39 protein-coding genes (1 of these 39 running past the window's edge) are annotated in these 57,671 nt (G+C 72.2%); 20 read left to right on the plus strand and 19 right to left on the minus strand.

Annotated elements, in window-relative coordinates:
• Nucleotides 1-135 precede the first annotated feature (135 nt).
• From ACZ4TR_RS43220 to ACZ4TR_RS43240, 5 genes are all read right to left on the minus strand, one after another.
• Nucleotides 136-1,191, minus strand: a complete 1,056-nt coding sequence (locus tag ACZ4TR_RS43220; protein WP_465294144.1) for a substrate-binding domain-containing protein — start codon at nt 1,189-1,191, stop codon at nt 136-138.
• A gap of 22 nt (nt 1,192-1,213) precedes the next feature.
• Nucleotides 1,214-2,212, minus strand: coding sequence for an ABC transporter permease (locus tag ACZ4TR_RS43225; RefSeq protein ID WP_465294146.1), 999 nt, complete (start codon nt 2,210-2,212; stop codon nt 1,214-1,216).
• Nucleotides 2,209-3,711: a sugar ABC transporter ATP-binding protein gene (locus ACZ4TR_RS43230; RefSeq protein ID WP_465294148.1), complete on the minus strand. Its 1,503-nt coding sequence runs from the start codon at nt 3,709-3,711 to the stop codon at nt 2,209-2,211. The genes ACZ4TR_RS43225 and ACZ4TR_RS43230 overlap by 4 nt, the downstream gene beginning before the upstream one ends.
• 73 nt (nt 3,712-3,784) lie before the next feature.
• Nucleotides 3,785-4,981 carry an ROK family protein gene (locus ACZ4TR_RS43235; protein ID WP_465294150.1) on the minus strand — a complete coding sequence of 399 codons (1,197 nt, stop codon included), beginning with the start codon at nt 4,979-4,981 and terminating at the stop codon, nt 3,785-3,787.
• Nucleotides 4,982-5,191: 210 nt separating this feature from the next.
• On the minus strand, nt 5,192-6,394 hold the full coding sequence (locus ACZ4TR_RS43240) for an ROK family transcriptional regulator (RefSeq protein ID WP_364528267.1): 1,203 nt from the start codon (nt 6,392-6,394) through the stop codon (nt 5,192-5,194).
• A gap of 703 nt (nt 6,395-7,097) precedes the next feature.
• Between ACZ4TR_RS43240 and ACZ4TR_RS43245 the strand changes: the two genes are divergently transcribed.
• The gene (locus tag ACZ4TR_RS43245; RefSeq protein WP_465294152.1) at nt 7,098-8,915 is read left to right on the plus strand and encodes an arabinofuranosidase catalytic domain-containing protein; all 1,818 of its coding nucleotides are present in this window, start codon (nt 7,098-7,100) and stop codon (nt 8,913-8,915) included.
• Nucleotides 8,916-8,937: 22 nt separating this feature from the next.
• On the opposite strand, the gene ACZ4TR_RS43250 is transcribed toward ACZ4TR_RS43245, so the two are convergent.
• From ACZ4TR_RS43250 to ACZ4TR_RS43260, 3 genes are all read right to left on the minus strand, one after another.
• Nucleotides 8,938-9,981, minus strand: coding sequence for an outer membrane protein assembly factor BamB family protein (locus ACZ4TR_RS43250; protein ID WP_465294154.1), 1,044 nt, complete (start codon nt 9,979-9,981; stop codon nt 8,938-8,940).
• Nucleotides 9,981-10,787: a hypothetical protein gene (locus ACZ4TR_RS43255; protein ID WP_465294155.1), complete on the minus strand. Its 807-nt coding sequence runs from the start codon at nt 10,785-10,787 to the stop codon at nt 9,981-9,983. Before ACZ4TR_RS43255 ends, ACZ4TR_RS43250 begins: the two co-directional genes overlap by 1 nt.
• Before the next feature lie 169 nt (nt 10,788-10,956).
• Nucleotides 10,957-11,847: a LysR family transcriptional regulator gene (locus tag ACZ4TR_RS43260; RefSeq protein ID WP_465294157.1), complete on the minus strand. Its 891-nt coding sequence runs from the start codon at nt 11,845-11,847 to the stop codon at nt 10,957-10,959.
• A 68-nt stretch (nt 11,848-11,915) separates the two neighbouring features.
• Between ACZ4TR_RS43260 and ACZ4TR_RS43265 the strand changes: the two genes are divergently transcribed.
• The 3 genes from ACZ4TR_RS43265 to mug all read left to right on the plus strand — a co-directional run bounded on the left by ACZ4TR_RS43265 (nt 11,916) and on the right by mug (nt 18,764).
• The gene (locus ACZ4TR_RS43265) at nt 11,916-12,764 is read left to right on the plus strand and encodes an EamA family transporter (RefSeq protein WP_465294159.1); all 849 of its coding nucleotides are present in this window, start codon (nt 11,916-11,918) and stop codon (nt 12,762-12,764) included.
• Between the two features lie 149 nt (nt 12,765-12,913).
• On the plus strand, nt 12,914-18,163 hold the full coding sequence (locus ACZ4TR_RS43270) for an RHS repeat-associated core domain-containing protein (protein WP_465294161.1): 5,250 nt from the start codon (nt 12,914-12,916) through the stop codon (nt 18,161-18,163).
• 28 nt (nt 18,164-18,191) lie between these two features.
• Entirely contained in the window at nt 18,192-18,764 is a 573-nt protein-coding gene (mug, locus tag ACZ4TR_RS43275; protein WP_465294163.1) for a G/U mismatch-specific DNA glycosylase, read from the plus strand.
• A 23-nt stretch (nt 18,765-18,787) separates the two neighbouring features.
• Here mug and ACZ4TR_RS43280 read toward each other — a convergent pair whose 3' ends face one another.
• Nucleotides 18,788-21,664: a glycoside hydrolase family 9 protein gene (locus tag ACZ4TR_RS43280; protein ID WP_465294165.1), complete on the minus strand. Its 2,877-nt coding sequence runs from the start codon at nt 21,662-21,664 to the stop codon at nt 18,788-18,790.
• 287 nt (nt 21,665-21,951) lie between these two features.
• On the opposite strand from ACZ4TR_RS43280, the gene ACZ4TR_RS43285 reads away from it, so the two are divergent.
• Nucleotides 21,952-23,325, plus strand: coding sequence for a glycoside hydrolase family 10 protein (locus ACZ4TR_RS43285; protein WP_465294166.1), 1,374 nt, complete (start codon nt 21,952-21,954; stop codon nt 23,323-23,325).
• Nucleotides 23,326-23,371: 46 nt separating this feature from the next.
• On the opposite strand, the gene ACZ4TR_RS43290 is transcribed toward ACZ4TR_RS43285, so the two are convergent.
• The gene (locus tag ACZ4TR_RS43290) at nt 23,372-23,521 is read right to left on the minus strand and encodes a hypothetical protein (RefSeq protein ID WP_364526693.1); all 150 of its coding nucleotides are present in this window, start codon (nt 23,519-23,521) and stop codon (nt 23,372-23,374) included.
• A 95-nt stretch (nt 23,522-23,616) separates the two neighbouring features.
• On the opposite strand from ACZ4TR_RS43290, the gene ACZ4TR_RS43295 reads away from it, so the two are divergent.
• Complete coding sequence (locus ACZ4TR_RS43295; RefSeq protein ID WP_364526695.1) at nt 23,617-24,264, plus strand: DUF4230 domain-containing protein; 648 nt, start codon at nt 23,617-23,619, stop codon at nt 24,262-24,264.
• A 112-nt stretch (nt 24,265-24,376) separates the two neighbouring features.
• On the opposite strand, the gene ACZ4TR_RS43300 is transcribed toward ACZ4TR_RS43295, so the two are convergent.
• Both ACZ4TR_RS43300 and ACZ4TR_RS43305 read right to left on the minus strand, forming a co-directional pair.
• The gene (locus ACZ4TR_RS43300) at nt 24,377-24,727 is read right to left on the minus strand and encodes a UBP-type zinc finger domain-containing protein (RefSeq protein WP_465294168.1); all 351 of its coding nucleotides are present in this window, start codon (nt 24,725-24,727) and stop codon (nt 24,377-24,379) included.
• Nucleotides 24,728-24,795: 68 nt separating this feature from the next.
• Complete coding sequence (locus ACZ4TR_RS43305; protein ID WP_465294170.1) at nt 24,796-26,091, minus strand: MFS transporter; 1,296 nt, start codon at nt 26,089-26,091, stop codon at nt 24,796-24,798.
• Nucleotides 26,092-26,210: 119 nt separating this feature from the next.
• Here ACZ4TR_RS43305 and ACZ4TR_RS43310 point away from each other — a divergent pair, with 119 nt between their 5' ends.
• The gene (locus ACZ4TR_RS43310; RefSeq protein ID WP_364526701.1) at nt 26,211-27,062 is read left to right on the plus strand and encodes a PaaX family transcriptional regulator; all 852 of its coding nucleotides are present in this window, start codon (nt 26,211-26,213) and stop codon (nt 27,060-27,062) included.
• A 46-nt stretch (nt 27,063-27,108) separates the two neighbouring features.
• Here ACZ4TR_RS43310 and ACZ4TR_RS43315 read toward each other — a convergent pair whose 3' ends face one another.
• Together ACZ4TR_RS43315 and ACZ4TR_RS43320 are read right to left on the minus strand one after the other, a co-directional pair.
• Nucleotides 27,109-28,743 (minus strand): tannase/feruloyl esterase family alpha/beta hydrolase, encoded by a 1,635-nt coding sequence (locus ACZ4TR_RS43315; protein ID WP_465294172.1) that lies wholly within the window; start codon nt 28,741-28,743, stop codon nt 27,109-27,111.
• A 7-nt stretch (nt 28,744-28,750) separates the two neighbouring features.
• Nucleotides 28,751-30,145: an MFS transporter gene (locus ACZ4TR_RS43320; protein ID WP_364526705.1), complete on the minus strand. Its 1,395-nt coding sequence runs from the start codon at nt 30,143-30,145 to the stop codon at nt 28,751-28,753.
• A gap of 146 nt (nt 30,146-30,291) precedes the next feature.
• Between ACZ4TR_RS43320 and ACZ4TR_RS43325 the strand changes: the two genes are divergently transcribed.
• Nucleotides 30,292-32,049: a helix-turn-helix domain-containing protein gene (locus ACZ4TR_RS43325; protein WP_465294174.1), complete on the plus strand. Its 1,758-nt coding sequence runs from the start codon at nt 30,292-30,294 to the stop codon at nt 32,047-32,049.
• A 123-nt stretch (nt 32,050-32,172) separates the two neighbouring features.
• On the opposite strand, the gene ACZ4TR_RS43330 is transcribed toward ACZ4TR_RS43325, so the two are convergent.
• A complete protein-coding gene (locus tag ACZ4TR_RS43330; RefSeq protein ID WP_465294176.1) occupies nt 32,173-33,822 on the minus strand; it encodes a long-chain fatty acid--CoA ligase in 1,650 nt (549 codons plus the stop codon).
• Between the two features lie 332 nt (nt 33,823-34,154).
• Between ACZ4TR_RS43330 and ACZ4TR_RS43335 the strand changes: the two genes are divergently transcribed.
• Nucleotides 34,155-35,300 (plus strand): MFS transporter, encoded by a 1,146-nt coding sequence (locus tag ACZ4TR_RS43335; RefSeq protein WP_364525347.1) that lies wholly within the window; start codon nt 34,155-34,157, stop codon nt 35,298-35,300.
• A gap of 45 nt (nt 35,301-35,345) precedes the next feature.
• Here ACZ4TR_RS43335 and ACZ4TR_RS43340 read toward each other — a convergent pair whose 3' ends face one another.
• Entirely contained in the window at nt 35,346-38,174 is a 2,829-nt protein-coding gene (locus ACZ4TR_RS43340; RefSeq protein WP_364525349.1) for a helix-turn-helix transcriptional regulator, read from the minus strand.
• Nucleotides 38,175-39,215: 1,041 nt separating this feature from the next.
• Between ACZ4TR_RS43340 and ACZ4TR_RS43345 the strand changes: the two genes are divergently transcribed.
• On the plus strand, nt 39,216-40,226 hold the full coding sequence (locus tag ACZ4TR_RS43345; protein ID WP_465294178.1) for an ABC transporter substrate-binding protein: 1,011 nt from the start codon (nt 39,216-39,218) through the stop codon (nt 40,224-40,226).
• A gap of 45 nt (nt 40,227-40,271) precedes the next feature.
• On the opposite strand, the gene ACZ4TR_RS43350 is transcribed toward ACZ4TR_RS43345, so the two are convergent.
• Both ACZ4TR_RS43350 and ACZ4TR_RS43355 read right to left on the minus strand, forming a co-directional pair.
• Nucleotides 40,272-45,296, minus strand: a complete 5,025-nt coding sequence (locus tag ACZ4TR_RS43350) for an RHS repeat-associated core domain-containing protein (protein WP_465294180.1) — start codon at nt 45,294-45,296, stop codon at nt 40,272-40,274.
• Between the two features lie 288 nt (nt 45,297-45,584).
• Entirely contained in the window at nt 45,585-46,517 is a 933-nt protein-coding gene (locus ACZ4TR_RS43355; RefSeq protein ID WP_364525353.1) for a LysR family transcriptional regulator, read from the minus strand.
• 103 nt (nt 46,518-46,620) lie between these two features.
• On the opposite strand from ACZ4TR_RS43355, the gene ACZ4TR_RS43360 reads away from it, so the two are divergent.
• The 5 genes from ACZ4TR_RS43360 to ACZ4TR_RS43380 are packed head-to-tail and all read left to right on the plus strand — an operon-like array spanning nt 46,621 to nt 51,260.
• Nucleotides 46,621-47,727, plus strand: a complete 1,107-nt coding sequence (locus ACZ4TR_RS43360) for an FAD-dependent oxidoreductase (protein WP_465294182.1) — start codon at nt 46,621-46,623, stop codon at nt 47,725-47,727.
• Nucleotides 47,724-49,508: a CocE/NonD family hydrolase gene (locus ACZ4TR_RS43365; protein ID WP_465294184.1), complete on the plus strand. Its 1,785-nt coding sequence runs from the start codon at nt 47,724-47,726 to the stop codon at nt 49,506-49,508. The genes ACZ4TR_RS43360 and ACZ4TR_RS43365 overlap by 4 nt, the downstream gene beginning before the upstream one ends.
• The gene (locus ACZ4TR_RS43370) at nt 49,505-49,990 is read left to right on the plus strand and encodes a nuclear transport factor 2 family protein (protein ID WP_465294186.1); all 486 of its coding nucleotides are present in this window, start codon (nt 49,505-49,507) and stop codon (nt 49,988-49,990) included. Before ACZ4TR_RS43365 ends, ACZ4TR_RS43370 begins: the two co-directional genes overlap by 4 nt.
• Nucleotides 49,991-50,011: 21 nt before the next feature.
• Nucleotides 50,012-50,326, plus strand: coding sequence for an NIPSNAP family protein (locus ACZ4TR_RS43375; RefSeq protein WP_465294188.1), 315 nt, complete (start codon nt 50,012-50,014; stop codon nt 50,324-50,326).
• Between the two features lie 28 nt (nt 50,327-50,354).
• Nucleotides 50,355-51,260 carry an acetamidase/formamidase family protein gene (locus ACZ4TR_RS43380; RefSeq protein ID WP_465294190.1) on the plus strand — a complete coding sequence of 302 codons (906 nt, stop codon included), beginning with the start codon at nt 50,355-50,357 and terminating at the stop codon, nt 51,258-51,260.
• 25 nt (nt 51,261-51,285) lie between these two features.
• Here the strand turns inward: ACZ4TR_RS43380 and ACZ4TR_RS43385 are convergent, their stop codons facing one another.
• Nucleotides 51,286-51,855 carry a TetR/AcrR family transcriptional regulator gene (locus ACZ4TR_RS43385; RefSeq protein WP_465294192.1) on the minus strand — a complete coding sequence of 190 codons (570 nt, stop codon included), beginning with the start codon at nt 51,853-51,855 and terminating at the stop codon, nt 51,286-51,288.
• Nucleotides 51,856-51,944: 89 nt separating this feature from the next.
• Here ACZ4TR_RS43385 and ACZ4TR_RS43390 point away from each other — a divergent pair, with 89 nt between their 5' ends.
• From ACZ4TR_RS43390 to ACZ4TR_RS43410, 5 genes are all read left to right on the plus strand, one after another.
• Nucleotides 51,945-53,159: an MFS transporter gene (locus ACZ4TR_RS43390; protein WP_465294194.1), complete on the plus strand. Its 1,215-nt coding sequence runs from the start codon at nt 51,945-51,947 to the stop codon at nt 53,157-53,159.
• Entirely contained in the window at nt 53,156-53,560 is a 405-nt protein-coding gene (locus ACZ4TR_RS43395) for an ATP-binding protein (protein ID WP_465294196.1), read from the plus strand. Before ACZ4TR_RS43390 ends, ACZ4TR_RS43395 begins: the two co-directional genes overlap by 4 nt.
• Before the next feature lie 94 nt (nt 53,561-53,654).
• On the plus strand, nt 53,655-54,392 hold the full coding sequence (locus tag ACZ4TR_RS43400; protein ID WP_465294198.1) for a DUF1206 domain-containing protein: 738 nt from the start codon (nt 53,655-53,657) through the stop codon (nt 54,390-54,392).
• Nucleotides 54,393-54,511: 119 nt separating this feature from the next.
• Entirely contained in the window at nt 54,512-54,667 is a 156-nt protein-coding gene (locus ACZ4TR_RS43405; protein WP_364525372.1) for a hypothetical protein, read from the plus strand.
• 247 nt (nt 54,668-54,914) lie between these two features.
• On the plus strand, nt 54,915-57,671 hold the 5' portion of the coding sequence (locus ACZ4TR_RS43410) for a non-ribosomal peptide synthetase (protein ID WP_465294200.1). 1,020 nt of this gene lie beyond the right edge of the window; 2,757 of the gene's 3,777 nt are visible here — the first part of the coding sequence; the start codon lies at nt 54,915-54,917; its stop codon lies off the right edge, out of view.

Raw genomic sequence — 57,671 nt, forward strand, 5'->3', positions numbered from 1 at the left:
TACCACCCTACTTGTTCTGTGTTTTTCTGGGTTCGTCTCTCTCCTCTTTTTTGTGGTCTGGTGGTGTGCTGCGGGGGTTTTCTGGGTCACCCCCCCCCCCCCCCCCCCCCCACGACCGGCTGCGGAAAACTGCGGTCAGGAGTCGAAGCCGACGTCGAGGTACTGGTCGACGTTCTCCTTGGTGACGACCGCGGAGTACGTGGTGATCTCGGCCGGGATGTCGTGCTCGGCGAGGTCGCCGATCCCCTTGCCCTGCCCGAGCAGGCGAGCCAGCGCGATCGCCGTCGAGGCCATCGACGGGCTGTAGAGCACGGTCGCCTTGATCGGCGAACTGTCGGCCTTGATCAGGTTCATCATGTTCTTCGAGCCGGCTCCGCCGACCATGATGAACTCCTTGCGGCCCGCGGTGTCGATCGCGGCGTTGACGCCGATGCCCTGGTCGTCGTCGTGGTTCCACAGGGCGTCCAGCTTGGGCGCACCCTGGAGCAGGTTCGCCGTCTGCTGCTCACCCGACTCCGACGTGAACTGCGCCGAGACCCGCGGGCCGACCTTGAACCCGGCCCGCCCGAGCGCGTCGGAGAAGCCCTTGCTGCGTTCCTGGGTCAGGGGCAGCGAATCGATCCCGGCGACCTCGCCGATGACCGGGTTCGCGACGTTCTTCGCCTTCAGCTGCTGGGCGATGTAGTTGCCGGCGTTGACGCCCATCCGGTAGTTGTCGCCGCCGATCCACGTTCGGTAGGCGAGCGGCGTCTCGAACACGCGGTCCAGGTTGATCACCGGGATGCCCGCGTCCATCGCCTGCTGCCCGACCGAGGTGAGCGCCTTGCCGTCGAAGGGCAGGATCACCAGCACGTTCACCTTGGCGTTGATCAGCGTCTCCACCTGGGAGATCTGCTGGTTGACGTCGTTGGTGCCCTCGGTCGCGGTGAACTTCACCTCGCTGAACTTCTGCGCCTGCGCCTTGGCGTTCTTGGTGATCGCCGCGATCCAGCCGTGGTCGGCGGCCGGCGCGGAGAAGCCGATGGTGACCGCCTTTCCCGGCTGGGCGTTGTTGCCCGCGTTGGCGACCGGCGCGTTGGACTCCGAGTTCGCGGGCGTGTTCGACGTGCAGCCGGCCAGCAGCGCGCCGGCTCCGACCGCGGCGCCGCCGAGCAGGAAACCCCGGCGGCCGAGGAAGGGTTGTTCGGTCATGACGACCTCCAGAGGTGGTGATTCAAGGACCGGTCCGGGCTTTCCTGGCCCGGAACTGCAAGAGCACGGCGAGGACGATGATCACGCCCTTGGCGATGTTCTGGATGTCGGTGTCCAGGTTGTTGAGCGTGAAGAGGTTGGACAGCACCGTGAAGATCAGCACGCCGATCAGGGTGCCGATCAGCGAGCCGCGGCCGCCGGTGAGCAGTGTGCCGCCGATGACGACGGCCGCGATCGCGTCGAGCTCGTAGAACATGCCGTTGGTCGACGCGCCCGCGGTCGTCCGCGCGACGACCATCAGCGCGGCGATCCCGCAGCACAGCCCGGCGACGCCGTAGACGAGCGCGAGGTGCCGCTTGACGTTGATCCCGGCCAGCCGCGACGCCTCGATGTTGCCGCCGACCGCGTAGGTCCGGCGGCCGAAGGTGGTGCGGTTGAGCACGACCCAGCCGATCGCGAACACGAGCGCGAACAGCCAGATCAGCACCGGGATGCCGAGCAGGTCGCCGCGGAAGAAGGCGAGGAAGTCCTGGTCGGCGACGACCTGGGTGCGGCGGCCGCTGAGCCGCTCGGCGAGCCCGCGCGCCGAGACGTACATCGCGAGCGTCGCGATGAACGGCACGACCCGGCCGTAGGAGACGAGGACGCCGTTGACCAGCCCGCAGCCCAGGCCGACCGCGAGTCCGCAGAGGACCATCACCCACGGCCCGTAGGACTGGGTGGCCAAGGTCGTCAGCCAGACGCTCGACAGCGCGACGATCGAGCCGACGGACAGGTCGATGCCGCCGCTGATGATCACGAACGTCATCCCGACGCTGACCACGCCGATCGCCGCGGCCAGCCGCAGGATCGTCGAGATGTTGCTTTCGGTGAAGAACAGCTCCGGCCGGGTGAACTGGCCGACCAGGCAGAGCACGACGAGCACCCCGGCCAGGCCGAGCAGCCGCGGGTCGGCCCGGAAGGCGAACCGCTTCCGTTCGACGGGAGGCGCTTCCTGTGGCGGTGCTTGGGTTTCGGTCATGCCGCGCTCCCCTCGAGAATCACGTCGAGCACCTCGGCCTCGGTCAGCCCGGCCGACGACCGGTCGGCGAGGACACGGCCCTCGCGCAGCACCAGCACCCGGTCGGACAGCCCGAGCACCTCGGGGATTTCACTGGACACCAGCACGATCGCCACGCCCGTCGCGGCCAGCTCGTCGATCAGCCGGTAGAGCTCGGCGCGCGCGCCGACGTCGACGCCACGCGTCGGCTCGTCGAGCAGCAGCACCCGGCACCCGCGGACCAGCCACCGGGCGAGCACCGCCTTCTGCTGGTTGCCGCCCGAAAGCGTGCGGACGATCCGCCGCGGGTCGGCGGGCCGCAGGTCGAGGCGCCGCAGGCTGGCGCCGGCGTCGTCCAGCTCCCGGCCGCGGTCGGTGAACCCGAGCTTGGCGTACCGGGGCAGGCTCGCCAGCGTCACGTTGTGGACCACGGGCAGGTCCAGCAGGAGGCCCTGGCTCTTGCGCTCTTCCGGGGCCAGCCCGATCCCCGCCTTGACGGCGGCCTGGACGTTGCCGGGGCTCAGCGGTTTCCCCTGGACGGTCACGGTTCCGCTGTCGGCCTTGCGCGCGCCGAAGATCGTCTCCAGCAGTTCGCTGCGGCCGGACCCGACCAGCCCGGCGATGCCGACGACCTCGCCGGCGTGAACGGTGAAGCCGACGTTCTCGAACTCACCGGCCCGGGTCAGCCCTTCGACTTCCAGGGCCCGCTTGGTCTTGTCGGCGTGGCCGTCGTGGCGGGGGCCGAAGACGGTCTCGACCCTGCGCCCGGCCATCAGCGCGACCAGGTCGGCGGTCGGCGTCGTGGCAGCGTCGAGGCCGGTGCCGACGGTCCGGCCGTCCTTGAGCACGGTCACCCGGTCCCCGATCCGGCGCAGCTCCTCGAGCCGGTGCGAGATGTAGACGACCGCGACGCCGTCCGCGGTCAGCTCGCCGACGATGCGGAACAGGTTGTCGACCTCTTCGCCGGCCAGCGCGGCGGTGGGTTCGTCCATCACGAGCAGCCGGGCGTCGTGGGCCAGCGCGCGGGCCATCGACACGAGCTGCTGGCCGGCGGCGGACAGCCGGCCCACCTCGTGCCACGGCCGGATGCCGGGGTGGCCGAGCCGGGCCATCAGCCGGGCGGCTTCGTCGCGGGCCTCGGAGATCCGCGTGAACCCGAACCGCGCCCGCTCGTGACCGAGGAAGATGTTGTCCGCCACCGAAAGCCCGGGCACGAGGTCCAGCTCCTGGTACATCGTGGCGATGCCCAGGCGCAGGGCGTCGACCGGCGTGGCGAGCGACACGGGCTGGCCCTGCCACGTGATCTCCCCCGTGTCGGGCTGGTGCGCCCCGGCGAGGACCTTGATCAGCGTCGACTTCCCCGCGCCGTTCTGCCCGAGCAGGCAGTGCACCTCGCCGGGTTCGACGTCGAGGTCGACCCCGTCGAGCGCGCGGACCCCCGGGAAGGTCTTCACGATCCCGCGGACGGAAAGCAGGCTCATGCGCACACCTCGCCGGCGCTCGGTGCCGCCTGAGCCGGAAGCGCGGGGTTGGCTGATTCGCTCGCAAGCTCCCTCATACCGAGGCCTCCTCGATGAGCGTCGGATTCGCGAACAGCCGCTCGGCGGCCAGGTGCGCGGCACCCCGCAGCGGGGCCCGCAGACCGAGCCGCGACGGCACCACCGTGGCGTGGCCGAGTGGCCGGACGGCGAGTTCGACGCGGATCGGCTCCACCAGCCAGTCGCCGAGTTCGGCGAAGTAGCCGCCGAGGACGACGACGTCCGGGTCGAGCACGTCGACCACGGTGGACAGGGCGACGCCTAGGGCGACACCGAGGCCGTGAACCGCCGTGGCCGCGCGCTGGTCGCCGTGCCGGACGCGGTGCTTCAGCTGGGCGACCCGGCCTTCGACGCCGAGGGCGGGGTCGTGCAGCGGATCGCCCGGCGGTGCCGCCGCGCGCAGGACGGCGGCCAGGTTCGCCTTCGTTTCGAGGCAGCCGGTCCGGCCGCAGGAACACCGCTCGCCGGACGGGTCGACGGCGATGTGCCCGACCTCGCCGGCGAACCCGCGTGCGCCGCGGAGGATGGCGCCGCCGGAGACGAGGCCGCCCCCGACCGCCGTGCCGCCACTGAGGTAGAACAGCTCGCCGGCGCCGGCGGCCGACTCGGCGAGCGCGCCGAGGTTGGCTTCGTTGTCCACGGCGATGGCGTCGGCCGGGAGGTTCAGGCGGGCCGCCATCAGGCCGGCGATTTCGGCGTCACGCCAGCGCAGGGCCGGAGCCAGCCGCAGCACGGCCGCGGCCGAGTCGACCAGGCCGGGCACCGAGATCGCGACCCCGACCGGCGGCCCGGGCAGCACCCGGTGGGCGAGGTGGGCGAGTTCGTCCATGCCTCTCTGGAGCCCGAGCGCGGCGACGTCGACCGTCTCCGCCCGTTCGGCCAGCACCCGGCCGGAGAGGTCGGTGACCAGCGCCGACAGCCGATCGGCCTCGATGCCGAGAGCCAGCGCGTACGCGTCTTCGCCGTGCAGTTCGACCAGCCGGCTCGGCCGCCCGTGGCCGGGGAGGACACCGGCGGGCCGGATCAGGCCGCGCCCGGCGAGCTCGGTGAGCAGGCCGGGAACCGCCGACTTCGCGATCCCGCAGCGGGCCGCGAGCTGCGTGCGCGAGAGCGGCCCGGTGCGGAGGGCGCGCAGGACCGCGGCCAGGTTCGCCGTACGCGGGCTCGCCGGATCGGCGTCCCTCGTCCCGGTGACGGCCACGGTGCCCCCCACTTGTGCTGCGCACTGAACTGACTTTGTCTCTCAGGCAGCGAAAGTAGGGTGGCGCGCATCACTCGTCAAGGTGATGTGGTCGCCTGATACCCGGTATTCACCCGGATAGACGTGCGAAACCGGACAGACTTTCGTTATTCCGATACGAAAGTCTGTCTCGTTTCGACGTTACGAGAGGAAGTTACTCGGTGACGGAACGTGAGAGCGGGGTCAGCTGCTGAGCGTGAACGCGCGGTCGGTGGCCGACCACGCGGCCCCGATGACGCCGGCCGTCTCGCCGAGCTCCGACAGCACGATCGGGAGGTTCCCCGTGGCCAGGGGCAGCGAGCGCCGGTAGACCGCGCCGCGGACCTCGGCGAGGAGCTGGTGCCCGAGCTGGGCCACGCCGCCGCCGATCACCACCATCCCCGGGTTGAGGAAGCTGACCAGGGACGCGACGACCTGGCCGACCCGGCGCCCGCCGTCGCGGATGAGGTTGACCGCGCCGAAGTCGCCCGCCGCGGCGGCGCGGCCGACGTCGCGCGCGGTGATCACGCCGCGTTCGGTGGCCACCTCGGCGAGGTGGGCCGAACGGCCGCTGCGCGCCAGGGCCAGCCCGTCGCGGGCCAGCGCGGCCCCGCCGAAGTAGGCCTCCAGGCAGCCGACCTCGCCGCAGGCGCAGGTCGGGCCGAAGTCGTCGAGCCGGATGTGCCCGATGTCGCCCGCCGTGCCGGCGACCCCGCGGTACACCTTGCCGCCGAGCACGATCCCGCAGCCGATCCCGGTGCCGATCTTGACGAACATCAGGTCGTCGGTCGACCGGGCGACCCCGGCGTGACGCTCGCCCAGCGCCATCGCGTTGACGTCGTTGTCCACCGCGACCGGGCAGCCCCAGAGCCCGCCCAGGTGGTCGCGCACGTTGAATCGGTCCCAGCCGGGCATGATCGGCGGCGCGACCGCCATCCCCTCGGCGAAGCTGACCGGCCCCGGCAGGCCGATGCCCGCCGCGATCAGCCGGCCGGGCGCCTCGTCCCGCACCTTGCCCGCTAGCTCGGCGACCCGCCGCAGCACCGGGTGCGGCCCCTGCCGGACGTCGCAGTCCTCGACGGCGTGCGCGAGCACCTCGCACGAAGCGTCGGTGACCGCCACGCCGACCGACGTCGCGCCGACGTCCACCGAGAGCACCCGCAGGTCACCCGCGAGCCGGACCAGCGTCGAGCGCCGTCCGCCGCGGCTGGCCGACGGCCCCGCGGTCTCGACCAGCCCGACCTCGCCGAGCCGGGCCACCTCGGCCCCGACCCGGGCCCTCGGCAGCTCCAGCCGCTCCCCCAGCTCGACCCGCGACATCGGGCCCTCGTCCCGCAACAGGGTGAGCAGCCGGGTCTGGTGCCGGGTTTCGACCATCGAGTGCTCCGTGCCGGATGCCGCGCTCATTCGCCTCAGCCTACTGCGTCGGTCGCCGCGCCCGGCCGAGCGCCGCTCGGTCCCGAATGGACGAAAGGGCGCCCCGGCGCCCGGCCGGGCGGGCCGGGAAGCCTCGGGGGCCATCGTCTTGCCGGTGCCCGGCGGGCCGGGAAGCGCCCGGTCCCGGCGGCGCTGTCGAGGGGCTGCCCGGCCGGATCGGCACCCGCTGAAGTGCCGGGCGCACCCCGCGCCGGCCGGGGAACCGAACCCGAGCGCCGTGCGGCCCCCGCCGGATGACGGACTTCTCCCGGCCGGCCCGTCCGCGTCGGCGGCCGGCTGTCCGCCGATCAGCCTCGGCCCGGCGGCGGCCGTCTCCTTTCCGTCGGGCACCCCGGCGGCGCGCGCAGGAATCATCCCGACCGCCGGATTTGCCCGGCCAATCCTTTGCTGAGCGTTGTGGCCGGATTGCTGCCCGGCTGGTGTGCCGGGCGCGAGGTCAGGCGATATCCCCTGCCACGAAACGGATCCACCCCGGTAGGCCGTCCGGGTGCACCCTCCCGGAATCGCAGTGGACTGGACCATCCACCCGCCGTGAACTGTTGACACGGTCGAGAATCCGGCCATACCCTCCTCTCATCCCCATTCGCCTTCCCGCACTTCCTTCTCTCTTGGAAATACAACGTTGTAAAAATCCACGCAGGCCGCTGACCTGCGGTTCGAGAGTGAGGTTCCCGTGCCCCGCGGTCGAAGTCCCCTCGCCGTCCTCACCACCACACTGCTCGTCCTGGGCACGATGCTCGGACTGAGCACCGCCGCGCAGGCCGCCGGTCCGCTGCCGTGCGACATCTACGGTTCCGCCGGTACCCAGTGCGTCGCCGCGCACAGCACCACACGCGCCCTCTACGCGGCCTACGCCGGCAACCTCTACCGCGTGCAACGGGCTTCCGACCACGCCGAAACGAACATCGGCCTGCTCACCACCGGCGGGTACGCCAACGCCGCCGCCCAGGACTCGTTCTGCGCCGGCACGACGTGCACCATCACGGTGATCTACGACCAGTCCCCGCGCCACAACGACCTGACCGTCGAAGGCCCCGGTACCGCCGGCGGGCAGGACGTCGCCGCGATCGCGTCCGCGCTGCCGGTCACCGCGGGCGGGCACAAGGTCTACGGCGTCTACGTCTCGCCCGGCACCGGATACCGGCACTACGTCGGCGCCGGTGTCGCGGTCAACGGCCAGCCCGAAGGCATGTACATGGTCGCCAGCGGCACGCACGTGAACGGCGGCTGCTGCTTCGACTACGGCAACGTCGAGGCCCGGATCGCCGACACCGGCAACGGCCACATGGACGCCGTCAACCTCGGCACCACGTGCTACTTCCCGCCGTGCACCGGGATCGGCCCGTGGGTGGCGGGCGACCTCGAAAACGGGCTGTTCCAAGGGAACCGCTCCAACACCGCCAACCGCGGCAACGCGACGCCGTTCGTCACCGCGCTGCTGAAGAACAACGGCCAGACCACCTTCGCGCTCAAGGGCGGCAACTCCCAGAGCGGCGGCCTCACCACCTGGTACAACGGCGCGCTGCCTTCGGGCGGGTACACGCCGATGCACCAGGAGGGCTCGATCGTGCTCGGCACCGGCGGCGACAACAGCAACGCCTCCATCGGCTCGTTCTTCGAGGGCGTGATGACCGCGGGCTACCCGACCGACGCCGCGGACGACGCCGTCCAGTCCAATGTGGTCTCCGTCGGCTACGCCGGGTCGACCGGGACGCCGCCCTACGCGGCCACGGTTTCCGGTCCCGGCGGCAAGTGCCTCGACGTCGCCGGTGACGACACCGGCGGCAACGGCACCGCCGTGCAGCTGTGGGACTGCCAGGCGAACGCGGCCGACCAGCACTGGGCGCACAACGCCGACTCGTCACTGTCCACAGTGGGCCGCTGCCTCGACGTCACCGGCAACGGCACGGCGGGCGGAGCGCTGCTGGAACTGTGGGACTGCAACGGCGTCGGCGGCCAGAAGTGGGTGCAGCAGGCCGACGGCTCGTTGCGCAACCCGCAGTCCGGCCGCTGCGTCGACTCCCCGAACGGCGCCACGGCCAACGGCACCCGGCTGCAGCTGTGGGACTGCAACGGCGCCGCGGCGCAGAAGTTCTCCGTCACCGGCGGCGGCCCGATCACCGGCCCCGGCGGCAAGTGCGTCGACGTGGCCGGCGACGACCGCGGCGCGAACGGGACCGCCGTGCAGCTGTGGGACTGCCAGTCCTTCGCGGTGGACCAGCACTGGTTCCGCCTGTCCGGCGGCGCGCTGCGCACGTTGGGACGCTGCCTGGACATCGTCGGCAACGGCACGGCGAACGGCACCCAGATCGAACTCTGGGACTGCGACGGCGTCGGCGGCCAGACGTGGACGCAGCAGGCCGACGGCTCCCTGCGCAACCCGCAGTCCGGCCGTTGCCTGGACTCCCCCGACGGCGCCACGGGCAACGGGACGCGGTTGCGGATCTGGGACTGCAACGGCTCCGCGGCCCAGAGGTTCCCGCTGATCTGAGCCCGGTCCCGGAGGGAGTTCGTCAGCCGAGGCTGACGAGCTCCCCCGAGACCGGGACCAGCAGATCACCGTTCGCGCCGATCGCGAGCGGGCCGGTGATCGGCCGGCCCGCCGTCCACGTGGCCCGCGGGCCGTCCTCGTCGAGGAACAGCACGTAGCAGTCTTCGGTCAGGTCGAAACCGGGCCAGCCGTGGTACTTCGTCCAGTACTCCCACGTCGGGCCGACCGCGACGGCGACGAGCCCGTCCGCGTCGGCGACGATGCTCTGCACCTCGGCGCGCACGCGGTGGTGCTGGACCACCGCTCCGGTATCGACGTCCACTATGGACACCGTCGGGCGCCACTCGCCGACGTCGTCGCGCTCGGGCCAGCCGGGCAGCACGAGCCGGCCGCCGGGCAACGGCACCGCCGGGATGCCGGGCGGCAGGTGCGCGGGCAGCGTCCGGACTTCGCCGCCCGGGTCGAGCACGACGTATCCGGTGTGCTCCTCGCCGTGGACCGGGACCAGGACGCTGCCCTCCGGCAGACCGACCAGGGTCCCGGCCACGTCGCCCGCGAGGGCGACCCGCCACAGCGCGGCGCCGTCCCGGTCGAACGCCCGGACCGCGGTGCGCTCGGCGACGAACACGGTGTCGTGCCAGACGAGCGGCCACGCCGGGGCGGGCACCTCGGCCTCCCACCGCGGCTCGCCGGTCAGCGTGGCCGCGCGGAGCACGTTCCCCGCCGTCAGGAACACCAGCGACCCGTCCGCCAGCGGCATCGGCGCGGACCTCGGTGCCGCCGGGACCAGGCCGGTGACGGCACCGGTCCGCCGGTCCCGCAGTTCGTACCCGTCGGCGCGCGCCGTGACGAGCAGACCGCCGTCGAGCAGCAGGGCGCCCCCGGGGGCGGACGAGTCCGCGGTCCACCGGATCTCGGGGCCGTCCAGCGCGACCACCCCGGTTCCCGTCGTCACGAAGCACATTCCGTCCGCCGCGACCGAGATCCCGGTGACGCGCCCGCCGGGCAGCGGGACGCGCCACCGCTCCTCCCCGGTGCCCGACAACGGAAACGGCGACGTCGTCATCAGAGGCCGAACGCTTCGACGGCGAGGTCGATGTGCTGCTGCTGCACCGCGTCGATGGACGGGACCACGCCGTGCACGGTCCCGGCCCGCAGGTCGTTCATCACCCGCATCAGCCAGCCGAGCGACGCCCGGGCCCGGAAGAACGCGTCCGCCTGCGGGGTCGTGCCGGTGGCGCCGGCGGCCGCGTACGCGCGGCGGAACACGGACTGCAGGGTCGCCACCTCGGCGCGGGTCAGCTTCAGGGTGACGCTGTAGTGCGCCAGTTGCTGCGCGAAGACGCCGACGTCGCGGGACGGCGCGCCGATCGGGTTACCGCGGGCGTCGATGGACAGGTGCAGCGTCGTGACGTCGATGATCGTGGTGACGCCGCTCGCCGGGTCGAAGAAGTAGTTCCCGGGGTGCGCGTCGCCGTGCACGAGCGCCGCCCCGCCCGGGTGCGAGCGGAAGCCCGCGATCAGCGTGTCGATCCGCGACTGGAGCGCGAGCACGTCGATCCCGGCGTGGGCCAGCTGGGCGCGGAGGCCGGTCAGCTTGGTCCGGCGGTCCGCCATGTCGTCGAGGTGCCGCCGCAGGTACGCCGGCGTGGGAATGGCGCGGAAGCAGCCGGCCTCGGCGAGCGCGATGGCCGCGCGGCCGTCGCCGGTGGCGAGCTTCGCGATGAGGAGGTCTTCCGCCTCGAGCCGTTCTTCGCCGTCGAGGTCGAAGATCGCGTCGACGCCGGGGATCTCGTCAAGGGAGTCCTTCGAGAGCTCGACGGGAGTGGTGATCCCGGCCAGGAACCGCTCGAACGCGGCCGAACGCGTCATCAGGCCCACGCTAGTCACCGGACCGCCCGCCACCAAGCGAAGAGCGACCCGGTGGCGGACGCGTCGTCGGGGGTCGCGCCCACCACCGGGACCGCCGCGGGCTCCACGCCGGCGGGACGCTTCGAAGAGAGCCGGTCCCGGGCGAAGCCGATCGCGGTGCCGAACCGGCTCAGCGGGCGAGGAGTCCGAGGACCAGCGCGAGCGGCGGCCACGCCTCCCGCCCGCGGCGGGTGCACGCGAAGGCGCGCTGCCGCACGTCCGGCCCCGCCAGCGGAAGCAGCGCGACCCCGGACCTCGGGGCACGTCCGGTCGGAAGCAGGCCGACGGCGGGCGCCGGGCCGGTCACGATGAGGTCTTCCACCAGCTCCAGGCTGTCCGCGCGGTGCGTGACGCGCGGGGTGAACCGCGCTGTCGACGCCAGCCGGCGGATCACGTCCTCGTCGGCGCTGTTGCGGGAGTTGACGATCCAGCCGTGGTCGCGGAACGCCTCGAAGACCGCCACGGTGTTCCCGCCCCGCGCCCGGGCCGCGTCGGCCGCCGGGACGGCCAGTGACCACGGCGCCGTCCACAGTGGACTCACCGTGATCGCGGGGTCCGTGACGGCCGGGGCGAGGTCGTAGTCGTAGGTGAGGGCCAGGTCGATGTCGTCGGCCAGCAGCGCGGCGAAGGCCTCCTGCGGTTCGTACTCGCTGATCCGCAGCTCGACCCGCGGGTGGTGCTCGGCGAGCGCGGCGGCCGCCGGCAGCAGGGAACGCCGCACGGCCGTGGCGAACCCGGCGACGCGCACGGTGCCGGCCGGCTCGGCGTGGGGGTCGAGGTCGGCACGAGCCGCTTCCACGGCGGCGAGGATCGTCACGGCGTGCTCGGCCAGGCGCCGCCCCGCGGGGGTGAGCCGCACACGCCGGCCGTCCGGCTCGAGCAGGGACGCGCCGGTTTCCTTCGCCAGCACCGCGATCTGCTGCGAGACCGTCGACGTCGTGGTACCGAGCACGTCCGCCACCGCACGCATCGAGCCGTGGCGGGACAGCTCGAGGAGGAACCGGAGGCGGCGAGTGTCCATGATTCATGAACGGTACATCCACGATCGACACGTGGACATGGACGGTGTGGTTCGGTTTTGCTGGGTGGGTGCTGTCCTCCACCCGTAGCGGAGCGGCCTTCGCGGTCGCCGCCATGCTCTGCGTCCAGCTGGGCCTCGCCGTGTCCGTCGGCCTGTTCGACCGGATCGGTCCCGAGGGTGCGGCGTGGCTGCGGCTGGCGTGGGCGGGGGTGCTGCTGCTGGTCGTCGTCCGGCCGCGGCCGTCGTCGTTCCGCCGGTCCACCTTCCTGGCCTGCTGCGGGCTGGGCGTGGTCACGGCGGGGATGACCATGCTGTTCATGGCGGCCGTCGCCCGCCTCCCGCTCGGCACGGCCAGCGCGCTGGAGTTCCTCGGCCCGCTCACCGTGGCGGTGACGCGCGGCCGCGGCGGCAAGAAGCTGTGGCCGGTCCTCGCGGCGCTCGGCGTGGTGCTGCTGACCGAGCCGTGGCGGGGTGGCGCCGACCTGCTGGGTGTCGCTTACGCCCTCGCGTCGGCGGTGTGCTGGGCGGGCTACATCCTGCTGACGCAACGGGTCGGCGACGAGGTGGCGGGCGCGCGCGGGCTCGCCGTGTCGATGCCGGTGGCCGGGATCGTGGCGACCCTCGCCGCCGGGCCCGGGGTGTTCGGGCACCTGACCGGGGAGCTGCTGCTGGCCGGCCTCGGGCTCGCGATCCTGCTGCCGGTCGTCCCGTTCAGCCTGGAGATGCTCGCCCTGCGGCGGCTGAACACCTCGGCGTTCGGGACCTTGATGAGCCTGGAACCGGCCATCGCCCTGACGATCGGGCTCGTCGTGCTCCACCAGGTCCCGCACCTCACCGCGGCGGCAGGGGTGCTGTTCGTCGTGGCGGCCGGGATCGGCGCGGAGCGAACCGGCGCGCGCGAGCCGGTCGTCTCGTAGCCTCTCTCCCCCGGTGTGGGCCACGACACGAGTACCTGGGCACGATCGGCTGAGTGAAAAGGCATTCCCCGGGGTTCGCGATCTCCGCGCGGTCACCGCTTGTTAACTTCAGTGGTGGCAGGTCGGCAGGTGAAGGGGAAGGTCAGCACTTGAGCAACCCGTTGGTCGCGGAGACCAAGGATTCGACGACGGCGTACTCCGGGGTCTCCCTGCTGGAGTCGGCGGCCGACCTGAAATCCGCGATCGAAAGCGGCGACTGGGCCTCGGTCGCGATGGGCGCCGTCGGCACCGCTCTGGATGCCCTGTCGATGGCGATGGACCCCTTCGGCGCGATCCTCGCCGCGGGTGTCGGGTGGCTCATCGAGCACGTCGGACCGCTCAAAGAAGCCCTCAACGGCCTCACCGGCAACGCCGACGAGATCGCCGCCCAGTCCGAGACCTGGAGGAACGTCGCCACCGAGTTGGGCAGCATCGGCCAGGACCTGACCGGGATGGTCAAAACGGACGTCTCGTCCTGGACCGGCACCGCCGGGGACGCCTACCGCCAACGCGCACAGGACACCGTCGTTCTGCTGGAAACCGCCCAAAAGGGCTGCGAAGGCGCGTCCAGCGGTGTGAAGACCGCCGGTGAGGTCGTCGCGGCGGTGCGGGCGCTGGTCCGCGACATCATCGCCGAACTGGTAGGGCATCTGATCAGCTGGGCTCTGCAGGTGATCTTCACCCTCGGCATCGGGATGACGTGGGTGGTTCCGCAGGTGATCACCGCGGTCGCGAAGACCGCGTCGAAGATCGCCGACCTGACCAAGCGGCTGGTCAAGGCACTGCAGGCGCTGATCCCGCTGCTCAAGCGGGCCGGTGACCTGTTCTCCGACGCGGCGAAGGCGTTGAAGAACATCAAGCCGGGTAAGTCAGCGCCGCCGCCGAAGCACGCCGACATCAACGGCAACCCGAAGGGCCTCGACGGGCCCAACGGCAAGGGCGGCCCGGACGCGCCGCCGCCCAAGACCGACCCACCACCGAAGGGCGACGGCACCACGCCTTCGGGCGCGAAGGGCGACGACACCACCCCGTCCGGCGCCAAGACCGACCCACCACCCAAAACCGACCCACCGCCCGCGTCGAAGGGCCCCGACGACACGCCGAGGAGCCCCGACCCGACGCCGCCCCCGGCGTCGAAAGCCCCCGCCGACACGCCGAAGAACACGCCGAAGGGCAATCCCAAGGGCGACGGCTCGCGGATCAAGGACACCAACTCCAAGCCGGACGAACACAACACGCCGACCAAGGAGAAGACCGACTGCGGCGACCCGATCGACGTCGCGACCGGCGCCGTGATGCTCGTCCAGGAGGACGTCTCGCTGCCCGGCGCGCTGCCCCTCGTGGTCGAGCGCACGCACCTGTCCACCTACCGGGCGGGCCGGCTGTTCGGCCCCACCTGGGCCTCCACGCTGGACGAACGCCTCGAGATCGAACCGGACGGGCTGCACCTGGCGCTGGCCGACGGCACCCTGCTGCGCTACCCGGTCCCGGCCGGCGTGGCCGCGGTCGTCCCGGAGAGCGGCCCCTACCTGGCGCTGCGCCGGGTGCGGCACGGCTTCATCGTCGGTGACCCGCAGTCCGACCGCGTGCGCTACTTCGCGGGCCGTCCCGGGGACACCACCCTGCCGCTGCGCGCGGTCGTGGACGGCGCGAAGAACCGGATCGTGCTGCGCTACCGCGACGGCGTGCCGGTCGCGATCGAGCACTCCGGCGGCTACCGCGTCGAGATCGACAGCGCCGACGGCCTGGTCACGGCGTTGCGCGCCGCCGGCTCCCCCGTCCCGCTGGCCGAGTACCGCTACGACGCCGCGCGCCGGCTGGTCGAGGTCGTCGACGCGGTCGGCACCCCGCAGAAGTTCACCTACGACGCCGACGGCAGGCTCACGCGCTGGGACGACGTCAACGGCCGCTGGTACGGCTACGGCTACGACGCCCAGGGCCGCTGCGTGCGCGCCCAGGGCACCGGTGGCTACCTCGACACGACGCTGGCCTACGAGCCCGGCACCACGACCGTCACCGACTCCCTCGGGGCCGTCACCCGCTACCGGCTCGACGAGCGGCTGCGCGTGATCGGGTGGACCGACCCGCTGGGCCACACCACCAGCGCCGAGCGGGACCGCTTCGGGCGCGTGCTCGCCGAGACCGACGAGCTCGGCAACGTCACGCGCTGGGACTACGACGAGATCGGCAACCTCACCGCGGTGACCCGCCCCGACGGCAGCCGCATGGTGATCGGCTACGACGAGCGGCACCGGCCCGCCGTGGTGACCGGACCGGACGGCGCCGTCTGGCGCTACGAGTACGACCGCCGCGGCAGCCTCGCCCGCACCGTCGACCCGACCGGCGCCGCGACCGCCTACACCTACGACCCCTTCACCGGCACCGTCGACTCGGTGACCGACGCCCTCGGCGGGGTCACCCGGATCCAGGCCAACGCCGCCGGGCTCCCCCTGCTCGTCACCGAGCCGGACGGCGCCGTGTGGCGGTACGGCTACGACGCGCTCGGCAACACCAGCAGCGTGACCGACCCGCTGGGCAACACCACCACCATGGTCAGCGACGCCGCCGGCCACCTCGTGCAGGCACGCGACGCCGACGGCGCCCTCGAACGGTTCGCGTCGACGGCGCAGGGCAGCTTCGAGGAGCGGACGGACCCGCGCGGGGGCGTCACCCGCATCGAGTACGCCCAGTTCGACCTGCCGGTCAGCGAGCGGGGCCCCGACGGCGGCACGCTGACCTACGGCTACGACACCGAGCTGCGGCTCACCTCCATCGCCAACGAACGCGGCCTGGTGTGGCGCTACGAGTACGACGACGCGGGCCGGAAGGTCGCCGAAACCGACTACAACGGCCGTGTCCTGCGCTTCGGCTACGACCCCGCGGGGCGGCTCGTGCTCCGCACCAACGGCGCCGGGCAGACCATCACCCTCGAACGCGACAGCGTGGGCCGGGTCGTGCGGCGCAGCAGCGCCGACGAGGTCGCCGTGTTCACCTACGACGGGGCCGACCGGATGCTGTCGGCGGCCAACGCGCACAGCGAGGTCCGGTTCACCTACGACGCGCTCGGCCGTGTGGTGGCCGAGTCGATCAACGGGCGGGTGGTGCACTTCCGCTACGACGCCCTCGGCCGCCGCGTGGCCCGCCGGACGCCCTCGGGCGCGGAGTCGGTGGTCGGCTACGACACCGGCGCCCGCCCGGCCGTGCTGAGCACCGCCGGGCGCACCCTGCGGTTCGGCTACGACGCCGCGGGCCGGGAGACGGTCCGCACGCTGCTGGGCGGCGCGGGCCCGGTGGCGGAACTGCGCCAGGACTGGACGCCCACCGGGCAGCTGTCGGCGCAGACGGTACTCCGCGGCCCGGAAACGCTGCAGCGGCGCGAATACGGCTACCTGCCCGACGGCTACCTCGCCGGCGTCACCGACCTGATCTCCGGGCCGCGCACCCTCGACGTCGACCCGGCCGGGCGGGTGCGCGCGGTGCGGGGCCCGCGCTGGCAGGAGAACTACGACTACGACGTGACCGGAGCCGTCACCGGGGCCGGCTGGACCGGCGCGCCCCAGGCCAGTGGACCTCGCGCCTACACCGGCACCCTGCTCACCGCCGCCGGCGCCACCCGCTACACCCACGACGGGGAAGGGCGCGTCGTCGCCCGCGAACGCGGCGGGCAGCGGTGGACCTACGAGTGGAGCGCGGAGAACCGGCTACTGGGCGTGCGCACGCCGGACGGCACGGTGTGGCGCTACCGCTACGACGCGTTCGGCCGCCGGATCGCCAAGCAGCGCCTGGACGCCACCGGCGCGGTAGCCGAGCAGGTCGAATTCGCCTGGGACGGGCAGCTGCCCGCCGAGCAGGTCCACAGTGCACCGGGCCGGCCGCCGGTCGCCACCGTGTGGGAGTACGCGCCCGGCGAGCGGCTCCCGCTCACGCAGACCGAACGCGTCCTCGGCGCGGGTGGTGCCGACCGGTTCCACGCGATCGTCTCCGACCTGGTCGGGGCGCCCGCGGAACTGGTCGACGACACCGGCGCGCTCGCCGGGCACCTGCACACCGCGTTGTGGGGCCCGGCCGTGTCGGCCGGCGGAACGGCGAGCACCCCGCTGCGGTTCCCGGGCCAGTACCACGACCCCGAGACCGGGCTGCACTACAACCGGTACCGCTACTACGATCCCGAGACCGGGCGGTACCTCTCCCACGACCCGCTGGGCCTGACCCCGGCGCCGGATTCCCTGGCCTACGTCGGCAACCCGACCGCCATGGTCGACCCGCTCGGCCTCGCGCCGCAGCGGACCACGCCGTGCCAGAAGGCAGCCAACCGCCACAACCCCTACGCCCGGGGCAACGACGGGCCTTCGAAGAGCAACCGCAAGTACCCGGAGAGCACCTACGGCGACCGGGACGCCGAGCGCAAGCGCCTCGACGACAAGTACGACTTCAAGATCGACGGCAACAAGACGCACCAGTCCGAGCACGCCGGCGGTTACGACATCCTGAGCGACAACGGCGGCGCGAAGGGCTCGCGGTCGGACAAGGCCAACAAGCCCTTGGAGAACAACGCCAACGCGTACTACGAGGACTTCGCCAACCACCGGTACCACCCGGGCACGGGCAAGGGCGGCGCCAACCACGAATCCGGGTTCACCAAGGGCGACGTCCGGGACTCGCCGGACACGACGAAGGACGACAAGCTCGGGTACGACGACCGGCTCGGTTCGTACCGGAACGCGCAGCGCAACGCCATCGAGGCCAACGACCCGAGCACCGCGGTGCAGCTCAACCAGCTCGGTTACGGGCACCAGCAAGGCTTCCAGAACTCGAACACCATCAAGGCGGGCTACGACAACCCGCACAGCTTCTCGGACCAGGTCTACCACGGGAACGACAAGAACCACGTCCACCACGAAGACCACCCCTTGTACGACAAGGACAAGGCGGACGCGGCGAAGACCGAGCAGGACCGGCGGGACGCGATCAAGAACGACCCGAACCACCCGGACCGCGCGGCCTACGACGCCGAGCAGAAGCGGATGGCCATCGCCGACGACTCGTACCACAAGATGGTCGACGACATGAAGCAGAGCGGCGAGGGCATGCGGTACAACCCGCAGGCCGGCCAGGCGGTCCCGACCGGCGGGCACGCGGTGGACGGCAGCGGGCACGTGACCACCAAGCCGATCGACAAGTGGGACGCGGCCGAGATGCACGGCGCCCGCGACGCGGCGCGCACGGGCGAATGGCCGGGCTACGGCGGTTTCTACAAGAACCCGACGGCCGCGGACTGGGCCGCCCTCGAGCGCGGCGAACTGGACCCGCCGGAGCTCAAGGCGATCAAGGACGAAGACATGATGGACCTCACCCCGTGAGCGCCGCTCCCGCGCGGGGAGCCGGCCGGTGACGTCGGACGGCGCCGTCTTGCCGGACGTGCTCGCCGAGGGGCTGCACGTGGTGTTCGTCGGCATCAACCCCGGCCTCAGCTCGGCGGCGGCCGGGCACAGCTTCCACACGCCGGGCAACCGGTTCTGGCCCGCCCTGCACCGCTCCGGCTTCACCCCGCGGCAGCTGCGTGCGGAGGAGGAGCGGCTCCTGCTGGACTGGGGACTCGGCATCACCAGCCTCGTCCGCCGCCCGACCGCCCGCGCCGCCCAGCTGACCCGCGACGAGCTGATCGCGGGCGGGCAGGACCTGGCCGGACGCGTCCGGGCGATCCGGCCGCGCTGGCTGGCGATGCTGGGCGTGACCGGCTACCGGGTGGCGTTCGGGGCGCCCACGGCCCGGCTCGGCCCCCAGACCGCGACGATCGGCGGCGCCCGAGTGTGGATCGTGCCCAACCCCAGCGGCCTCAACGCCCACTACCCACCCGAGGCACTGGCGGTCGAGTTCGCCCGGATGCGAGCGGCCGCGGGAGTGCCCGACCGCTCCGCCATCCTCGGCGACGGCCCGTTCCCGGACCCCGCACCCCGATAGACCCCGGCGCACCCGCCGCGTCGTCAGCTACACGGCTTCCCATCGACCGAGAAGGCCGCCGGATTCGCGTTCGTCCCCGTGTAGCTGCCGTTGAAGCCGATCGAGACCGACTCGCCCGGGGCCGGCGAGCCGTTCCACGGCATCGCCGTCGCGGTCACGTCCGCGCCGGTCTGGGCCCACGTCGCCGACCAGCCCTGCGCCACCTTCTGGTTGCCCGGGAAGGTGAAGCCCAGCTTCCAGCCGGACCACGCCGCCGAGCCGGTGTTCTTCACCGTGACCGTGGCCGTGAAACCGCCGTTCCACGTGTTCGCCGCGTACGTCACCGCGCAGCCGCCCGCCGGGGTCGCCGGCCGGGTGGTGAACTGCGTGGCCGGCGAGTCCGGGCTCGTCAGGCCCGCGCCGTTGCGGGCCACCACGACCACGGTGTACGCGGTCGACGGCGAGAGGCCCGTCAGGGTCGCCGCCGTGCCGGTGACCGTCGTGAGGACCGTGCGGGTCGAGCCGGTCACGCGGACCACGTCGTACCCCGTGACGCCGCTCTCCGCATCCGTGGACGCCGCCCACGTCAGCGTGGCGCCGCTGCCCGACACCGCGGAGGCGGCGGGCGCACCCGGCGCGGCCGGGGCGGTCGTGTCCACAGTGGACGCCGACTTCTCCGCGGTCCAGCCGGCCAGCCAGGCGAGCGCCGCGTTCCAGTTGACCGCGACCTCGTTCACCGAGTACGCCTGGATGTCGTCGACGAAGCAGCGCTGGGGCGCGCACCCGGTGAGCAGCCGCGCCGCGGTCGGGTCCTGCAGGCCGCTGTTCGGCCCACCGGACAACGCGCCGGGCGGGGCGGTCGGCAGCGACGCGTCCAGCTGGTGCGCCCAGAACCGGTGGTGCACGTTCGACACCGGCTGGTCGCCGTGGCCGGAGACGTAGGAGTAGTTCGCCGGGTTGCGGCCGAGCAGGTAGTCCAGCGCCGCGAACGCGCCGTCGCGGTACTTGTCCTGCTTCGTGAAGTCGTACGCCAGCGCGAGCACCACTCCGTTGTTGGCCACCAGGCCGTTGGAGCCCCACTCGTACGATCCGTCGGCCGTGCGGTAGGGCGCCGGGTACCCCATGGCCGCCATCTGCGTCAGGTGGCTGTCGGCGGTCGTGGTGAGCGCCGTCCGGATCGCCGCGACGTCCGCCGCGGGCAGGTCGGTCGGCACGACCGCGAGCGTGATGTCGCCGAGCGCGCCCGTCGAGGCCCAGTCGAAGCCGTGCGTGGTGAAGCTCTTCCCGCGGTAGAGCGACGACCCGGTGACGTCGGTGCGGTAGGCGCTCTTCCCGGTGGTGGTGAACAGTTCCGCGGCGGCCCAGTAGAACTCGTCGGTCACGGTGTTGTCGCTGTAGGTGCCGCCGCCGGTCCCGTCGTTCGGGTCGGCCAGGACGTTCGGGTTGGCCTTCGCCGCCGCGTACGCCTTCTCGGCCGCCGCGAGCAGCTTCGCCGAGTACGTCGCGTCGATGGTCCGCCACAGCCGGGACGCCTGCGCCGCGACCGCGGCCATGTTCAGCGTCGCGGCCGTGCTCGGCGCCGAAAGCCGGCGCGGCTGGCTGTCCTGGTCGGGCCGGGTGGGCAGCGACGTCCACTGCGCGTCGTGGATCTTGTGGTGCACCATGCCCGCGGCCGGCTTGCCGTCCGGCACCTGCATGGCGAGCAGGAAGTCGACCTCCCAGCGGGCTTCGTCGAGGATGTCGGGCACGCCGTTGGCCCGTTCCGGGATCGCCAGCTTCCCGTCGCCGAGCGCGCTCGCGTCGCCCAGCCGCAGCGCGCGCTCGTACTCGTCGAGCAGTTCCCACGCCGCGATGCCGCCGTTGACGACGTACTTGCCGTGGTCGCCCGCGTCGTACCAGCCGCCGCGCACGTCGAGGGTGTAGCCGCAGTTCAGGTCCGACCGGCAGGGAACGGCATTGTCCCCCTGGTTCGGCGCCACGTTCACGTGCCCGGCCGGACGCGCGTAGGCGGCACCGGCGTAGGCGGCGTCGATCGCGATCCCGCTGCGCTGGTGGTAGAAGAACGCCAGCGAGTCGGAGCGCAGCTTCCGCGGTCCGGCGGCGGAGATGTCGAAGGGGAAGCTGGTCTCGGAGCCGACGCTCAGCGTGTACCCGGTTCCCGCGGTGTCGTAGGAAGAGAAGTCGATTTCGTGCACGTTCTCGCCGGAAGCCGCGTCGGCGCCGCGCGGCCGGGTCTGGCCGGTGGCCACGGCGGTCCCGGCGGCGTTCTTCACCGTCCAGGTCAGCGGCGAGGTCGAGTCGCTGATCAGCGTGGCCCGCTTGGGCAGGCCGGGCACGTAGCTCTCCTGGTTCACCCGGATGCCGCTGGTGGGCGGCAGGCCGCCGGGCGGGACGACCCCGCCGACGAGGGAGATGTTGTCCAGGCAGACGGTGTTGGCGGCGGCCTGGCCGCCGAACCAGAACGCCAGCTGGCCGTTGCCGGCCGCGGGGAAGTCCAATGTGGACGTGAAGGTGACCGTGAAGTGCTGGGTCGCGGGGGTGACCGTGAGGTCGGTCCGCGAGATCTGCCGGTAGGGCGACACGGCCTCACCGGCGACGGCGGAGATCTGCTGGGTGGTCGTCGCGTGCGCGTCGAAGGTCAGGGTGTACGGCTGCCCCGCCTCGAACGGCACCCCGTTCTGGCCGGACAGCGCGTCGTACCCGTTGGCCGTGCCGCCGGGGACGTCGGTGCAGAACTCGCCGCCGGTGACGCGGCCGGTCGTGCCCGCGCCGGCCCACCACGGGTCGGCGGTACCGCCGGAGAAGGTGCCGTTGAGCAGGCGCTCGTAGTCCGCGGCCGACGCGGGTGCGGCGCCGCCGGCCACCCCGAGCGCCACCGCGACCAGCAGGGCCAGGCCGGCCCGCGACTTTCGTGCCCGCATTCGCCATCTCCTCGTCGTCGTTGCCGTGTGATGGTGTGCCGCACTGAGAGCGCTCCCAGGAGAAGGTAACGGGTCCCCGGCATTCTTGGCAATCACCGGTGAAACTTTCGAAGGCGTGCCCGGAAACCGATCTCGCGCAAGGTCTTTGCTCGCCGGTTCCGGTGTGGTTTCATCGGGAAGCGGCCCGCTCTGAGAGCGCTCCCGGCAGCTTCCCGCACCCGACGAATCCGCTTGGGGTTCACGGTTGAATTGTTCACGCTAACAGCGTCATCCGGAAAGGCCCGCCCATGAAACCGACTTCGCGTTCCCTGTCCCGCGCAGCGCTCGCTTCGACGCTGCTGGCGGCCACCCTCGGTGCGTCACTGCTGCTCGCCACCTCCGCCGGCGCGGCCACGACGCTCGGGGCGTCGGCCGCCCAGACGGGCCGGTACTTCGGCACCGCCGTCTCGGCCGGGAAGCTCGGCGACTCGACCTACGCGGGCATCCTGAGCCGCGAGTTCAGCATGGTGACGGCCGAGAACGAGATGAAGTGGGACGCCACCGAGCCGAACCAGAACCAGTTCAGCTACGGGAACGGCGACCGCATCCTCAACCAGGCGGTGAGCAACGGCCAGCGGGTCCGCGGGCACGCGCTGCTGTGGCACCAGCAGCAACCGGGCTGGGCCCAGAGCCTCAGCGGCTCCGCCCTGCGCCAGGCCGCGATCAACCACGTCACCCAGGTCGCCACCCACTACAAGGGCAAGGTCTACGCCTGGGACGTCGTCAACGAGGCCTTCGCCGACGGGGGTGGCGGTGGCCGGCGCGACTCCAGCCTGCAGCGCACCGGCAACGACTGGATCGAAGCCGCGTTCCGCGCCGCGCGAGCCGCCGACCCCGGCGCGAAGCTCTGCTACAACGACTACAACACCGACGGCGTCAACGCGAAGAGCACCGGCGTCTACAACATGGTGCAGGACTTCAAGTCCCGCGGCGTCCCGATCGACTGCGTCGGCTTCCAGTCCCACCTCTCCAACTCCGCGCCGGGCGACTACCAGGCCAACCTGCAGCGGTTCGCCAACCTCGGCGTCGAGGTCCAGATCACCGAGCTGGACATCTCCGGCTCCAACCAGGCAGCCGTCTACGGCACCGTGACGCGCGCCTGCATGGCCGTCGCGCAGTGCGCCGGCATCACGGTCTGGGGCATCCGCGACAGCGATTCCTGGCGCACCGGCGAGAACCCGCTCCTGTTCGACAACAACGGGAACAAGAAGGCCGCCTACACCAGCGTCCTCGACGCCCTGAACGCCGGAGGCTCGACCACCACGCCGACCACGCCGACCACCCCGACGACGCCCACCACCCCCACCACGACGACCACCACGCCCCAGCCCGGCGGGTGCAGCGCGTCGATCTCCCTCAACTCGTGGAACGGCGGATTCGTGGCCACGGTGAAGGTCACCGCCGGCTCCACCGCGCTCAACGGCTGGTCGGTGGCGACGAACCTGCCCTCCGGCGCGGCGGTCACCAACGGCTGGAGCGCCACCAACAGCGGCACCAGCGGCGCCGTGACCTGGACGAACGTCGGCTACAACGGCAGCGTCGCGGCCGGGCAGTCCACCGAGTTCGGATTCCAGGGCACCGGCAGCGCCGACGGCATCACGTCGGCCTGCGCGGCGCGCTGATCCCTTCATCCACTGTGGACAGAGGTCGAGCGGGACCGGGTACCCGCTAGGCCGTTCGGACCAGGCCCGCCGCCACCGGCTCGGGGGCGGCGGGCTCGCCGAGCTTCTCGCCCTTCCGATACCCCCCGAAGATCAGGCCGAGCACCAGGATCGCGAGGATGGCCAGCAGGACCCACAGCCACACGGACTTGCGCACGAAGCTTCCCCTTTTCGAAAGGCCCGACCACGGAGGCGGATCACGGTACCGCCCGACCCGCTTGACCGCGCAGCGAAGTGGGTAACCTTCCGGCCATGGGCGCATGGGGCAAGCGACTCGTCGCGATCGCGGTGGCAGTGGTGCTGGTGGCCGTGGTGGCGCTCGTCGCGTCGGCGCTTCACCTGTTGCCCCAGCTGCGCAACCCGTTCGCCGAGAAGACCGAAGAGCGCTCGGGTCCGGTGCTGCTGCAGTCGATCGTGGAGCTGTCGCGCTACGAGGCGGCCAGCGGTTCGTTCCAGGTGGTCGTCGACATCAAGACCAGCTCGATCCTGCCCAGCTTCCTCGTGGGCAGCGACACGCTGTTCATCGGCGTCGGCACGGACAACGCCTACGTGGACTTCTCGCGGCTGAAGGGCAACGCGGTCCAGATCTCCGACGACCGGCTGTCCGCCACGATCACCTTGGGGCACGCCCAGCTGGAGCCGGCCACGCTGGACACCAAGGAGTCCTACGTCTACGCGCAGCAGCAGGGCCTGTTCACCCGGATCAACGACTTCCTCAGCGGGAACCCGAACTCGCAGCAGGCGCTCTACCAGCTCGCCCAGAAGCAGATCGAGGGCGCGGCCGCGAAGAGCACGCTGATCGCCGACGCGGAGCGGAACACCAAGACGATGCTGATCGGCCTGCTGCAGTCGCTCGGCTTCAAGAACGTCGTGGTGAACTACGCCGACAACACGGGCTGACCCGAGCGCCCCAAGGTGGCCTTGGTTGCGCTCAACGCACCGAAGGCCGCCTTGGGTGCGTCTCACGCACCGAAGGCCACATTGGGGCGCTCCCGCCCGGGCCGGGCACCGGTCACTGGTGCAGGCGCTGGGCCCAGTCCTCGGGCACCCGCTCGGCCGGCCCCGGCGCGTTCTGGGTGAGCGGACGGTGCGCCGGACCGGCGAGTGCCGGGCCGGACTCGTACATCGCCTGCTCGCCGTAGTCCCAGAACCACTCTTCGCCGGGCTCGAAGCTGCGCACGAACCGGTGCCCCGAGGCCGCGGCGTGGGCGCTCGCGTGCTGCCCCGGCGAGGAGTCGCAGCAGCCGATGTGGCCGCACTCGGCGCAGCGCCGGAGGTGGAACCACCAGCCCTGCGGGTCGGCGGCGTCGCAGTCCGCGCAGCCCGTGCCGCTGGGTGGCACCGAGGGATCTACGCCTTGCATGCGAACTCCTCTGGTCGGAGGGGGCGGGCGGTGCCGCGGATCATGCCCGACTGTAATCCGAACCCCCATCACGCGCTCCCGGCGACCACCCCCGCCGGGTCCGTCAGGTCGACGTCGCGGCTTTCGCGCAGGACGAGCACGCACAGCACCGTGACGAGGCAGCAGGCCGCGATCACCGCGGAGATCACGCCCGTGCCCGCGCCGGCCACGGCCGCGAACACCACCGGGCCGATGCCCGCCCCGAGCCCGGCGATCTGGTAGCCGAGCGACGCGCCGGTGTAGCGGGTGCGGGTGGCGAACAGCTCCGTGTACAGCGCGGCCAGCGGCCCGTACATCGCCGGGTGCGCGACCGACTGGCCCAGCACGACCCCCAGCGTCAGCAGCCCGGCCGAGCCGCTGTCGATCAGCGGGAACAGCAGGAACCCGACGACGGCGGTGGCCACCGCCCCGGCGATGACGACGGGACGGCGCCCGATCCGGTCGGACAGCGCCGAGTAGCCGATGATGCCGATCACCGCGCCGACCGAGGACACGGTGATCGCGTTGAGCACGGTCTGGCGCGTGAAGCCCGCGTGGACGGCGTAGGACAGGACGTACGTGGTGAGCGTGCCCTGCGCGACGAAGGCGCCGAAGCCCACGCCGATCGCCAGGAGCAGGTTCTTCGGGTGGCGGCGCAGCACCTCCAGCAGCGGCGCCCCGGCGGACCGGCCGGCCGTGGCGAACACCGGCGTCTCGTCGACCTTCAGCCGGATGAACAGGCCGATGGCGAGCAGCACGACGCTGAGCAGGAACGGCACGCGCCAGCCCCACGAGAGGAACTGCGCGTCGGTGGTCACCGCGCCCATCAGCGTGAGCAGCAGCGTCGAGACCACCATCCCGCTGGGTGCCCCGGCGTTGGTGAAGCTCGCCCACAGCCCGCGGCGGCTGGTCGCGTGCTCGGCCGACATCAGCACCGCGCCGCCCCACTCGCCGCCGACGGCGACACCTTGGAGCACGCGCAGCACGATCAGCAGCACCGGCGCCCACACCCCGATCTGCGCGTAGGTGGGCAGGACGCCGATCAACGTGCTCGCGATGCCCATCATCGACATCGTGATCACGAGCATCCGCTTGCGCCCCAGCAGGTCGCCGAAGTGCCCGAAGATGATCCCGCCGAGCGGCCGCGCCAGGTAGCCGGTGGTGAAGGTGCCGAGGCTGGCGATCGTGCCGAGCACCGGGTCCAGGTTCGAGAAGAACACCTTGTTGAACACCACCGCGGACGCGGTGGCGTAGAGGAGGAAGTCGTAGTACTCGATCACGCTGCCGAAGTAGCTGGAGAACACCGCGCGGCGCAGCTGCGCCCGCGAGCGGAGGTTTTCTGCCATCGCGTCCTGCCTCGTCGCCGACCCCGCGTGACCCGCGTCACGCCGCGACGAACGTTAAGCACTTTGATGACTACCGTCAAGACACTGCCCAACATCAGCGGGGCTTATATGCTCGCGGCGTGAGTGATCTGGCCGTCTCCGCCGCCGAAGGCATCGGCGCGGACACCCCGCGTCCGCAGACGCTGCTGCTCACGTTCTTCGGCGGCCACGTCCTCGACCGCGGGATCCACGTCGCCACCGCGAACGTGCTCGACGTGCTCGAACGGGTCGGCGTCTCCGAGCACGCCACCCGGTCCACCCTGAGCCGGATGGCCCGGCGCGGGCTGCTGCACCGGGTGCGCCGCGGGCGGCACGTCTACGTCGGCCTCACCGAACGGTCGCGGGCGATCCTCCACGACGGCGAGCGGCGCATCTGGCACGCGGGCGCGGTGAACCGGCAGTGGGACGGCACCTGGACACTGCTCGGGTTCTCGATGCCCGAGTCGTGGCAGCGCCAGCGCCACGCCCTGCGCTCGCGGCTGCTGTGGGCGGGCTTCGGCAGCCTGCAGGGCGGCCTGTGGATCGCCCCGGGCGAGGTCGACCCGGTCCCGCTGCTCGACGGCCTCGGCGCCGACGGTCACGTCAAGGTGTTCCAGGCCCGCGCGCTGCCGCCCACGGAGGTCGCCGGGATCGTCCGGGAGGCGTGGGACACCGAGCGGCTGGCCGGGCACTACCGGGCGTTCCTGGCCCGCTGGCAGGACCCCGAGGCCCAGGCGCCGGACAGCCTCGCCCGCGACCTGCTCCTGGAGTCCGACTGGCTGCAGACCATCCGCACCGACCCTCGCCTGCCGCGCGAACACCTGCCGGCGGACTGGCCCGCGGAGCCGGCCCAGGAGTTGTTCTACGCGCTCAGCAAGGAGCTGCGCCCGGCGGCCCGCACCATCACGGCCGACCTCCTCGACTCGATCACCGACGAGCAAGCCGACGCCTGACCCGGGAAGCGAGCGGCGCGCTCCCCGGGTCAGGCGGCGGTCCACCTCAGTGGGTGCAGGCGAAACTCGAAGCCCGGGCCGGATCACCGCCCCGGTAGCGGGGCCAGTCCGGGTACGCGCAGAGCGGCCGGGTGCGGGCGTGGGTCGTGTCCGCCACCACCGGGTTCGACGGCGCCTGGCCCCGGTCGACCCAGCGCTCGAGCGCCGTCAGCGAATCCCACGCCGCCGCGACCGCCGGTGTGCCGAAGTTCGCGTGGTTCGCTCCCGGCACGAGGTAGTACCGCAGGAAGGCGTCCGTCGTCCGCGGGCCCGCCACCTTGCGCACCCGCTCGTAGTAGTCGCTGGTCGAGTAGGGCGAAACGAGCTCGTCCGCAGCTCCGTGGAGCAGGATCAGCTTGCCGCCGGCCCGGGCGAACGGGCGCAGGTCCGCGTTGTTGCGGTCCTCCACTGTGGACAGCTCGCTGATCCGGCCGAGCCACTTCCCGGGGTGCCGGGGATCCACGTCGAGCGAGTCGTACGCCGGGTCCCGGGTCAGGAAGTACTTGACCCACTGGTCCCAGTACTGCATCCCGTAGCCGCTCGTCACCGGCATGGGATTCGCCGGCGCGGTGGTGCCGAACCCGAGGAACGGGGTCCGCATGTCCGCTCCCGACAGGAACGGGAAGCCCGGGTACTGCGTTTCGCCGCTGGCGATCCGGTACGGCCACCGGAACGGCGTGGACATCGCGGTCACCGCCCCGATCTGGGGATCCGAAAGACACGTCGGACCGGTGTCGGCTCCGCCCGGGCAGCGCAGCGAGCGAGGATCGAAGTGGCACCCGCCCGGGTTCGAGACGACCTTGTCCTCGATGCCGTCCAAGCCGTCACACGCGCTGATGACGCTGGTGTAGAGGAGCGTCTGCTTGTCGACGCCGGGGAAAGCACCGGGGCGCGACAGGACCTGGGTCAGGTACCCCAGATCCAGGATCTCGGCGAGGTTGTTCCAAGCCGGGTAGGCCGCAATCACGCCGTCGAACGCGGTCGGCCACCGCTGGGCCACGTTGAGCGCCTCGCGACCACCCGTCGATCCTCCCGCGAAGAACACCTCGGTGGGCATCGCCCGGTAGCCGTGCCGGATGAGGAACAGGCTCGCGTCGCGGGTCTTCTTGAGGGCGTCACCGGCCGCGAAGTTCCGCAGGGCCTCGTCGTTCGCGCCGAACGACCCGTCCAGGGACGGCGGAGCCGCCGGGTTCTGCTGGTGGCCGGAGTCGCTCGCGAACGTCGCGTACCCCCGCGCCAGCGGCACCGGCTGGTCCGCCGGACCGAACGGCACGTTCGACGCCGGGTCGGGGATCGTGCCGTTGTAGCCGCCGCCCCCGAACATCAGCGCCCGGTGGTTCCATTCGGACGGCAGGTCGAGACGCATCTTGATGGCGGGCGCGGCCGGGTCGACGGGGAAGAGGTCGGCGTCGACCCGGCAGAACCGGATCGTCTTGCCGCTGACGACTGCGCTCGTGTCCGAAGCCGCCGTGACGCGGCCGCCGGTCGTCGGCAGGCTCATGACCGACGCCGGGATCTCCAGCTGGTTCAACGCGGCGCACGCGGGCGCCGCCACCGTGGTCGCGGAAGCCGGTCCGGCCACCGCGGTCGCCACCAGGAGCGTCATCGCCGGCACCGCAAGCCGGCGGGTCGTCTGCTTCATTCCGGCCTCACTTCCCGGCGTAGAGGTGCGCGCCCGGGATGGCGTTCGGGTCGTTCCGGACTTCGGCGGGGTTGGTCTCCGGCAGGAACCACGCGCTGGCGAAGGTGATCAACCCCATCAGCGTGATGTAGCCGGCGACGGCCGTGGTGCTCCCGGTGTTCGCGATGAGCGCCGTCATCAGGAACGGCGTGCCGCCGCTGACGATGATCGCCGAGAGCTGGTAGGCCAGCGACGCGCCCGAGTACCGGACGCGCGGGGCGAAGAGCTCGCCGAGGAAGCTCGCGATCGGGCCGTAGGTCATGGTCTGGAACACGAAACCCACCGTCACCGCGACGAAGATCAGCGGCAGCGACGCGGTGCCGACGAGCCCGAAGTACGGGAAGCCCCAGACGGCGACCCCCAGGCCGCCGATCAGGATCAGCGGCCGGCGGCCGAGCTTGTCCGAGAGGTGCCCGGACCACGGGATGACCACCAGCATCGCCACCGAAGCGAGCAGCACGACCGTGAGCAGGGAGTCGCGCTTGAGCCCGAGAGAACCGGTGCCGTAGCTCAGGAGCCCGGAGATGCTGACGTAGAACAGGCTGTTGGTGGCGGACAGGAGCCCGCAGCCGAGCAGGATGGTGCCCCACCTGCTGCGCAGGACCTGGGCCAGCGGGGCCCGGACCACCGCCTCGCCGGGCTTCGCCGTTTCCCGTTGCAGCTCACGGAACTCCGGCGTGTCTTCGACCTTGGCCTGGATGTAGAGCACCACCGAGAACATCACGACGCTGAGCAGGAACGGGATGCGCCAGCCCCAGCTGAGGAACGCGGCGTCCGGCATCAGGGCGCTGGCCCCCACGAAGATCAGGTTCGAGAGGATCACGGCGACGGGAACGCTGGTCTGCCCGAACGTCCCGGCGAAGCCGCGCCGCTTGGGGCCGGCGGACTCGGTGAGCAGGAGCATGATGCCGCCCCACTGGCCGCCGGTGGCGAGCCCCTGCACGAAGCGCAGCACGACCAGCAGGATCGGGGCCAGCGCTCCCACACTGGACGCGGTGGGCAGGCAGCCGATCAGGAAGGTCGCGGCCCCCATGACCGCCAGGCACGCGACGACGACCGGCTTGCGCCCGTACTTGTCCCCGAGGTGCCCGGCGAGCACACCGCCGATGGGCCGCGCCACGAAGCCGGCCCAGAACGTGCTGAAGGCGAGCAGGGTCCCGGTCAGCGCCGAGGAGTGCGGGAAGAACACCTTGGGGAACACCAAGGCGGCCGCGGTGCCGTAGAGGAAGAAGTCGTACCACTCGATCGAGCTGCCGACGAGCCCCGCGGCCAGCAGCTTGCGGAAGGCCCGGCGCCGGACCGGGGACGAGCCGGCGTCGGCGTGGCCGGACTGTCCTTCGGGTTGGGTGAGGGGAATTGCCATGGATGCCGCCTTCGTCGTTGAGCGCAGCCCGGTGATGGCGGTCATGTTAGGGCGCCGTTACGCTGAGGGTTGAGGTGTGGACCATCCACTCCTGCCGCCGGATCGGTGGCGCTTTCGTCCACCGGCAGCCGAGGAGGGAGGGCACTGTGGCCAGCGGATCCGGTTCGGCGGAGACGCGGCGGCAGCGGGAGCTGGCGTCGTTGTACGCGACCGTCAAGTCGCTCACCGCGCTCGGCGAGCTCGACGAGGTCCTGCAGTCGATCGTCCACCACGCCCACGACCTGATCGGCACCGACTTCACCTACCTTTCGCTCGTCGGCGCGGACGGCAGGCTTTCGGCCCGTGCGTCGGAGGGCACGGTCTCCCCCACGTTCCTCGCGGCGGCCATCCCGGCCGGGGTGGGGCTCGGCGGCAAGGTGCTGGCCTCCCGGAGCCCGCACTGGGTGCGCGACTACGCCGCTTCGGCCGTGATCGAGCACGACCCGGACTTCGACCGCCTGGTCACCACCGAGAAACTCGTCGCCCTGCTCGGTGTTCCCCTGGTCATCCGGGGTGAAGCGGTGGGCGCCCTGTTCGCCGCGGACCGCTCCGAGCGGTCCTTCCAGGCCGACGAGATCGCGTTGCTGAACGCGTTCGCCGACCACGCCGCGGTCGCGCTCGACAATGCCCGCCTCTATGAAGCGAGCCGGACCGCCTTGCAGGAACTGCAGGTGGCGTACCGGAAGAGTGAACGGGCCCAAGCGATCCACGAAGCGCTGACGGGTGCCGTGCTGGGCGGCGGGACCCCGGGCGACGTCGCGCAGCTCCTCGCCGACCAGCTCGCCGGCAGCGTCACGCTCCTCGACCACACCGGCACCGCCGTCGTCCGCCGGGATTCGGCGTCGAGCCCGTGCCCCGCGCCGGCGGAGGCCGACCTGGCCGGCGCCGTCGAGGACGCCCGGCGCTCGGGCCGCTGCACGGTTTCGGCCGGCGAGGGCGGTGCCGCCCTCAGCGTCGCCGCGATCCAGGCGGGCGACAGCTACCTGGGCGCGCTGGCGTGGAGCCGGCCGCCCGCCGGCGGCCACGACGTCCCGGACGCGATGGACCTGCGCACCCTCGAACGCGCCACCCACATCCTCGGGCTGCTCATCCTCAAGGAGCGGGCCGTCGCCGACGCCGGCGAGCGGCTGAGCGGAGAGCTCCTGACCGAGCTCATGCTCGGCGGTCCCGGGATCAGCACGGCCCAGCGCGCCCGCACCCGCGCCCGCAACATCGACGTCGACGGCCTGGACCTGGTCGTCGTCGCGGACTCCCCCACCGTGGCGCCGACCGATCTCGCGCGTCACCTGCACGACATCGCGCGCACCCGCGCCGGGCTGGCGGGCGAGCACCTGGGCCGGGCCACCCTGATCCTCCCCGGCGGGGACGACGAGCGGACCGTCGAGGAAGTCCACAGTGGACTGCGCCGCACCCTCGGCGGCCCGCTCGTCGTCATCGGGGAACGCGCGGTCGACCACGACTGGTCCCGCGCCTTTTCCCTCGCCCGGCGCTGCGCGGCGGTGGTGCGCGCGCTCGGGCACACCGACCTGGGCGCCACCACGCGCCCCTACGCGTTGTACGCCATGGTCTTCGACCCCGAGCGGGCCGGCGAGCTCGACCGCTTCCTCACCGCCTCCATCGGTTCCCTCCTCGACCACGACGAGCGGCGGGGCACCGGCCTCGTCGAAACCCTCAGCGCCTACTACGCCCACCACGCCAACGTCGCGGCGACGGCCCGGGCGTTGCACCTGCACGTCAACACGTTGCTCAAGCGGCTGGACCGGGCCGGCACCGTCCTCGGCCTCGACTGGCGCCGCGAGAACGACCTGGAACTGCGGCTCGGGCTCCGGCTGCACGAGCTCCGGGCGAGGACCGCCGCGTCGTGAGGCGCCTCGGGTGTACTGACCCGTGAGGTCGCCGCCGCGCGCCTGAGGTTCCTCGACGGTTGTCGTCGGACGAAGTGAAAGGGTCATTCACCGCATCGGCGCAGCCGGGAGCGACGCACGACGCTAGGCGATCCGCGCCGAGTCCCGCAGGGCGATCTTCGAGAGCTTGCCGGTGCCCGTCTTCGGCAACGTCGCCAGGAAGACGAACTCGTCGGGCAGCCACCACTTGGCGACCATCGGCGTGATGTGGCGCAGGAGCTCCTCGGCCGTCGCGGCGCTGCCTTCGCGCAGGGCGACGTACGCGACGGGACGTTCCATCCACCGCGGGTCCGGCCGGGCGATCACCGCGACTTCGACGACGTCGGGGTGCGAAGCGATGGCGCCTTCGAGCTCGACCGACGAGATCCACTCGCCGCCGGACTTGATGAGGTCCTTCATCCGGTCCACGAGCCGCAGGTAGCCTTCGGCGTCGATGGTGGCCAGGTCGCCGGTGCGCAGCCAGCCGTCGTCGGTGAAGCTGCCGGCGGCGCCGACCCGGTAGTAGCCGCCCGCCACCCACGGGCCGGCCACCTGGACCTCGCCGACGGCCTCGCCGTCGCGCGGCAGCTCCCGGCCCGTCTCGACGTCCGCGATCCGCACGTTCACCAGCGGCAGCGGCTGGCCCTGGGCGGCCCGCACGGCCAGCTGCTCGGCCTCGCTCATGTCCCGGTGCTGGGTGCGCGTCCCCCCGATGACCCCGACGGGACTGATTTCGGTCATCCCCCAGGAATGCGTGAGGGGGACGCCGAGCGCGGCGCGGTAGGTCTCCGACAGCGCCGGCGGGACGGCGGAGCCGCCGCCGAGCAGGAACCGCGTGGCACTCAGGTCGTACTCCGCCAGGTGGGGAGCCAGGCTCGTCCAGACGGTGGGGACCGCCCCGGCCACGGTCACCCGTTCGGCCGCCATCAACCCCAGCAGGTGAGCCGGGTCCGAGGACGCGCCGGGGAGCACCAACGCGGCGCCGGCCATCATCGCGCCGTAGGGCAGGCCCCAGGCGTTGGCGTGGAACATCGGCACGATCGGCAGCACGACGTCGCTCTCGCTGATGCCGATCAGGCCGGCCGCGAGCGTGCCCAGGCAGTGCAGGACCGTCGAGCGGTGGCTGTAGAGCACACCCTTCGGCGGCCCCGTCGTCCCGGACGTGTAACACAGCCCGGACGCCAGGTGCTCGTCCGCGAGCGCGAACGCGTCCTCGAACGACCCCGCGTACGGCTCGGCCGCGGTGATCAGCTCGTCGTAGTGCGAGATGCGGGGGTCCGCCGGGATCTCGGTGTCGGTGCCGTCGGGCAGCACCACCCAGTGCCGCACCAGCGGCAGCCGCCCGACGCTCGGCCAGATCCGCGGGAGCAGCCCGCGGTCGACGAACACGACGTCGTCCTCGGCGTGGTTCACGATGTACTCGAGGTGCTCCGCCGACAGCCGGATGTTGATGGAGTGCAGCACCCGCTTGGTGGCCGGCACCCCGAGGTAGAGCTCCAGGTGGCGCCGGCTGTTGCTCGCGAAGGTGGCGACCCGGGCACCGGCCGGGACGCCGAGGGCGTCGAGCGCGGTGGCGAGGCGCCGGGTGTGGTGGGCGACCTCGGCGTAGGTCAGCCGCTCGGAACCGGCCGTCACGACCGGCTTGTGCGCGAACAGCCGCTCCGCGCGGTCGAGGATGTGGGCGATGGTCAGCGGCCGCGGCTGCATCAGCCCGTCGAGGGCGCCGCCTCCGGGGACGCGCGCTGGGTCAGGCATGGGCGTGCTCTTTCGGTCGGCGGGCCCGGCCCGGAGAGGGGCCCGGCTCTCGGTGCGCGTGTCACTCTAAGTGCGCTTTGCAGCGGAGAAGAGGTCAGAATCTTCCACTGATCGCGCCATTCCGGCGGTGGTTGATCACACCACCGGCCGCCCGGTGTCCCTCCGGCCGTGCCGATGCACGCCCATCCGCAGAGGTGTCGAAACTCCTCACAACCGTTGCCCGGCAACAAACTTTCGTACATCCGTCAGGTGACGGATGTCTGCATCGCGTGCGTGACGAAGCATTGCGCTACGGAGTCCGACGCTCCGGACCTCGACGCCGAGGAGGAGCGATGTTCCGTGCTACCACCGTCTCCACCGTCGTGATCTTCGTTCTCGCCATCAACCTGCGGCCGGCCGTGACCAGCTTGGGCGCCGCCCTGCCGGACATCTCCGTCGCCGGTGCCCTCGTCGCCGCGGTGCTCGTCGCGTTGCCCCTGTGGGCGATCGGCCTGGGTGGCTGGGCGACACCGTGGCTGTGCGGCCGGGTGGGAACGCACCGGACCGTCACCGTGGCCCTCCTCGGGCTGGTGGTGTCGCTGGCCGGCCGGGTCCTCGGGGGCCCGGTACCGCTCCTGGCCGGGACGGCGCTCGCGTGCCTGTCCATCGCCGTGCTCGGCACCATGCTGCCGCTGCTGGCCAACGGATCCGCCGCCTTCACCCTCGGGCTCGGGCTGGGCAGCACGGCCGGGGCGCTGGTCACCCCGGCCGTGGTGATGTCGTCGTCGTGGCGGATCGCCCTCGGTCTCTGGGCGGTCGTGGCCCTGCTCGCCCAGCAGGTGTGGCGACGCACCCCCGGCGAGTTCGTCCCCCCGCGAACGGCCTCCGGGTGGGTGCCCGCCTCCGCTCTGACCATCCACTTCGGACTCATTTCGACGGTGACGTTCCTGGTCATGGGCTGGCTCCCGGGCATCCTGCGCGACGCGGGTGTCCCGCCGGCGACCGCCGGTGCGTGCCTCGCGCTGTCGATGGCCATGGGACTGCCCATGATGTGGCTGGTGCCGGGCTGGACGCGCCGGTGGCGCAACCAGACGCTGCTCGTCGTCGTCCTGGCCGTGCCCAACGTCATCGGGGTGACCGGCCTGCTCCTCGCGCCGGCCACCGCGCCCTGGCTGTGGGCCGCCGCCACCGGCACGGGCATGGGCGCCCTGGCGTTCGCCCTGACGACGATCTCGTTGCGCAGCAAGGGCAGCTCGCTGGCGCTGTCGGCCGGAGTCCAGGGCGTGGGTTACGTCATCGCCGGCTTCGGCGTGCTGGCCTGCGGCTGGCTGCACACCTACACCAGCGCCTGGCGGACGCCGCTGGTGCTGGTGCTGGCGATCCTGCTCGGCCAGGTCGTCAGCGGGCACCTGTCCGTGACCCGCCGGACTCCGTCGCTGTCGGTTCCGGGCCCGCTCGCCGTGCTTCCCCCGCGGAACGCTCCGGAGGTCGGGGTCTGACGCTGCGCCGTGCGGGATCGACCTAGGGCATTCGCCGTCCCCGGCTCAACCGGCGGGCTGGTGGCGGGCGGCTTCCCGGGCGATGTCGATGCGCGAATTCACGCCGAGCTTGGTGAGGACGTGCGAAACGTGCGTGCCGACCGTGCGCGGGGACAAGTAGAGCCGGGCCGCGATCTGCGGGTTCGACAGGCCTTCGACCACCAGCGCCGCGATCTTGGCCTCGGTCGGGGTCAGGCTGTCCCAGCCGTGCGTGCTCTGGCGGTGCTTCACCGTCGGGCCGCTCCGGATGCCGTAGGTCCGGAACAGGGCGCGCAGCCTCGCCACGTCCCACTGCGCGTCCAGCCCCGAGTAGATGTCGACGGCGTGGGTGAAGGCGGCCCGCGCCGCACCGCGGTCTTCGGACTCGTCGTTCGCGAGGGCGACCGCGGCGGCTTCCAGGGCCTTGGCCCGGAAAAGCGGCCGGCCCGCGTCGTGGTAACCGTCGGCGGCGCGCAGCAGCACCGCCGCGTCGCGCTCCAGCAGACCGCGGCAGTAGAGGGCGAGCGCGCGGTGGTGCGGAACGGCGGAATCGGCGGCGATCGCGCTCGCCCGGGCCTCGATGTCCGCCGCCGTCCCCACGTCGCCGATCGACATGGCCAGCCGGGCGGCGTCCGCCAGCAGGTCCTCCCCCGCGTCTTCGCCGTTCAACACGCCGACCAGCAGGGTCAGCGCCTGTTCCGGGGCGCCGGCGTGTTCGAAGGCGAGGCAGCGGGCCCGCACCAGGGGAACCACGACCCGGTCGCCGATGCGTTCCGCGTACGGCGCGGCGACCTCGAGGTGCCGGCGTGCCGCGTCCGTGTCGCCGCGGTGGAAGTGGATGATCGCGGCGACCCCGTGGTCGCAGCACACCACGCTCGGATCCTTGCGCTCGTCCGGGACGACGTCCACCTCGGCCAGCGCGTCGTCCCACCGGCCGGCGCCGAGCAGCAGCTGCCCGAGCGCGCTCTGGACCTGGGTCAGCCGGACGGCGCTGCCGGTGCGGTCGGCCAGCTCCCGCGCCCGCCCGGCGGCGGCGAGCGCGTCGGCGTAGCGGTCGAGCGCGCCGAAGGTGACCGACTGGTTGATGCGCAGCAGCAGGGTGAGGTCGATCAGCTCGGGGTCGCCCCGCACGATGACCATCGCCCGCTCGAACAGCGGCAGCGCGCTGGTCCATTCGCCCCGCATCATCGCGACCAGGCTCAGCACGTGCAGCGCCCACCCGGTCGCCCAGCGGTCCTCGACCGAGCCGAGTTCGGCCAGCGCCGCGGTGGCGACCCGGCCCGCGGCGTCGACCTCGCCGAGGTCGCGGTGCGTGCGCGCGATGAGCACCAGCAACCGGGCGCGGTGCCGGGCTTCCAGGCCCGGCTGGGTCAGCGCGTCGTTCAGCTCGGCGAGGGACTCGGCGGAGCGGCCGGTCATCCCGCGGCACTGGACGACCGTCGTGTGCAGGTCGACGACCACGTCGGGATCGCGGACGCGGTCGAGGGCGCGGCAGGCGATCCGCTCGGCCTGGGCGACGTTGCCCACCCGGTAGTAGGCGTCGGCGAGCCGGCAGGCCAGCGCGCCGGTCACGGCGTCATCCAGCGGCGCGTCGCGCACCGCACGCCTCAGGAGCGCGACGGCGGCGACGGGTGCCTGGCCGATCAACGGCGTGGCCACGTCGAGCAACCACCGCACCGCCCAGGCCGGCACCGGCACCCGACTGTCCGTTGTGGACACCATGGGCAGCAGCTGCCGGGCGACGCGCTCGACCGGCGCGCTCGCTTCGGCCAGCGCCCACGCGGCAGCCTGGTGCCAGGCGATCCGGACCGCCGTCGGCATCTCGTCGTACAGCGCCCGGCGGATCAGCGCGTGCCGGAACGCCAGGTCGTCCCCGGCGGCCACCAGCACCCCGGCGGCGCGGGCCTCGTCGAGGGCGGGCAGCAGGCCGGCGAGCGAGCTGTTCGTGACGGTCACGAGATCCGCGACCGAGAAGCCGTCCCCGAGCAGCGCCGCCGCCCGCAGCACCGTCCGCGCCGCCTCGGACAGGAACCCCAGCCGGTCCGCGATCGCCTCCGGCAGGGAGTCCGGCGTGGCCGTGCCGGTCAGCTCCGCGACGCCGGCCGTGTCGACCTCCAGGCACGAGCTCCGGGACAGGGCGTCGAGCAGTTCGATGAGGTACAAGGGGTTTCCGGCCGCACCGGCGGCCAGCTCCTCCAGCCGGACGCCCGGTTTGCCGCCGGTCCGCGCGGCCACCAGCTCGAGCACCGCCGGTTCTTCCAGCCGGCCCACCCGCAGCCGCTCGGCCTGCGGGACGACCCGGAAGAGCGACCGCAGGTCGTCGCGGCGCGGCACCGGCCGCAGCACGCCCACCAGCAGCAGCGGGAGCCGGCGGACCGACCGCGCGATCCGGCTCCACACCGCCACCGTCGTGCGATCGGCCCACTGCAGCTCGTCGACGACCAGCACGACCGGCCCGGCCTGGCAGAGCTCGTCCACCAACGCGATCAGCTGCTCGGCCGCCGCGGCGGCGAGATCGGCGCCCTTGCTCGCGACGGCACCACCCCCCAGCAGCTCGGAAATGGTGTCACGACGGGGATCCCGCGTCACCGGCGCGATCTGCAGGGCGTCCAGGAGCGGGAGCAGCGGCAGCGCCTGCCCGAGTTCGTCGCCGGCTCCCCAGAACACCTGGCACCCCGCGTGCGAGGCGGCGGCGCAGGCGGCCCGCACCAACGCGGACTTGCCGATGCCCGGCTCGCCGTCCACCAGCACCGCGCGACCGCGGCCCTCTTCCGCTTCACGGATCCAGGCGACCAGCCGGGACAGCTCGTCGTCCCGACCGACCAGCAGCTCGATACCGTCCGTGAGCGGTCGCACACCGGGGATACTAGAAGGAAAGAGGTTACCCAACAAGAGGTGTGGTGATACGGCCCGATGAACAGGCGTTATCCGCCGCTGCGCTGCGTGAACAGCCATTTCGGGAATAATCCGGATTCGTGATCCCGGCGTTATTCCCCTGCCCGCCATTGGTGGATCACCGACCGGCCGCCGGAGGCCGGCCGATCCTCTCCGCAAAGGTGCATGCACCTCGTCGCTCATTCGGGTGACCAGGCCACCATCCGGATGGAGCAGGGCACAACGATGGTGCGGCCGGGAAAACCGAGGTGAAACCGGACAGGGACCGCAGCACCCGCAGTTGATCACGATTCCCGGTCGCGGCCGTCGCGGGCCGGCAACCCCGGTTCTTTCGAAGATTTCGACAGCGGCGCGATCACCGTCTCGACAGTCTTCGCGCGGACTTCCCCCGCGAATACGCGCGCGCCGGCGATGGTACGCGACGGCCGGAGCGGCGCCGGCCACGGGCCGATTTCGGCACCGTGAATTCGCCGGGTTCGCCCTCGTGGGAGCACGATCGCTGATCCATTGTCGTTTACCGTGACCGGTGCCCTCGGGGCCACGTTTTCCGCAGTCTTCCCGCGGGCGGCCGGGCCCGACCGAGCCCGAACGGCAGTCACCGGCTGCTGCACGCGGTCCAGCCGAGGACGACACCCGGCCGGTTCGCCGGCGTGCCCGGCGAACGACCACTCACCGGGCCGGACCACCGCCGGCCCCTTTCCCCGATCGGAGCAGCCGTACCCGAAACCGCGATTCCGGCGCCCGCTCTTCCGGGAATCAGTGGCGCAGTACCCTGACGGCCGCAATGATTCGTAGCGTCCTCCGCTGTCCACCGCACGCGCCAAGATCCTCGATCAAGTATTCATGCGGCCATTCTGGTGAAATCCCGGTTGCGAACACATCTCGCATTGTCAAGCGATCTGACGCTGCCTACAGTGGCCTGCTTGACAGACACCGGGGAATGAATCACGGATCTTCCCGGGATTCGGTAGATCAACCGTCATCTCCTTCGAGGAGCAAGACTTGTTTGGAATCAGCAGGTCCCGTGGCCGGGTTCTCCTTCGGCACGCCGCGCTCGCCGTCGCGGTCGTCCTGGCCGGCACCGGTTGCGGCGCACTCGGTTCGACCGGCTCGAGCGCCGAGGCCGGCGGCAGCGGCCTGGAAAAGACGACGCTGAAGGTCTCGATCCTGCCCACCACGGACCTCGCGCCGTTCTGGCTGGCCCAGGACAGCGGCTACTTCAAGGCCGAAGGCCTCAGCGTCGACTCCGTCATCGCCGCCAGCGGCCAGGCCTCGTTGACGAAGTCGATCTCCGGTGAAGCGGACATCGCGTTCTCGACCTATCCGCCGTTCTTCACCGCGAAGAGCACCGGCGCCGCCGACATGCAGCTGGTCGCCGACGCGACCTCGGTCAACCCGAAGTCCAATGCGATCGTCACGGTGCCGAATTCGCCGGTGAAGACAATCTTCGACCTGGCCGACAAGAAGATCGCGATCACGGCCAAGAACACCGCGTCGGACCTCCTCACCCGCTCGGTGATGCAGGATCACGGCGTCGATTTCGACAAGGTGAAATGGGTGCTGATCCCGCTGCCGAACATCGCCGCGGCGTTGCAGCAGGGCGAGGCGGACGCCGCGTACCTGCCGGAGCCGTACATCACCCAGGCCGCCAAGACGGCGGGCGCCATTCCCGTGATCGACATCAACTCCGGTGCCACCCAGGACTTCCCGCTGACCGGCTACGGCGCGACGAAGAAGTGGGTGCGGGACAACCCGAAGACGCTGGCCGCGTTCCAGCGCGCGATGCAGCGGGCCACGCACGACGCCCTGAACGACCGCGCCAAGGTCGAGCCGCTGCTGGTGCGGTTCGCCAAGATCGACGAGGACACCGCGAAACTGCTCACGTTGCCGGGCTACGGCTCCACTTTGGACTCACGGCGCCTGCAACGCGTGCCGGACCTGCTGCTGCAGCTCGGCGCCATCCCGAAACCGATCGACGTGAACTCGATGATCGGGCCGCAGGCCGGAAGGTGACCCGGCGCCGGCACCCGGGCGGGACGATCCGCCCGGACGCCGGCGCTACTCGCCGAGGTTGGGCATCGGGCGGTTCGAGCCCCAGCGGATCGGCGGGTCGAACGCGCCGCTGACCGTGTCCAGCTTCGTGCCCTTCGGCGGGAACTCCGGCAGGAAGTTGTCCTCCTTGTTGTGCTGGATGAACTTCTGCACGTCGGATGTCAGGCCCTTGTACTCGGCGTCGAGCTTGACGTGGTCCCGGATGCCCTGCTCGGCGGGGTTGACGGCGTCCTTCCACTTGACGTTGTCGCTGGCCGTGACCGAGTAGTCCACCTTGAGGTCGTTGGCCTGCTTGCGGAACTCCGCCGGCGTGGAGTCGATGCCCCACTCGTTCAGCTTGCGCCCCAGCGTCGTGTCGTTCATCCGGCTGACGCTGTCCTTGAACTGCCCGACCCGGATGTCGGCCTGCTTGAGCTTGTTCTCGAAGTTCCCCGACATCTGGGAGTTCGCCTTGCGGGACAACGTGGTCATGTTGTCCGCGGTCCCGGAGCCGCCGAGATCGTTGTTCTTCAGGTGCCCCTTGATGAAGTAGCCCTCGTCGGTGTCGGGCTTGTACCCGTTCTTGTCGGCGGGGTTCCGCAGCTTGTCGAGCTCGGCCTGCAGGCGCGGGTCGAAGTTCGCGTGCTTGGTCGTGTTCAGGTCGTTGACGTCGGTGAGGTGGTTGCCCGCCGGCGTGGTCCCGCCGGGGTACTTCCCCTTGCCCGAGCCGTCGAGCGAACCGCTGCCCGACTTCCCGCCGCCCTCCATCACCGTGCGGCCGGAGTCCCCGTGCGGCTTGTCGGCGTCGCCGGTGAGCGGCGGGTCGTACCGGCCGGTCCGGGGCTTCTTGGTGGCGGACCCGGTCCCGGCGGCGCCGTTGCCGGCGCCCGGGTTCGGGTTCGGGCGCTTCTTCGAGCCGGACTTGCACGGGGCCGGAACCTCGAAGGTGGCGTCGTCGTCGAGGAACGCGGTCGGGTCGTCGGCGTAGTTGACGACCTTGCCGCTGTTCCTGGTCAGGCCGAGCGGGTCGGCGGCGAGGAACGGGTCTTCGACGTAGGTCTCCGGGTTCAGCGCCGGGGTCAGGCCGAGCGGGTCCGGCGAAATGTAGCGGGCGTTGGCCGGGTCGTAGTAGCGGAAGACGTTGAAGTGCAGGCCCGTTTCCGCGTCGTGGTACTGGCCGGGGAACCGCAGCGGCGTCCGCGGGCGGGCACCGGCCGGGGTCAGGCCCCACAGGCTCGTCCGCACCGGGCTGACCGCGGCGTGCTCCGGGCCGATCAGCTCGGTCGGGGTGCCGATCTCGTCGGTGACAACGGCGGAGACCTCGACGCGCCCGTCGGGCAGCGTGCGCGCCTGCGCCACCACGCGGTCCTCGTCGGGGTGGTGGATCCAGGTCAGCGTTTCCACCGGCACGCCCCCGGCGGTGTGCCGGGCTTCGACGAGGTTCGTGCCGTCCCAGGCGAAGTCCACCCGTTCGGCGACCGCGCCCGCGGTGTCCAGCCGTTCCTTGGCGGTGCGCCGGTCCAGCGCGTCGTAGCGGTAGCGCCACCGGGTGCCGTCCGGCGTGCGCACCGCGACCAGGTGGTCGTGCGCGTCCCAGCCGAACGTCCAGGTCAGCGGCGTCCCGTCCGGTGCGGGCAGGGTCCGCTGGACCAGCCGGCCCTGCGCGTCGTGCTCGTAGCGCACCGCGCCCGCCGCGGCGAGCACGCCGCCGGGGTACCGGCGCGGGCCCGCCTCGGGGCCGGTCCCCGGTGACGAGGAGATCAGGTTGCCGAGCACGTCGTAGGCGTAGCGCTCGGCTCCGCCCTGGTGCACGGCGGCGGTGACGCGGCCGGCGTTGTCGAACTCGTACCGCACTCCCCCGGCCGGATCCTCCCGGGCGGCGATGCTGCCGTCCGGGCGCCGGTGGTAGCGCGTGACGCCGGCCGGGGTCTGCTGCGCCGCGAGCCGGCCCGCCGCGTCGAACTCCTGCCGCAGCAAGGGGTTCGGCCCGGCGGAGAGGCCCACCGTGCGGCCGGCGGTGTCCTGGCGCAGGGTCAGCTCGGTGCCGGCGATCCGCACCAGTTCCGCACCGTCCCCGCTCTGTCCCCAATGGACGTCCACTCCGGACGGAGTGCGCCGGGTCTTCGCGCCGTGGCGGTAATCGAAGGTGGTGGTCCCGGCCGTGGTGGTCTGCCGCGTGACGCGGCCTTCGCCGTCGTGGGTCAGCTCGAGCACGCCGTCCGGGCCGGTCGCGCGCACGAGGCGGCCGACCGGGTCGTAGCGGTAGGTCTCGGTGCCCGCCGGGCTGATCCGCTCGGTCAGGTTGCCCAGCAGGTCGTACCGGGACTCCACGGTCTCCCCCGCGGGGCCGGTGAGCCGCACCCGCTGTCCCGCGGCGTCGTACTCGCAGCGGGTGACCCGGCCGGCGAAGTCGGTCTGGGAAAGCAGCCGGTCTTCGGCGTCGTAGGTGTAGTGCCAGGTCTGCCCGGCGGGGTTGGTCACGGCGACCAGCCGCAGTTCGGTGTCGTAGCGGTGGGTGGTGCGCGCCCCGGTGGCGTCGACCGTGGCGACGAGCGTGCCCATCGGGCCGTTTTCGGTGCGGGCCACCCGGCCCAGCTCGTCGGTGAAGGACGTTTCTTTGCTTTGGCCGTCGAACGTCCACTGCCGGCGGGTCCCGTCCACGGCGAGGACTTCCCGCAGCGAGCCTTCGACCGTCCACGCGTACGCGGTGCGGCCGCCGGAGCCCTCGACCGCCCGCGGCCGCCCGAACAGGTCGGCTTCGACGCGAGGCTGCTCGGCGACGTCCGGCGCGCTCCCGGTGTGCTCGAGGTGCTGGTCCGCGGTGACGCCGAGCGGGTCGGCGTAGGGGTCGGGCAGGTTCGGGGCGGCATAACGGCGGCGGAAGACCCGGTCGCCGTCGGCCACCTCGATCACCAGCTCGGTCTCGCTCCGCTCGGCGATCAGCACCCGGGAACCGTCGGCGCGCAGCACCGAAACGAGCCGCCCGCGCGGGTCGTGCTCGAACTCGGTGCGCCGGCCGAGCGGGTCGGTGCGCGAGAGCAGCACGTCACGCGGCCCCCACTCGCGACGGGTCACGCCGCCGAGCCGGTCGGTCAGCGCGATCGTGTTGCCGTCCTCGTCGAACTCGTACACCGTCTGCCGGCCGAAGGAGTCGGTCACGGTGGTGCGCCGGTCGGCGTAGGCGAGCGTGGAGTCGAGGTAGCCCTGGTCCCCGACGCCCCGCACGCAGCGGCCGTGCCGGTCGTAGACGTAGCGGTACCAGGCGCCGACGTGGTCGGTCCAGCCGGTGATCCGGCCCTCGGGGTCGTGGGTGTAGCGGGCCGGCCGGGGCGAGGAATTGGCGCGCAGGCCGAGGTGGCCGTGCGCGTCGTAGTCGTAGCGGGCGACGAGGACGTCAGCCGCTTCCGACAGCGCGCGGACGGCGCGGATCCGACCGCCGGCGACGTCGAAGGCGATCCGGGCGCCGCCGGAGTGCGTGAGCAGCGCGGGCGCGCCGGCGGCGTCGTGCTCCAGCTCGACGTACCCTCCGCTCTCGGAGCGGATTTCCTGGAGCAGGAACAGATCCGGGGTCCCGTCGGCCGCGGCGAACCGCCGCAGGGTGCCGCGCGCGGGGTCTTCCAGGACGTACGCGGCGCCCTGCCCGTACAGCCGGCGCAGCGGACCGTGCGGGGCGGTGACCGCCGCTCCCGGCGCGGGCACCGGGAAGCGCAGGATCATGGCGTCGGCGCTGTAGTACGTGACGGTCCCGTTCGCGACGGTCAGCCGCTCGTCCACCAGCGACGCCCACGACGGCCCGAACCAGCGCCCGGCCCGGTAGGACGAGACGTGGTTGCGGACGATCAGCCGGCCGAGCGGCCCCGGCACGACGAGGTCGCTTTCGGTGACCAGGACGTCGCCGGTCTGGACGTCGATCGGGTCGCCGCTGCCTTCCTTGCAGCCGGGTTCCTTGGTCTGGGAGGTGTTCCGGTCAGATCCCTTCGAGCCACCGGAGCCCTTCGCACCCGCGGACGTGGTCGAGTCGCCCGGCGGATCGTCGAGGCCGCGCGAAGCCGGCGGGGGATCGGTCTTGGGCGGCGGGTCGGTCTTGGGTGGTGGGTCGGTTTTGGGTGGTGGGTCGGTCTTGGCGCCGGACGGGGTGGTGTCGTCGCCCTTCGCCCCCGAGGTGGTGGTGCCGTCGCCCTTCGGTGGTGGGTCGGTCTTGGGCGGCGGTGCGTCCGGGCCGCCCTTGCCGTTGGGCCCGTCGAGGCCCTTGGGGTTGCCGTTGATGTCGGGGTGCTTGGGCGGCGGCGCTGCCTTGCCCGGTTTGATGTTCTTGAGTGCCTTGGCCGCGTCGGAGAACAGGTCACCGGCGCGCTTGAGCAGCGGCATCAGCGCCTGCAGTGCCTTGACCAGCCGTTTGGTGAGGTCGGCGATCTTCGACGCGGTCTTCGCGACGGCGGTGATGACCTGGGGGACGACCCAGGTCATGCCGATGCCGAGGGTGAAGATGACTTGCAGGGCCCAGCTGATGAGGTGGCCGACGAGTTCGGCGATGATGTCGCGGACCAGCGCCCGGACCGCGGCGACGACCTCACCGGCGGTTTTGACGCCGCTGGAGGCGCCTTCGCAGCCCTTTTGGGCGGTTTCCAGCAGAACGACGGTGTCCTGTGCGCGTTGGCGGTAGGCGTCCCCGGCGGTGCCGGTCCAGGACGAGACGTCCGTTTTGACCATCCCGGTCAGGTCCTGGCCGATGCTGCCCAACTCGGTGGCGACGTTCCTCCAGGTCTCGGACTGGGCGGCGATCTCGTCGGCGTTGCCGGTGAGGCCGTTGAGGGCTTCTTTGAGCGGTCCGACGTGCTCGATGAGCCACCCAACACCCGCGGCGAGGATCGCGCCGAACGGGTCCATCGCCATCGACAGGGCATCCAGAGCAGTGCCCACGGCGCCCATCGCGACCGAGGCCCAGTCGCCGCTTTCGATCGCGGATTTCAGGTCGGCCGCCGACTCCAGCAGGGAGACCCCGGAGTACGCCGTCGTCGAATCCTTGGTCTCCGCGACCAATGGATTGCTCATCCGTCCCCCGCCTCAGTCACCTGACCGACCCCGAAGTTCCCATCAAAACACACCTCGCCGGGCGGGCCGCGAGGGACTGATGATCACGGGTCAGCCGTCGGTGCCGCGCGTCGCAAGCCGGTCGACGGCCGGGTCGGCTGGACCGGGTCCGCACGCTGACGGCAGTGCGCCCCAATGTGGCCTTCGGTGCGTTCAACGCACCCAAGGCGGCCTTCGGTGCGTTGAACGCAACCAAGGCCACATTGGGGCGCTGTCAACGACCTCGGCGCGGCATGGATCAGTACTCGCTCACGTCGCGCGGGGCTTCGCGGTGGGGCCGGGCGCCGCCACGGCGGCCATGATGTGCCGGGTGCGCTCGCGCAGCAGCTCGTGCGTGCGGTCGTGGTGGTTGCGGGGGTGCCACGCCATGCCGAGCGCGATGGGCGGCAGGGCCAGGGGGATCGGGAACGTCCGCAGCCCGAGCGTCTCCAGCATCGTGCGGCCCAGCCCGGCGGGGGCGACGCAGACGACGTCGGTTTCGCGGGCCAGGTACAGCGCGCTCGCGAAGCTGGGGACCACGGTGAGCACGCGCCGGCTCAAGCCCAGCTCGGCGAGGCGCTCGTCGATCGGGCCGTGCGCCCGGCCCCGCCGCGACACGGCGACGTGGTCGGCCGCGGCGAACCGCCTCGGCGTGACGGTCTTGACCTTCGCCAACGGATGGTCCGGCCGCACCGCGCCGACCAGCGTCTCGGTGACGAGCGTTTCGGAGTGGATCTCCGGGTCGCCCGGGCGGATGGTGCCGATTTCCAGGTCCACCAGGCCTTCGCGCAGGGCCGGGGTGTCTTCGAGGTTCTCCGGCCGCAGCCGCAGGGAGATCCCCGGCGCCTGCGTCCTCAGATCGTCGATGAGGGACGGGATGAACGTCGTGGACAGCATGTCGGTGACCTGCAGGTCGAACTGGCGCACCGCGGTCCGCGGATCGGCCGTGGCCGACGGCGTGAACAGCGCCCGGGCCCGGGCGGCGACGGCGTGCACTTCCCCGCGCAGCTCCAGCGCCCGGGGTGTCGGCACGAGATCGCGCCCGGCACGCACCAGCAGCGGGTCGCCGAAAGCACGGCGCAGGCGGGCCAGGGACCGGCTCACCGCCGGGGCCGAGGTGTGCAGGCGCGCCGCCGCCTTCGTGACGCTGTTCTCGGTGAGCAGCGCGTCCAGCACCTCGATCAGGTTCAGGTCGTGATCCACTCCCCGATTATCACAGATGAAATGACTGTGTACCAAGGTTGCACTGGAGTTAAACGGCATCCGTCCCTAGCGTCGAACCCGGGCGACCGAAGGAGGGATACCGATGCGAGTTGTGGTGATCGGCGGCGGGATCGTGGGGCTGACGAGTGGCCTCGCGCTGCGCCGCGCCGGGATCGACGTGGTGATTTGCGAGCAGGCGCCGGAAATCCGCGCCGCCGGGGCCGGGCTGGGGCTGTGGCGCAACGCGCTGGCGGTGTTCGACGACCTCGGCGTCGGCGATGAGGTGCGGGCCATCGGCGAGCCCAGCGAGATGTACTTCCACGACACGGCCGGGCGGCCGCTCGAGACTCCCGGGTTCGGGGTCGAGGACCACCGGTTCCTGCTGGTGCACCGGGCGAAGCTCAACGATCTGCTCGCCGGCGCCGTCGGCCGGGAGAACATCCGCCTCGCCACCGGGTTCACCGCGTACGAGGAACACGCGGACCGCGTCACGGTGCGGTTCGCCGAGGGCAGCGGGGAAGACGCCGACGTGCTCGTCGGCGCGGACGGCGCGTACTCGGCCGTGCGGGAGCAGCTGGTGCCGGGCACGCCGGCGCGCGCGCACCCCGGTCACCACGCCTGGCGCGCGGTCATCCCGGACCCGGGTCCGAAGCTGACCGAAAACCGCGTGATCCTGGGTGGCCACGGCTGCCGCGGCGGGTACGTGCGCACCTACGACGGCGGCGTCTACTGGCTGGTGAACCAGTTCGACACGCCGGAGCTGACCGGCACCCGCAAGCAGCAGGCCCTGGACCGCGCCGCGCACCTGGAAGAGAGCACCGGGATCCTCTCCGAGCTGATCGCCGCGACGCCCGAAGAAAGCATTCTGCACAACGAGGTCATGCTGGTGCCGCCGCTGCCCCGCTGGGCTTCCGCGCGCGTCGTGCTCGCCGGGGACGCCGCCCACGCGATGTCGCCGCACATCACCGCCGGCGCGACACTCGGCATCGAGGACGCCGCGCTGCTCGGCCGCCTGCTCGGCGCGGCCGGTGACGTCCCCGCGGCGCTGGCCGCCTACGAGGCGGACCGGATCCCGCGGTACGCCCGCGCCGCGGACCTGTCGGCGGCGGTGGAACACGCACCCACCCCGCAGGAGTTCGCGCACCACTACGCCGCGTTCAGCCACTGGATGATGACGACCGGCGCCGGCGAAAACCGGGGGCGGGCATGACCTTCACGGTGGAAGTGGACGTGCCGGTGCCGATGCGCGACGGCGTCGCGCTCGCCACCAACGTGTGGCTGCCGGCCGGGCCGGGACCGTTCCCCACGTTGCTGGTCCGCACGCCGTACGGCAAGGACGACGCCGGCCTGTACGGCAATCCGAAGCTCCCGGACGTGTTCGCCCTCGTGGAAGCCGGCTACGCGGTGGTGGCGCAGGACGTCCGTGGCACCTCCCGCTCCCCCGGGACCTTCGTGCCGCACACGCACGAAGGCCGGGACAGTCTCGACACCCTGACGTGGCTGGCCGCGCAGCCGTGGTGCGACGGCGCGGTCGGCATGTGGGGCGGCTCCTACATGGGTTTCACGCAATGGCAGGCGGCCCCGCACGACGCGCCGGCGTTGCGCGCGATCGCCCCGGTGATGACCTCGGCCGACCCGTACGCGGCGCCGTGGCGCTCCCCCGGTGGCGCGTTGTCCCAGGACGCCGTGCTGTCCTGGGGCACGCTCTCGGCCCTGCGCACCCTGCGCCGCGATGACGGTGACCCCGCCGACGCCGCGGCGCTGCTGGCCGGGCTGGCCGAACCGCGGCTGCTGCACGAACCGCTGCCGCTCGCCGACCGCGGCCCGGTGACACGCTCCCTCCCCTGGATCGGCGACGTGCTCGGCCACCCGGAACGGGACGGCTTCTGGCGGGACATCGCCGCGATCGACCACTGCGACCGGATCACCGTCCCGGCCCTCCACATCGGAGGGTGGTACGACGTGTTCGTCGGCGAAACCGTGCGGTCCTACACGATGCTGCGCCGGCACGGGGGCAGCGCCGCGGCCCGGGACGGGCAACGGCTGCTCATCGGGCCCTGGTCCCACCCCGACGGCACCGACCTCGGCACCTACCCCGACCGGTCGTTCGGGCTCGCCGGGAGCATCAAGGCCGCCGGCATCACCGAAACCCACCTGCGGTTCTTCGACCGCTGGGTCCGGGGCCGGGTGGACACCCCCGAGACGGTCACCCCCAAAGACACCGGCCGGGTCCGGATCTTCGTCATGGGCGTCGACCAGTGGCGTGACGAGCCGGACTGGCCGCTGCCGGACACCCGGTACACCGATTTCTTCCTCGCCGGCGACGGCCGCGCCAACACCGCCACCGGCGACGGCGTCCTCACCCGCGATGTCCCCTCGAAAGACGCGACGGACACGGTCCACTACGACCCTCGCGACCCGGTTCCGAGCCTGGGCGGCCGGGTCCTCGCCGCGGCGTCCGGCGCCTACCCCGGACCGGCCGACCAGGCGGCGGCCGAAACGCGCGCGGACGTGCTGTGCTTCACGACCCCGGCGCTCGAGCGGCCCGTCGAGGTCACCGGCCACGTCTCCCTGGTGCTGCACGTCCGTTCGTCCGCGCCGGACACCGACTTCACCGGCAAGCTGGTCGACGTGCACCCCGACGGCCGGGCGATCCTGCTGTGCGAGGGCATCCAGCGCGTCCGCTACCGCGCATCGCTCACCGAGCCCACGCTCCTGGCGCCGGGCGCGCTCGCCGAACTCACCCTCGACCTGGGCGTCACCGCGAACGTCTTCCTGCCCGGGCACCGCATCCGGCTCGAGGTCTCGAGCAGCGACTTCCCGCGCTACGACCGCAACACCAACACGGGCGGGACGATCGCCACCGACGGCGAAGCCGACCTGATCGTCGCCGTCAACCGCGTCCACCACGGGCCGGCCCACCCCAGCCGGCTGGTCCTGCCGCTGATCGACCGGCCTGTCACCGAACCGCCCGAGGAGACCGGAGCATGAGCGCACTGCAGGAGCTGGCCGATCGGACAGCCATCGCCGACGTCGTCGCCGGTCTCGCCCACGCCCAGGACGACCGGGACTGGATCGCCCTGCGGCGGCTGTTCGCCGACGAGGTGACGCTGGACCTGTCGGCCCACCACCACGGCGGGCCACCGAGGACCGTGCCGGCCGCCGACCTGGTCGAGCTGGCGCGCACGACCCTGGCGGGGTTCGACTGCACCCACCACGCCGCCACCGACCTCGTCTTCCGGCTGTCCGGCGACGAAGCAACGTGCCGCACGCACATGGTCGCCTACCACCACGTTCCCGCCGGCCCCGGAGTCGTCGACCACTGCACGATGCGCGGCTACTGGCAGCTGGCACTGCGCAAAGCCGGCGGACGCTGGCTGATCCACCGGTGGGCCGTGCAGCGCACCGCCCCGTGGGAAGGATCTCCGGACGTCTACGCGCTCGCCGCCGCGCGCGTCGCACCCCCGACCTGACCGCCACCGAGGAGACCTGCGATGTTCTACGAAATCCGCACCGAGCACGCCCGCTCCGGCCGCGGCGCCGAACTGGCGCGCTACCTGGCCGAGATCGTCATCCCGCTGCACCGGGAACGGGGGATGGACGTCGTGGGATCGTTCACCGTGCTCGGCGACGAGGACGCCTTCGTCTGGATCCGGCGGTTCGAAGACGACGCCGACCGCGACCGCGTCCTGGCCGCCGTCCACCAGGATCCCCGGTGCGCGCCCATGGCCGAAACCGTGGCGGCGCTGACGAGCGGGACCGCGGCCACGCCCCGCCTGGCCCCGGCCGCCGGGTCCGTGCTCTGCTGAGCGCCGATCACGTTCGAAAGGATTTCCTGTGGCCCAGCACCACCTTCCGGCGACGCGCGCGACCACCGTGGACGTGTTCGACCGGTCCACCCCGCCCGTGCTCACCGTGGACCCGGGCGATTCCGTCGTGGTCGGCTCGCTCGACGCCGCGGGTTACCTGGAACGCCGGGTGCACGGCCCCACGATGTTCCCGGACCGGCGCGGGCACTGCCTGACCGGGCCGATCGAGGTGCGCGGCGCCGAGCCGGGCATGGTCCTGGGGGTGCGCTTCACGTCGATCACGCCCGGCGACTGGGGCTGGACCACCGCGGGGGTGAAGGACAACGCGCTCAACCGCAGGCTGGGCGTGGCCGGCGGACCGCCCACGTGGCTGACGTGGGACATCGGCGACGGCACGGCGACCAGCAACCTCGGCCACACCGTCGGCATCGCGCCGTTCCTCGGTGTCGCCGGCATGCCGCCCGCCGAGCCGGGACCACACTCGACGATTCCGCCGAGAACCGTCGGCGGCGGCAACCTCGACTGCCGCGACCTGGTGGCCGGGTCGACGTTGTTCCTGCCGGTGACGGTGCCCGGCGCACTGCTGCACCTGGGCGACGGCCACGCGGCGCAAGGAAACGGCGAAGTCGGCGGGACGGCGATCGAATGCCCGATGACCACCGACGTGACCCTGACCCTGTCGACGGACCCGGCGGTCCCGGGCATCCACGCCGAGACACCGGAAGGCCGGCTCACGTTCGGGTTCGACGCCGACCTCAACCAGGCCGCGGCCGACGCGCTCGACACCATGGTCACCTGGCTGCAGCGGCTTCACGACGTCGACAAACCGACCGCGCTGGCCCTCGCCAGCCCGGTGGTGGACCTGCGGATCACCCAGATCGCCAACGAGACGTGGGGAGTGCACGCGGTCCTGCCGCACGACGCGATCCGCTGAGCGGCGACCACCGGCGGCGCTTACGTCACCGAGCCGGGCCGATCATCATCTCCGCCAACCGCTTCCCGACCGAAAACGGCCGCGCGTCCCGGGAAACCACCGACGTCACCGTCGCGCCCTCCACCAGGAGCAGCACCTCCTCCGCCAGATCGTCCGCGCGGTCGGAGCCGGCGCGTTCGAGCTGGGTGCGGAGGTAGCTGCGCAGGGCGGTCTTGTGGTGGCGGACCACCTCGCGCACCGGGTCCGCGGGGTCGGGGAACTCCGCGGCGGCGTTGAGGAACGCGCAGCCGCGGTAGCCGTCGCGGGACAGCCACTCCTCGTACGCGTCGAACACCGCCAGCACCCGCTCGCGCGGGTCGGCGTGCCCGGCCGTGATCGCGTCGACCTGCTCCTGCCACCGGCGGTCGCGTTCGCGCAGGTACGCGACCACCAGCCGGCTCTTCGAACCGAAGTTCCCGTAGAGGGCCGCCTTCGTCACGCCCGCCTCGGCCGCCACCGTGTCGACTCCCACGGCGTGGATGCCCTCGCGGTAGAACAGGGCCGACGCCGCCTTGAGCACCTTCGCCCCCGCGTCCCCCGGACGAGTCCTGACCACCATTCCTCCACACTGATCGGTCTGGGCCACTACCTGCACCAACCGTAGCATTACTTGACACCATACAGACCTGTCTGTTTGGTGGAGGCATGGAGACCGAAACGGAGGCAAGGTGGTGGCCCGTCGCGGCGGCCGGGGCGGGCGTGATCGCCCTCTGCTACGGGTTCGCGCGCTACGCCTACGGACTCTTCGTCCCGCGGTTCAGCGCAACGTTCGGGCTCACGACGGTCGCCGTCGGCGTGCTCGGCGGCCTCTCCACCGCGGGCTACGGCCTCGGGCTGCTGCTGTCCCCGAAGACGTCGGCGCGGTCGCCGCGCGGCACCGTGCTGCTGGCCGGGGCGGCGGCCACCACGGGACTCGCCCTGATGGCGGTGGCACCGGGTGTCGCGGTGTTCGGCGCCGGGATCGTCGTCGCGGGTGCCGGCGCGGGACTCGTGTCCCCGGGCGTCGCCCAGCTGATCGGCGAGGCCGTCGGCGCGCGCGTCCGGCCGCGGGCGCAGACCTGGGCGAACACCGGAACCGGCCTCGGGCTCGCGGCGTCGGCGTTCACGCCCTTGCTCGCCTTCGGCTGGCCCGCGATCTGGGCCACGTTCGCCGTGCTCGGCGCGGCGATGACGGTGCTCGCCTGGCGGACACTGCCGCGCGCCCGGCCTGCCGAAGCGGCCACCGGTCCCGCTCGCGGCGTGGCGCCGCTGGTGGTCAACTCGGTCCTCATCGGCGTGACGAGCGCGCCGTACTGGACGTTCTCCAGCTCCCGCCTCACCGAAGCCGGCCTGAGCCCGGCCGCCGCGACCTGGTGCTGGTTCGCCATCGGCGCCGCCGGGCTGCTCGGCGGCCTGGCCGGGCGAGCCGCCGGACGCATCGGGCTGCGCGCCGCCAACCTCGCGACGTGGACGCTCGCGGCGGCCGGCATCGCCCTACTGACCCTCCCCCACCCCGGCCTCCCCGGCGCACTGGTGTCCGGCGCGCTGTTCGGCGTCACGTACATGGCGTTGACCGGACTGTGCATCCTCTGGGCCGCCCGCCTGTTCCCCACGCGGCCCGCCCGCGGGGTCACGTGGTCCTTCGCCGGGCTCGGCGCCGGCCAGACCGTGGCGTCCCCGCTGGCCGGCGCGGCGGCGTCCGCCGTCGGCCTGGGCACGGTGTTCGGGCTGACGGCTCTGGTGGCGCTGGTCGCGTGGAGCCAGCTCCATCCCCGGCTCGCCCCGCCCGCGGATGTTCGCCGGGGGCCTTCACCGGGTACGTACCTGCCGGACGCTCCGCGAGGTGGTCGCGGAGCCGGGCGGAAGGCGGGTCGCCGATGACGACCGAGCAGACGCGGCACAGCACCGGCGAACTGCGGGTCGTCGCCTTGGAAGTGGCCGACGACCTCAGCGAACTGGCCGCGGTGCGCGCCTGGGCCGACCGGCTCCTCCGCGACCTGCCCGACGACGCGCGCCACGACGTGGTGACCGTCGTCGACGAACTCACCTCCAACGCCTTGCGCCACGGTGAACCACCGCGGCAGGTCCGGTTGCTGCGGCGCGCGAACTGGTTGTGCGTCGAGGTCGACGACGCCTGCCTCGATGCCGCGTGCTCACACCCGTCCATGGGCGCGGCGCCGCACGGGCTGGGGCTGGTCGCGAACCTGAGCGTGGCGTGGGGCCAGTGGCAGCGCTCGACGGGCAAGACGGTGTGGGCCGAAATCACCTTCGACGCCGCCTGACGGGCGATCCCCGGCGAATGTGGCCGAACACCTGGTCAAGTGAGGCCGAGTGGGCGAGGCTGCGCGGGTGCCCGACTTCAGAGGATTCAGCCTGTTGGCCCGGATTGGTTTGACCTGCTACGCCTTCGTCCATCTCGTCGTCGCGTGGCTGGCGGTCCAGGTGGCGTTGGGCGACAACGAAAAGGCCGACAAGGCCGGCGCGCTGCAGATCGTCGCCTCGGGCGGCGGAGCGTGGCTGCTCTGGGTGATCGCCGCCGGCACGGGGCTGCTGGCGTTGTGGCAGCTCACCGAGGCGATCGCGGGGCACCGGCACGCTTCCCCGCGCCGGCGGCGGGTGCGGCGGGCGACCAGCGGCGTCGAGGTCGTCCTGTACGGCCTGGTCGCCTACAGCGCGGGCAAGACCGCGACCGGCGGTTCCGGCAAGGCGGGTTCGGTGGTGGCCACGGTGCTGGCCGAGGCCTGGGGAGCCGCCGTGGTGATCTCGGCCGGCGTCGTCGTCATCGCGGTGGCCGCGTTCCTCGCCTACCGCGGGATCAGGAAGAAGTTCGTCCACGACCTCGACCTCGGCGGGGCGTCCCCGGTGGTGCGCCGGTCGACGGAGCGGCTCGGCCAGGTCGGCTGGTGCGCGATGGCGCTGGCCTACGGCACCGTGGGCGCGATGCTCGTCGTCGCCGCCGTCGAGTACGACCCCGCCAAGGCCGGTGGTCTGGACCCGGCGCTCAAGACGCTCGCGGTCCAGCCGTACGGGCAGGCCATGCTGCTCACCCTGGCCGCCGGCATCGCGGTCTTCGGCGTGTTCGCACTGCTCGAAAGCCGGTATCGCAAGATCTGAGTGTCACTCGTTCGAGTGCGAACGCGTGTTTGCTCGGCGGGATAGCGGGTACCCGGAGACCGTAGCGAGCCGCCACCGCCCCGAGGTGGCGGCTCTTCGGGAAAAGGAGCTTCTCCACCGTGATCATCTTGGGCGTCATCCTGCTCGTCATCGGTTTCATCGTCGGCATCCCGGTGCTGTACACGATCGGCATCGTGCTCGCCGTCGCCGGCGTCGCGTTGGCGATCCTCGGCGGGACCGGACGCAAGATCGGTGGCCGGGCGCACTGGTACTGAGCCGAAACTCGTATCTCCGCAACGCCGTCCAGGGCCGGAAGCCACCCGCTTCCGGCCCTGGCCGCGTTCACCGCGGGGACTTCGCCGCGCGTGGCAGGGACTTCCGGGCAAACTTTTGTCACCCCTCGTCATCACCTGATGGTGTGGTGTTAACTGTCGGGACTGACAGAGAGCGTTTCCCCGACTTCGGCTGCGACGGCACAACGCCGTACCGGTTCGCCCGCCCCGCCCGGAAAGGCCGTCCTCGATGCGAGTGTCCGCACCGCTGTCGTCCGGTCAGCAGCGCCTTTGGACCGTCTCCCAGCTGGACGGGGCCGGCCCGGCCTACAACGAGACCATGGCCTTCGCCCTGCGGGGTCCCCTCGACCGCGAGGCACTGCGACGGGCCTTCGACGCCCTCACCGATCGCCACGAGGCCCTGCGCACCCGGATCGTCGTCGAGGACGGCCGGCCTGCGCAGATCGTCGAACCCGCCGGTCACGGCTTTCCCTGCACCGTCACCGATGTCGCCGGACGGCCGGGCGAAGCGGCCGAACTGCGGCGCACCGACCCGTTCGAGCCGTTCGACCTGACGCGGGCCCCGCTGGCCCGGGCCCGGCTGCTGGCCGCCGGCGACGAGGACCACGTCCTGCTGATCACCGTCCACCACATCGTCTTCGACGGCTGGTCCCGCACCTTGCTGCTGCGCGAGCTGGGCATCCTCTACGCCGCTCAAGTGAGCGGCGTGGCGGCGAACTTGCCGCCCGCGCGGCCCTACCGCGAGCACTCCCGGGCCCAGCAGGACTGGCTGGCCGGCCCCGGCCCGGCCCCGCACGAGGCCTACTGGCAGGACCGGCTCGACGGCGTGCCGCCGGTGCTGGAGCTGCCCGCCGACCGGCCGCGCCCGGCCCGGCAGGACCACCGCGGCGCCCGGGTGCCGCTCTCCCTCGGATCGGATCTCACCGCGCGCCTGAAGGCGGTGGCGCGCGAGCACGGCGTCACGCTCTACTCGACCGTCCTGACCTGCTGGTTCATCTTGCTTTCCCGGCTTTCCGCGCAGTCTGACATCGTTGTCGGCGTCCCCACCGCCAACCGCGGCGCCGGCGGCGAACACCCCGACACGATCGGCTTCTTCGTCAACACCCTCGCCGTGCGCGCCGAGCTGACGGGTGCCCGCACCGGCGCCGCCCTGCTCAAGCAGGTCCGCGCGGACCTGCGGGCCGCGATCGACCACGTCGAGCTGCCGTTCGAACGGGTCGTCGAGCTGGTGAACCCGCCGCGCAGCCCCGCGCACACCCCGCTGTTCCAGACGATGGTCGCCTGGGTGCCGACCCTGCACGATCTCCTGGAGCTGCCGGGCGTGACGGCCGAACCCCTCGACGTCGAGCACGCCCCCGCGAAGTTCGACCTCGCGCTCGGCCTGGCCGAGGAGAACGGCGACGTCGCCGGGCACCTCGACTACGCCGTCGCCCTCTTCGACCACGCCACCGCCGCGCGGTACGGCACGTACCTCGTCCGGCTGCTGGACCAGCTGGCCGCGCGGCCGGACTCGGACATCGCGAGCTACGAACTCCTCGACGACGCCGAACGGAGCGAAATCCTCACCACCTGGAGCACCGGGCCGAGTCCGCGCCGGCGCCCCGGCGGGCTCGTCGACCGCTTCACCACGCACGCCGAGACGGCCCCGGACGCCCCCGCGCTCGTTTGTGCCGGCCGGACGCTCACCTACGGCGAGCTGGACCGCCGCAGCACGAAGCTGGCGAACGCCCTGCGCGCCCGGGGAGCCGGGCCGGGCGAGGTCGTGGCCGTCCTCAGTGGACGGTCGGTGGAGCTGGTGGTCGCCGTCCTGGGCGTGCTGAAGACCGGCGCCGCCTACCTCCCGCTCGACCCGGCCCAGCCGGCCGCCCGGCTGGCGGCGATGGTCGAGGACGCGCGCCCAGTGCTGGTGCTGAGCGACGACGTCACGGCCCTCGAAGCCGAGGGCGCCGAGACCCGGGCACCGGTCACGACCGGCCCCGGGGAGACGGCTTACGTGATCTACACGTCGGGGTCGACCGGGCGCCCGAAGGGGGTCGCGGTGACCCACCACAGCATCCTCGCCCTGTTCGACCAGTGGCTCGACCGGTTCGGCGCGACGCCGGGCGAGGCGACGTCGGCGTGGTCGAGCATCGGCTTCGACGCCTCGGTGCACGAACTGCTGCTCCCCCTGACCACGGGCGCCGTGCTGCACGTCGTGCCCGAAGACGTCCGGCCCGATCCCGCGGCGCTGATGGCGTGGCTGCGGGAACACCGGGTGGTGCAGGCGTTCCTGCCGCCGGCCTACGTCCGGTGGATCGACGAAGACCTCAGCCGGGTGGCAGGGCTCGCGCTGCGGCAGGTCCTCACCGGCGTCGAACCGCTGACCGACGCCGCGCTCGCCCGCTTCGCCGCGGCCCTGCCCGGCCTGCGGATCTGCTTCGGCTACGGGCCGACCGAGGCCACGCTCTACGCCACCGCGCACTTCGACCCGAAGCCCCTGGACCGCCCGGCCCCGATCGGGCGGCCCCTGCCCGGGTCACGGCTGTACCTGCTCGACGAGCGGCTGCGCCCGGTGCCGCCGGGCGTGGTGGGCGAGGTCTTCCTGGCCGGCGACTGCCTCGCGCGTGGCTACCTGCACCGACCGGCGCTGACCGCGGAAAGGTTCGTGGCGGACCCGTTCGTGTCCGGCGAAAGGATGTACCGCACCGGAGACCTGGCCCGGTGGCTGCCCGACGGCGAAGCCGAGTACGCCGGCCGCCGCGACGACCAGATCAAGCTGCGCGGGTTCCGCATCGAGCCCGGCGAGGTGACGTCCGCGCTGCTGGCCGTCCCCGGCGTCCGGGAGGCCGCCGTGCTGGTGGACCGCGAAGGCGAGCCCCGGCTCGTCGCCGGGGTCGTCGGCGGCGGCCGGACCCCCCACGAGTGGCGGGCGGCGCTCGCCGACCGGCTGCCGGACTACATGATCCCGTCCGTGTTCGCCGAGTTCGACCGGCTGCCGTTGAGCCGC

It is taken from the genome of Amycolatopsis sp. NPDC028719 (assembly GCF_055565395.1).

Bases quoted from the DNA above. Each gene is read 5' to 3' on its own strand.
- ACZ4TR_RS43220 (WP_465294144.1), bottom strand. From the start codon at position 1,191: ATGACCGAACAACCCTTCCTCGGCCGCCGGGGTTTCCTGCTCGGCGGC.
- ACZ4TR_RS43225 (WP_465294146.1), bottom strand. From the start codon at position 2,212: ATGACCGAAACCCAAGCACCGCCACAGGAAGCGCCTCCCGTCGAACGG.
- ACZ4TR_RS43230 (WP_465294148.1), bottom strand. From the start codon at position 3,711: ATGAGCCTGCTTTCCGTCCGCGGGATCGTGAAGACCTTCCCGGGGGTC.
- ACZ4TR_RS43240 (WP_364528267.1), bottom strand. From the start codon at position 6,394: ATGAGCGCGGCATCCGGCACGGAGCACTCGATGGTCGAAACCCGGCAC.
- ACZ4TR_RS43250 (WP_465294154.1), bottom strand. From the start codon at position 9,981: ATGACGACGTCGCCGTTTCCGTTGTCGGGCACCGGGGAGGAGCGGTGG.
- ACZ4TR_RS43255 (WP_465294155.1), bottom strand. From the start codon at position 10,787: ATGACGCGTTCGGCCGCGTTCGAGCGGTTCCTGGCCGGGATCACCACT.
- ACZ4TR_RS43260 (WP_465294157.1), bottom strand. From the start codon at position 11,847: ATGGACACTCGCCGCCTCCGGTTCCTCCTCGAGCTGTCCCGCCACGGC.
- ACZ4TR_RS43280 (WP_465294165.1), bottom strand. From the start codon at position 21,664: ATGCGGGCACGAAAGTCGCGGGCCGGCCTGGCCCTGCTGGTCGCGGTG.
- ACZ4TR_RS43285 (WP_465294166.1), top strand. From the start codon at position 21,952: ATGAAACCGACTTCGCGTTCCCTGTCCCGCGCAGCGCTCGCTTCGACG.
- ACZ4TR_RS43295 (WP_364526695.1), top strand. From the start codon at position 23,617: ATGGGCGCATGGGGCAAGCGACTCGTCGCGATCGCGGTGGCAGTGGTG.
- ACZ4TR_RS43300 (WP_465294168.1), bottom strand. From the start codon at position 24,727: ATGCAAGGCGTAGATCCCTCGGTGCCACCCAGCGGCACGGGCTGCGCG.
- ACZ4TR_RS43305 (WP_465294170.1), bottom strand. From the start codon at position 26,091: ATGGCAGAAAACCTCCGCTCGCGGGCGCAGCTGCGCCGCGCGGTGTTC.
- ACZ4TR_RS43315 (WP_465294172.1), bottom strand. From the start codon at position 28,743: ATGAAGCAGACGACCCGCCGGCTTGCGGTGCCGGCGATGACGCTCCTG.
- ACZ4TR_RS43320 (WP_364526705.1), bottom strand. From the start codon at position 30,145: ATGGCAATTCCCCTCACCCAACCCGAAGGACAGTCCGGCCACGCCGAC.
- ACZ4TR_RS43330 (WP_465294176.1), bottom strand. From the start codon at position 33,822: ATGCCTGACCCAGCGCGCGTCCCCGGAGGCGGCGCCCTCGACGGGCTG.
- ACZ4TR_RS43335 (WP_364525347.1), top strand. From the start codon at position 34,155: ATGTTCCGTGCTACCACCGTCTCCACCGTCGTGATCTTCGTTCTCGCC.
- ACZ4TR_RS43350 (WP_465294180.1), bottom strand. From the start codon at position 45,296: ATGAGCAATCCATTGGTCGCGGAGACCAAGGATTCGACGACGGCGTAC.
- ACZ4TR_RS43360 (WP_465294182.1), top strand. From the start codon at position 46,621: ATGCGAGTTGTGGTGATCGGCGGCGGGATCGTGGGGCTGACGAGTGGC.
- ACZ4TR_RS43365 (WP_465294184.1), top strand. From the start codon at position 47,724: ATGACCTTCACGGTGGAAGTGGACGTGCCGGTGCCGATGCGCGACGGC.
- ACZ4TR_RS43370 (WP_465294186.1), top strand. From the start codon at position 49,505: ATGAGCGCACTGCAGGAGCTGGCCGATCGGACAGCCATCGCCGACGTC.
- ACZ4TR_RS43375 (WP_465294188.1), top strand. From the start codon at position 50,012: ATGTTCTACGAAATCCGCACCGAGCACGCCCGCTCCGGCCGCGGCGCC.
- ACZ4TR_RS43390 (WP_465294194.1), top strand. From the start codon at position 51,945: ATGGAGACCGAAACGGAGGCAAGGTGGTGGCCCGTCGCGGCGGCCGGG.
- ACZ4TR_RS43395 (WP_465294196.1), top strand. From the start codon at position 53,156: ATGACGACCGAGCAGACGCGGCACAGCACCGGCGAACTGCGGGTCGTC.